Source organism: Paenibacillus sp. MDMC362, from assembly GCF_003269305.1.
In the GTDB taxonomy this organism is placed as follows: domain Bacteria; phylum Bacillota; class Bacilli; order Paenibacillales; family Paenibacillaceae; genus Paenibacillus_AQ.
Genome location: NZ_QLYT01000019.1, coordinates 1 through 57671, shown reverse-complemented (window position 1 = coordinate 57671; position 57671 = coordinate 1). Strand labels below are relative to the sequence as shown.

At 50.8% G+C, this 57671-nt stretch carries 54 protein-coding genes and 1 riboswitch (1 of these 55 running past the window's edge); of the genes, 13 read left to right on the top strand and 41 right to left on the bottom strand.

Annotation, left to right across the window (positions count from 1 at the left end; all coding sequences use genetic code 11):
• Positions 1-358, top strand: partial view of a sulfite exporter TauE/SafE family protein gene (locus DP091_RS10075; RefSeq protein ID WP_113058201.1) — the end only. 410 nt of this gene lie to the left of the window's left edge; 358 of the gene's 768 nt are visible here — the last part of the coding sequence; its start codon lies off the left edge, out of view; the stop codon is at positions 356-358.
• A gap of 111 nt (positions 359-469) precedes the next feature.
• Here the strand turns inward: DP091_RS10075 and cydC are convergent, their stop codons facing one another.
• The 19 genes from cydC to DP091_RS09980 form a co-directional block, all read right to left on the bottom strand.
• On the bottom strand, positions 470-2194 hold the full coding sequence (gene cydC / locus DP091_RS10070) for a thiol reductant ABC exporter subunit CydC (RefSeq protein ID WP_113058200.1): 1725 nt from the start codon (positions 2192-2194) through the stop codon (positions 470-472).
• Positions 2191-4011, bottom strand: a complete 1821-nt coding sequence (gene cydD, locus DP091_RS10065) for a thiol reductant ABC exporter subunit CydD (RefSeq protein WP_113058199.1) — start codon at positions 4009-4011, stop codon at positions 2191-2193. The genes cydC and cydD overlap by 4 nt, the downstream gene beginning before the upstream one ends.
• 66 nt (positions 4012-4077) lie before the next feature.
• The gene (locus DP091_RS10060; protein WP_113058198.1) at positions 4078-5094 is read right to left on the bottom strand and encodes a cytochrome d ubiquinol oxidase subunit II; all 1017 of its coding nucleotides are present in this window, start codon (positions 5092-5094) and stop codon (positions 4078-4080) included.
• A complete protein-coding gene (locus DP091_RS10055; protein ID WP_113058197.1) occupies positions 5091-6455 on the bottom strand; it encodes a cytochrome ubiquinol oxidase subunit I in 1365 nt (454 codons plus the stop codon). The genes DP091_RS10060 and DP091_RS10055 overlap by 4 nt, the downstream gene beginning before the upstream one ends.
• A 379-nt stretch (positions 6456-6834) precedes the next feature.
• Positions 6835-7842 carry a LacI family DNA-binding transcriptional regulator gene (locus tag DP091_RS10050; RefSeq protein WP_113058196.1) on the bottom strand — a complete coding sequence of 336 codons (1008 nt, stop codon included), beginning with the start codon at positions 7840-7842 and terminating at the stop codon, positions 6835-6837.
• A gap of 231 nt (positions 7843-8073) precedes the next feature.
• Positions 8074-9288 carry a TraB/GumN family protein gene (locus DP091_RS10045; protein WP_113058195.1) on the bottom strand — a complete coding sequence of 405 codons (1215 nt, stop codon included), beginning with the start codon at positions 9286-9288 and terminating at the stop codon, positions 8074-8076.
• Positions 9289-9520: 232 nt separating this feature from the next.
• Entirely contained in the window at positions 9521-10825 is a 1305-nt protein-coding gene (locus DP091_RS10040) for an ABC transporter permease (protein WP_113058194.1), read from the bottom strand.
• Entirely contained in the window at positions 10818-11720 is a 903-nt protein-coding gene (locus DP091_RS10035) for an ABC transporter ATP-binding protein (RefSeq protein WP_113058193.1), read from the bottom strand. The genes DP091_RS10040 and DP091_RS10035 overlap by 8 nt, the downstream gene beginning before the upstream one ends.
• Positions 11721-11742: 22 nt before the next feature.
• Positions 11743-12645: an ABC transporter ATP-binding protein gene (locus DP091_RS10030; protein WP_113058192.1), complete on the bottom strand. Its 903-nt coding sequence runs from the start codon at positions 12643-12645 to the stop codon at positions 11743-11745.
• Between the two features lie 6 nt (positions 12646-12651).
• Complete coding sequence (locus tag DP091_RS10025) at positions 12652-13053, bottom strand: GntR family transcriptional regulator (RefSeq protein WP_113058191.1); 402 nt, start codon at positions 13051-13053, stop codon at positions 12652-12654.
• Between the two features lie 75 nt (positions 13054-13128).
• Positions 13129-13854, bottom strand: coding sequence for a hypothetical protein (locus tag DP091_RS10020; protein ID WP_113058190.1), 726 nt, complete (start codon positions 13852-13854; stop codon positions 13129-13131).
• A 415-nt stretch (positions 13855-14269) separates the two neighbouring features.
• Positions 14270-14734, bottom strand: coding sequence for a DUF420 domain-containing protein (locus DP091_RS10015; protein ID WP_098741840.1), 465 nt, complete (start codon positions 14732-14734; stop codon positions 14270-14272).
• A 24-nt stretch (positions 14735-14758) separates the two neighbouring features.
• Positions 14759-15667 (bottom strand): cytochrome c oxidase assembly factor CtaG, encoded by a 909-nt coding sequence (gene ctaG / locus DP091_RS10010; RefSeq protein WP_113058189.1) that lies wholly within the window; start codon positions 15665-15667, stop codon positions 14759-14761.
• Between the two features lie 99 nt (positions 15668-15766).
• Positions 15767-16090, bottom strand: a complete 324-nt coding sequence (locus DP091_RS10005) for a cytochrome C oxidase subunit IV family protein (protein ID WP_071222061.1) — start codon at positions 16088-16090, stop codon at positions 15767-15769.
• A gap of 3 nt (positions 16091-16093) precedes the next feature.
• Positions 16094-16714, bottom strand: a complete 621-nt coding sequence (locus tag DP091_RS10000; RefSeq protein ID WP_009590523.1) for a cytochrome (ubi)quinol oxidase subunit III — start codon at positions 16712-16714, stop codon at positions 16094-16096.
• Positions 16711-18558, bottom strand: a complete 1848-nt coding sequence (gene ctaD, locus DP091_RS09995; RefSeq protein WP_113058266.1) for a cytochrome c oxidase subunit I — start codon at positions 18556-18558, stop codon at positions 16711-16713. Before ctaD ends, DP091_RS10000 begins: the two co-directional genes overlap by 4 nt.
• Before the next feature lie 80 nt (positions 18559-18638).
• Positions 18639-19688, bottom strand: coding sequence for a cytochrome c oxidase subunit II (coxB, locus tag DP091_RS09990; protein ID WP_100540082.1), 1050 nt, complete (start codon positions 19686-19688; stop codon positions 18639-18641).
• A 435-nt stretch (positions 19689-20123) separates the two neighbouring features.
• Positions 20124-20873 carry a type I methionyl aminopeptidase gene (map, locus tag DP091_RS09985; protein WP_113058188.1) on the bottom strand — a complete coding sequence of 250 codons (750 nt, stop codon included), beginning with the start codon at positions 20871-20873 and terminating at the stop codon, positions 20124-20126.
• Positions 20874-21138: 265 nt separating this feature from the next.
• Positions 21139-21327 (bottom strand): hypothetical protein, encoded by a 189-nt coding sequence (locus tag DP091_RS09980; protein WP_006208082.1) that lies wholly within the window; start codon positions 21325-21327, stop codon positions 21139-21141.
• A gap of 377 nt (positions 21328-21704) precedes the next feature.
• On the opposite strand from DP091_RS09980, the gene DP091_RS09975 reads away from it, so the two are divergent.
• From DP091_RS09975 to DP091_RS09960, 4 genes are all read left to right on the top strand, one after another.
• A complete protein-coding gene (locus tag DP091_RS09975; protein WP_113058187.1) occupies positions 21705-22751 on the top strand; it encodes a serine hydrolase domain-containing protein in 1047 nt (348 codons plus the stop codon).
• A gap of 162 nt (positions 22752-22913) precedes the next feature.
• Positions 22914-23192: a transposase gene (locus DP091_RS09970; protein ID WP_113058186.1), complete on the top strand. Its 279-nt coding sequence runs from the start codon at positions 22914-22916 to the stop codon at positions 23190-23192.
• 66 nt (positions 23193-23258) lie between these two features.
• Positions 23259-25217: an electron transport protein gene (locus tag DP091_RS09965; RefSeq protein WP_113058185.1), complete on the top strand. Its 1959-nt coding sequence runs from the start codon at positions 23259-23261 to the stop codon at positions 25215-25217.
• 99 nt (positions 25218-25316) lie between these two features.
• Positions 25317-25655, top strand: coding sequence for a DUF4870 domain-containing protein (locus DP091_RS09960; protein ID WP_113058184.1), 339 nt, complete (start codon positions 25317-25319; stop codon positions 25653-25655).
• Between the two features lie 234 nt (positions 25656-25889).
• On the opposite strand, the gene DP091_RS09955 is transcribed toward DP091_RS09960, so the two are convergent.
• From DP091_RS09955 to DP091_RS09920, 7 genes are all read right to left on the bottom strand, one after another.
• The gene (locus DP091_RS09955; RefSeq protein ID WP_113058183.1) at positions 25890-27251 is read right to left on the bottom strand and encodes a nucleobase:cation symporter-2 family protein; all 1362 of its coding nucleotides are present in this window, start codon (positions 27249-27251) and stop codon (positions 25890-25892) included.
• Between the two features lie 39 nt (positions 27252-27290).
• Positions 27291-27860, bottom strand: a complete 570-nt coding sequence (locus DP091_RS09950; RefSeq protein WP_009593434.1) for a xanthine phosphoribosyltransferase — start codon at positions 27858-27860, stop codon at positions 27291-27293.
• A gap of 149 nt (positions 27861-28009) precedes the next feature.
• Positions 28010-28110: riboswitch (purine riboswitch) on the bottom strand.
• Positions 28111-28623: 513 nt separating this feature from the next.
• Positions 28624-29721: a metallophosphoesterase gene (locus DP091_RS09940; protein WP_181469773.1), complete on the bottom strand. Its 1098-nt coding sequence runs from the start codon at positions 29719-29721 to the stop codon at positions 28624-28626.
• Between the two features lie 85 nt (positions 29722-29806).
• Positions 29807-30112 (bottom strand): hypothetical protein, encoded by a 306-nt coding sequence (locus tag DP091_RS09935; RefSeq protein ID WP_181469770.1) that lies wholly within the window; start codon positions 30110-30112, stop codon positions 29807-29809.
• 2 nt (positions 30113-30114) lie between these two features.
• Positions 30115-30312: a hypothetical protein gene (locus DP091_RS09930; protein WP_113058180.1), complete on the bottom strand. Its 198-nt coding sequence runs from the start codon at positions 30310-30312 to the stop codon at positions 30115-30117.
• A gap of 35 nt (positions 30313-30347) precedes the next feature.
• The gene (locus DP091_RS09925; protein WP_113058179.1) at positions 30348-31244 is read right to left on the bottom strand and encodes a TrmB family transcriptional regulator; all 897 of its coding nucleotides are present in this window, start codon (positions 31242-31244) and stop codon (positions 30348-30350) included.
• 97 nt (positions 31245-31341) lie between these two features.
• A complete protein-coding gene (locus DP091_RS09920) occupies positions 31342-32166 on the bottom strand; it encodes a zinc ribbon domain-containing protein (protein WP_113058178.1) in 825 nt (274 codons plus the stop codon).
• A 375-nt stretch (positions 32167-32541) separates the two neighbouring features.
• Here DP091_RS09920 and DP091_RS09910 point away from each other — a divergent pair, with 375 nt between their 5' ends.
• The gene (locus tag DP091_RS09910; protein WP_258394468.1) at positions 32542-32856 is read left to right on the top strand and encodes a hypothetical protein; all 315 of its coding nucleotides are present in this window, start codon (positions 32542-32544) and stop codon (positions 32854-32856) included.
• A gap of 311 nt (positions 32857-33167) precedes the next feature.
• On the opposite strand, the gene DP091_RS09905 is transcribed toward DP091_RS09910, so the two are convergent.
• The 3 genes from DP091_RS09905 to DP091_RS31815 form a co-directional block, all read right to left on the bottom strand.
• Positions 33168-34046, bottom strand: coding sequence for a M15 family metallopeptidase (locus DP091_RS09905; protein WP_113058176.1), 879 nt, complete (start codon positions 34044-34046; stop codon positions 33168-33170).
• 188 nt (positions 34047-34234) lie between these two features.
• Positions 34235-34432, bottom strand: coding sequence for a hypothetical protein (locus DP091_RS31820; RefSeq protein WP_258394467.1), 198 nt, complete (start codon positions 34430-34432; stop codon positions 34235-34237).
• Positions 34407-34559 carry a hypothetical protein gene (locus tag DP091_RS31815; protein WP_258394466.1) on the bottom strand — a complete coding sequence of 51 codons (153 nt, stop codon included), beginning with the start codon at positions 34557-34559 and terminating at the stop codon, positions 34407-34409. Before DP091_RS31815 ends, DP091_RS31820 begins: the two co-directional genes overlap by 26 nt.
• Before the next feature lie 13 nt (positions 34560-34572).
• Between DP091_RS31815 and DP091_RS31810 the strand changes: the two genes are divergently transcribed.
• Positions 34573-34860, top strand: a complete 288-nt coding sequence (locus DP091_RS31810) for a hypothetical protein (protein ID WP_258394465.1) — start codon at positions 34573-34575, stop codon at positions 34858-34860.
• A gap of 173 nt (positions 34861-35033) precedes the next feature.
• Here DP091_RS31810 and DP091_RS09895 read toward each other — a convergent pair whose 3' ends face one another.
• From DP091_RS09895 to DP091_RS09880, 4 genes are all read right to left on the bottom strand, one after another.
• Positions 35034-38135 carry a DEAD/DEAH box helicase gene (locus DP091_RS09895; RefSeq protein ID WP_113058174.1) on the bottom strand — a complete coding sequence of 1034 codons (3102 nt, stop codon included), beginning with the start codon at positions 38133-38135 and terminating at the stop codon, positions 35034-35036.
• 459 nt (positions 38136-38594) lie between these two features.
• Positions 38595-39884 (bottom strand): ABC transporter substrate-binding protein, encoded by a 1290-nt coding sequence (locus DP091_RS09890; protein ID WP_071222082.1) that lies wholly within the window; start codon positions 39882-39884, stop codon positions 38595-38597.
• Between the two features lie 143 nt (positions 39885-40027).
• Positions 40028-40864: a carbohydrate ABC transporter permease gene (locus DP091_RS09885; protein ID WP_113058173.1), complete on the bottom strand. Its 837-nt coding sequence runs from the start codon at positions 40862-40864 to the stop codon at positions 40028-40030.
• A complete protein-coding gene (locus tag DP091_RS09880) occupies positions 40864-41745 on the bottom strand; it encodes a carbohydrate ABC transporter permease (RefSeq protein WP_071222084.1) in 882 nt (293 codons plus the stop codon). The genes DP091_RS09885 and DP091_RS09880 overlap by 1 nt, the downstream gene beginning before the upstream one ends.
• A gap of 151 nt (positions 41746-41896) precedes the next feature.
• Here DP091_RS09880 and DP091_RS09875 point away from each other — a divergent pair, with 151 nt between their 5' ends.
• The 3 genes from DP091_RS09875 to DP091_RS09865 all read left to right on the top strand — a co-directional run bounded on the left by DP091_RS09875 (position 41897) and on the right by DP091_RS09865 (position 46159).
• Positions 41897-43681: a cache domain-containing sensor histidine kinase gene (locus DP091_RS09875; protein ID WP_113058172.1), complete on the top strand. Its 1785-nt coding sequence runs from the start codon at positions 41897-41899 to the stop codon at positions 43679-43681.
• 1 nt (position 43682) lies between these two features.
• Positions 43683-45299, top strand: a complete 1617-nt coding sequence (locus DP091_RS09870) for a response regulator (protein WP_113058171.1) — start codon at positions 43683-43685, stop codon at positions 45297-45299.
• 95 nt (positions 45300-45394) lie between these two features.
• Positions 45395-46159, top strand: coding sequence for a tryptophan-rich sensory protein (locus tag DP091_RS09865; protein WP_113058170.1), 765 nt, complete (start codon positions 45395-45397; stop codon positions 46157-46159).
• Between the two features lie 143 nt (positions 46160-46302).
• Here the strand turns inward: DP091_RS09865 and DP091_RS09860 are convergent, their stop codons facing one another.
• From DP091_RS09860 to DP091_RS09825, 7 genes are all read right to left on the bottom strand, one after another.
• The gene (locus DP091_RS09860; RefSeq protein ID WP_113058169.1) at positions 46303-46683 is read right to left on the bottom strand and encodes a RidA family protein; all 381 of its coding nucleotides are present in this window, start codon (positions 46681-46683) and stop codon (positions 46303-46305) included.
• 68 nt (positions 46684-46751) lie between these two features.
• Positions 46752-47426: an NAD(P)H-binding protein gene (locus DP091_RS09855; RefSeq protein WP_113058168.1), complete on the bottom strand. Its 675-nt coding sequence runs from the start codon at positions 47424-47426 to the stop codon at positions 46752-46754.
• A gap of 346 nt (positions 47427-47772) precedes the next feature.
• Complete coding sequence (locus DP091_RS09845; RefSeq protein ID WP_113058167.1) at positions 47773-48048, bottom strand: hypothetical protein; 276 nt, start codon at positions 48046-48048, stop codon at positions 47773-47775.
• Positions 48049-48080: 32 nt separating this feature from the next.
• On the bottom strand, positions 48081-48284 hold the full coding sequence (locus DP091_RS09840; protein ID WP_071222090.1) for a CsbD family protein: 204 nt from the start codon (positions 48282-48284) through the stop codon (positions 48081-48083).
• A gap of 229 nt (positions 48285-48513) precedes the next feature.
• Positions 48514-48729, bottom strand: a complete 216-nt coding sequence (locus tag DP091_RS09835) for a twin-arginine translocase TatA/TatE family subunit (RefSeq protein ID WP_071222091.1) — start codon at positions 48727-48729, stop codon at positions 48514-48516.
• An 89-nt stretch (positions 48730-48818) separates the two neighbouring features.
• Entirely contained in the window at positions 48819-49373 is a 555-nt protein-coding gene (locus DP091_RS09830; RefSeq protein ID WP_113058166.1) for a RidA family protein, read from the bottom strand.
• A 19-nt stretch (positions 49374-49392) separates the two neighbouring features.
• Complete coding sequence (locus DP091_RS09825; RefSeq protein ID WP_113058165.1) at positions 49393-50994, bottom strand: flavin monoamine oxidase family protein; 1602 nt, start codon at positions 50992-50994, stop codon at positions 49393-49395.
• Between the two features lie 278 nt (positions 50995-51272).
• On the opposite strand from DP091_RS09825, the gene DP091_RS09820 reads away from it, so the two are divergent.
• Positions 51273-51524 carry a MerR family transcriptional regulator gene (locus DP091_RS09820; protein WP_071222093.1) on the top strand — a complete coding sequence of 84 codons (252 nt, stop codon included), beginning with the start codon at positions 51273-51275 and terminating at the stop codon, positions 51522-51524.
• A gap of 23 nt (positions 51525-51547) precedes the next feature.
• Positions 51548-52318, top strand: coding sequence for a twin-arginine translocase subunit TatC (gene tatC, locus DP091_RS09815; protein WP_113058164.1), 771 nt, complete (start codon positions 51548-51550; stop codon positions 52316-52318).
• A 182-nt stretch (positions 52319-52500) separates the two neighbouring features.
• On the opposite strand, the gene DP091_RS09810 is transcribed toward tatC, so the two are convergent.
• Positions 52501-54006, bottom strand: a complete 1506-nt coding sequence (locus DP091_RS09810) for an HD-GYP domain-containing protein (protein ID WP_113058163.1) — start codon at positions 54004-54006, stop codon at positions 52501-52503.
• A gap of 651 nt (positions 54007-54657) precedes the next feature.
• Here DP091_RS09810 and DP091_RS09805 point away from each other — a divergent pair.
• On the top strand, positions 54658-57671 hold a 3014-nt coding region (locus DP091_RS09805), incomplete at its 3' end, for a hypothetical protein (RefSeq protein WP_181469769.1).

The window sequence follows — 57671 nt, the reverse complement described above, 5'->3', positions numbered from 1 at the left end:
TGACTTCCGATACTGGCTGCAGGCGCTGCTAATCGGACTCATAACCGGCGCCTTATCGGGGCTGTTCGGAATCGGCTCCACCCCATTCATCCAGTTAGGGCTTATGCTGATTCTCGGCATGTCGATGCGTGTTGCCGCCGGCACGACCATGCTGGTCATTATGCCAATCGCACTGGCCGGAGGAGCCGGGTACTTCTCCATCGGGTACCTGGATGTTCAACTGCTCGCCGCTGTTGTGATCGGTACGATGTCCGGCTCGTATGTGGGGGCAAAGTTTACGAAGCGGGTACCCGTTGGTTGGTTGAAAACCTGCATGGTCCTCACCCCAATGATGGGTGCTGCCATTCTATTGCTGTAGAGAATGCCCAACCCGTCAGGGAGTTGCATTAGCACAAACATGATCTCTAAGAATTGCTGCGCAATCTCCCGGTCATGCCCTGACGCACGCTTCCAGTCGAATCCATTCCTTTTATCCTTCTTCGCCGATCATTTGCAGCTCAATTTGTTTCATTTCATAAAAATATCCCTGCTGCTCCATCAGCTCTGCATACGTGCCCGCTTCAATAACCCTGCCTTGGTCCATAACCAGAATCCGGTCCATCTCTTCCAAGCCGGTCAGTCGATGGCAAATCAGAACAAGCGTATCATTAACCGCTTGCGCCAGCAGATGCCGAAAAACGCGCTGCTCCGTAACGTAATCCAGCGAAGACGTCGGTTCGTCCAGCAGCCATAACCGGCCTTCTCGAAGCATCGCCCGGGCCAAGGCTAAGCGCTGCTTCTCTCCCTCCGACAGATTCTCCCCTTTTTCATACACTCTATCGTCCAGGGACTTGTTCGTCAGCTGCACGTTATCCAGTATATCCGACAACGCTTGATCGGAATGATGTTCCTCATTCAGCAGGAGGTTGTCCCGAATGGTGCCCCGAAAGAAATGACTGTGCTGCAGCACAACCTTTGCGGCTTGCCAAATGCTCGTTTCATCCAGATCCTTAACCGACGTATCATTTAAACGAATCTGGCCGTCTGTCGGCGTGCGCAGCTTGAGCAGCAATTCGATCAGGGTTGTTTTCCCTGATCCGCTCGGCCCGACAATGGCGGTTTTAGATCCTGCTGGCAAGTAGAGTGAAATGTCTTTCAGCGCTGGGCGCCATTCATCATCATATTGAAAGGAAACATCCCTCAGCTCAATGGAAACGGCTTTCTCCATAGGCAGGACGCAGCTTGGCTGCGACGGCTGCTGTTCTGCGGCATGGACCGTTTCCGCAAGCCGAGCTGCCGCATGTTCGCTATCCAATTTATAAGCAGGCAGTGTGGCCATCGGCGCAGCTTCTTCAAACACCGTAAGCGAAGCCATGACCAGCATGGCTAGAAATACGCCGGCAAGCGAGCCATCCATAATTAAATAGGCGCCAAGAATCAGGACGCCCCACGAAATCAGATACGTTACAAAAACATGCAGCGATTGCCCGCGCAGCAGATGCCGGGCTGCCGCTTGCTGTTCCGCTGCCAATGCGGCGGAGGTACGCTGCAGCTGCCGCTCCCGATTTTTCATTTGCCCGTATACTTTCAAATCGCGGAACCCGTATAGCAGCTCGGTCACTTCCGTGGAAAGCGCCGCTCGTTCTTGGCGCACGCGCCCATGTATCCTTCTCTGTCCAAGGAGAACAAGTCCGGGAACCACAAAAGCCGTTGCCAGCATCCCCAGCACAAACAAGCAGGCAATCCAGAATGAAAAAGCGGAAGTAAACAAAACCGTAGCCAGAAACACCATAACAACAATGACAGGCGGATAGGCAACGCGCAGAAAGTAATGCTGTAAGCTCTCCACATCCCCGACGATCCGTGCGAGCAGCTCCCCGCTCCGCTTTTTACCCAATATCCCGGGCGTCAAAGGAACCAGCTTGGCAAAAAAGGATGTCCGCAAACGGCTGAGCAGAGAGAATGTCGCCCGATGGGAATACAAGCGTTCCGCGTAGCGGCTTGCCGCCCTCAGCAGACCCAGTATTTTTACCAGGGACGTCAGCACAATCAAGGTATACAGCGGCGGAGCAAATACAGTCTGGGAGATCACATACCCGCTTGCGGCAAAGAGGCATACACCTGCGATGCCGGCAACGAACCCTCCAAGGATCGCGATGGCAATATCCTTCCGTTCCTGAATCATCGCCTTGGTTAAAATAGCCCACTCATTCATGCGAGTCCCCCTTTCCGCTGCGCATCCACCAGATCAGCATATTGGGGCAGACGAGCTAGCAGCTCATCGTGGCGCCCGCTGTCCAAAAGCGCTCCGTTATCCATAAACAATATCCGGTCGGCATGCCGTATCGTGTACAAGCGGTGCGCCACGGTCATCATGGTCGCCTTGCTTGCAAGCTCGGCAATGGACCGCTGCAGAACGCGTTCGGTATGCAGGTCCAATCCGACGGTGGGCTCATCAAACAAAATAACGGAAGGCCGCTTCAAAAAAGCACGGGCCAGCGCCAGCCTTTGCTTCTCTCCGCCTGATAATCCCCTGCCCCCTTCGCCGACAAAGGTGTCATAGCCTTGCTCCAACTCGGCTGCAACCGCAGCAAGTCCGGCAGCCTCCGCCGCCTGCACGACTTTTTCCCTGGTGACGTCCCTGCCCGCGCCAATCGCAATATTGTCGGCAAACGTGCCGGCAAAAATATACGGATGCTGGGTAATGTAGCTGACATGTTCGAACCATGAAGCCTCATCGTAATGCGCAAGCGGACGTCCGTTCACCAGCACTTCTCCCGATGTTGGCGCAAGCAGACCGGCAATGAGATGCAGCAAGGTGGTTTTGCCGGATCCGCTTTTACCGACGATGGCGATTTGCTCCCCTGGCCCAAACGACATGGAGCCGGCAGCAAGCTCGAACGAATCCGCCCCATACCGAAACCGGACATCCCTCAGTTCGATGGTTGGCGGCATCCGAATCAAACCCAAAACGGCTGTCCCAGGCTTATCCGCCATATCCTTCAGGTCGGCCTGGTGTGTCCTACCCTTTTTCCCGGCCTCCTCTTGCCCATCTGTCACTGCTCCTGCTTCCCTTGTTTCCGTAAGCATCTCCTCTACTTTTCGGATGGCCCCCATGCTGGTACGACCGCTGTGAAAAGCAGTTCCCGTGTTTTTTAACAAGCTGTAAAATTCGGGCACCAGCAGCAGGATCAAAAAGGCGGTATGGAAGGAAAGCGATTTGAAAACCAGCAGCTGCAGCGCCAGCTCAAGCGCGACAACGCCAATGCTAAGCATGACGATGGATTCCAGCATGAAGGTGTTGGTAAATGCAATCCGTAAAATGCCCATCGTTGCATCCCGGTAGCCGAGGCTGCTGCGTTCAATTTCCTGCTGCTGATGATCCGTCCGTCCAAACAGCTTGAGCGAAACCAGCCCTTGAAGAGAGTCGAGAAACGTACCGGAAAACTCGGCCAGCTGGGCGAATTTCTCTTCCGATTTGTTCTTTGTTTTCAGCCCCACAAGCACCATAAATACCGGGATAAAGGGGGCGGTAACCAGCATAATCAAGCCGGAATTCATATGCTCCGTAAAAACAATGACCAGAATCAGGGCAGGAATGATGGCGGCTTCTATCATACGCGGCATATACTGGCTGAAATAACTGTCCGCCTCGTCCACGGCATCCAGCGCCACGCTGACCTTTCCGCCCGTTTGTCCACGAAGCGTTGAAGCTACGGAAGCGTTAGCCAGCTTTTGCAGCACCGCTGCTCGCATCTCCGTCTTGGCGCTGGCAGCCATGTGCAGGCCGATGATCCCGTTTCCATAAGACAGCAGCGTCCGCGCAGCCATCACGACCAGCAATGCGCCAAGTATGGCAGCTACCGACGAAAAGGAAGCCCGCTGCACAAAAATACGCTGAACCGCTTCAGCGAGCAGTGCGGCCTGACCTGTCATCGCTGCACCGAGCGCAAGCGACATGAGCCCTAAGAGTATCAACCGTTTCCTTTGTGCGGACATTTGCTGGGACAGCAGACTGGTTTTCCCCTTCAAATAAACTCCCCTCCTTTATCCTAAACCGATACAAGTACTCTTACATGAATATACCCAAGCCCCCGATTATTTTTTGCCTTTTACATAATCCGCATCAAACAGAAATAGCCTGAAGACCAGTATAAGGGACGGAATCAGCAGGCATAGACCGCCGATAAAGGCTGCCACAAGCGCAGCGCCCATCGACTCATGCGTGGCCCCGCTCTGAATGGTAATGTACGGATCCAGAATATAAGGATACTGCCCGATGCCGTATGCAAAAAATGCACAGAAAAATTGCAGCATGACACAAATAAAAGCCAGTCCGTAGCGGCGTCCTTTATACAGCAGCCATATCGCTGCCATGAAAAAACCGACGGAAAGCGCCAGCAGCCACCATAAATCCATCATGTTTTGAAAATGCCGCTCATTATGCTGACTGAGGAAAATAAATGCCGTGAGCGCGGCAATAATGGTGGGCGTACTCCAAAACAAGGCATATGTGCGTACCAGCTTTAGCGCTGGCTGATCGTCCGCCCGGGAGGCGTAGAAGGCCAGGAACGATCCGCTTATAAACAGCACCGATACAATGGCCAATGCAACGATGCTCCACGACAACGGACTGGTTATGAGTATCCCATATTCCAAAGAAACAGCCCCGCCTCTTTCCACAATAAAACCGCCTTCGGAAAGCGTTAATGCGACCGACAAGGAAGCCGGAATCAGCAAACCTGTGGCCCCGTATAAAAACAGATACACGATGTTTTCTTTGGAGCCGTAATTTTCAAACGCGTAAAAGGAGCCGCGAATTGCCAGCAGAATAATGGCGATGCTTCCCGGTATAAGCAGCGCAGAGCCATAATAATAAGCCGTGTCCGGGAAAAACCCGACGATGCCGATAAAGAAAAAAACAAAAAACACATTGGTGATCTCCCACACCGGCGATAAATAACGGGATATCAATCGATTGATCAGGTGGTCCTGCTTCGTCAGACGGGCATAGAAGGCAAAAAAACCAGCACCGAAATCAATGGAGGCTATAATTAAATAGCCGTATAAAAACAGCCAAAGGACGGAGATGCCTATCAACTCGTAATCGATCATACCGGCTCACCCTTTCCCGTGGATTGATCGCGCTTCTCTTTCACAATCTCGTCCAGCTCGGCTTCCGCCGGTTTATTACGGAACAACCGTCTCAGTACAAAGACACACATGGTCCCCAGTACAATATACAGCAGCAGGAAGAGGAAAAAGAGAATCCTCACATTCGGTGAAGTCGTAGCTGCCTCCTCTACGCGCATAAATCCGCGGATTATCCACGGCTGCCGCCCGAGCTCCGCATAGAACCAGCCCATTTCAACGCCCAAAAAAGCAAGGGGCGCACTAAAAACAATGGCCCGAAGCAGCCACTTGTTGAGCTCATTGCGTCTCTTCCAGAACAAAAACAGAAAATACAGGACCGCAACGGCCAACAGAACAAAACCGATCCCGGCCATGAAATCAAACAAGTAGTGGACTAGCAGCGGCGGCCTTTCATCCAGCGGAAACTCCTCCAGCCCCTTTACCTCGGCATCAAAGTCTCCAAAGGCCAGGAAGCTGAGCGCTTTCGGAATGTGAATGGCTCCCATGACCTTCTGCTCCGCATTAAGCCAGCCCAGTAATATCAGATCTGCACCGCTCTCCGTTTCAAAATGCCATTCTGCGGCGGCCAGCTTCTCCGGTTGATGCTCTGCCAGAAACTTGGCCGACATATCCCCGGCTAAGGTTGTCAGCAGGCTGAACACCAGAACAACCCCCATCATGAGTTTCAATGCTTTCTTGTAATATGCCGAGGCTCCTTTTCTCAGAATAACGTAGGCTGCGATACCCGCAAGCAGGGCAGCGCCCGTTAAATAGGCCGAGGTTAGTACATGGAATACTTTTGAAGGCGTCGCCGTATTCATCATCGCTTGCAGCGGGTTAACCGCCGTAAAGTGGCCTGCTTCCATGACAAAGCCTCCAGGCTGATTCATGAATCCGTTCACCGTCGTAATAAAAACTGCGGACATGCCTGCCCCGGCAACAATCGGAATCGTCAGCAGCCAATGCGTATACGGATTGCGGAACCGATCCCAGGTGTACATATAAATCCCCAGGAATATGGCTTCAAAAAAGAATGCAAAAACCTCCATAAATAACGGGAGCGCGATGACATTTCCCGCCACTTGCATAAAATTCGGCCATACAAGCGCAAGCAGCAGGGAAATCGCTGTTCCAGTCACCACGCCAACCGCCACCGAAATAACGAATCCTCTCGTCCACCTTTTGGCCATGAGCATGTAATGGGGATCCTTCTTACGTATACCAACGAATTCGGCAATGGCAATCATTAACGGAACACCGACGCCGACCGTGGCAAAAATGACATGAAACGCCAAGGTTAGCCCCGTCAGCCATTTGCTCCACAGCACCGTATCTATAACCACGAGATCCTGCCTCCTTTCAAACCCTGTTCATTCGTTTATCGGGAAAAATAACCCTAATAAGTACATACCCGATATTTAAACGTTATTATAACGAAGGAATATCACAAATGAATCACGAAAGCCTCTCGTTCAATAAACAATCGAATCTTTCCGACAACTCGGTGAAAATCAAGAAAATCGCTCTATCGGGTCATTGTTCTATTAACCGATGTATGGTATTTGAAGCTGCTGTGGCGAAAGCGGGCCTACGGCTCTGAGAATGCATTATTGTCGTCGTCAACCATTCAATCTCATCTATTCATATGGATAAATAAGAAAAGTCCCCGTAAATTCGGGGACCAGGCACTCTCATCAATCCTATATAAGGATGTATTTCTGTTTATTCAGGCGTACCTTGCACAGGTCTAACCGTAGATTCTCTCACGATGAGCTCAGGGTCAATTCGAACATTGCCCCCGCGTTTCATCGTACCCTCCATTCGCTTCAACAGCATATCCGCTGCGGTAAGCCCAATCCGGTCAGCAGGCTGCCGGACCGTTGTCAAATGGGGGCGCAGCTTGGATGAGATATACTGATCGTCATAACCGACAATGGCCACCTGATCCGGGACCCGGATGCCTTCTTCCAGAAGAGCGTTCAGGACCCCGAGCGCGATATTGTCATCGCCTGCGAATACGGCGGTAGGAAGTCGTCCTTCCCGCAGCCATTTGCGGCAGACATCATAGCCAAAGTCGATTTCGAAATTGCCCGTAATCATTTCGAACGGCGCCAGGCTCTTTTCCTCAAGCGCCTGCAGAAAGCCGCTGCGACGTTCCCTCGTGCTGCGGAACACATCCTGCCCGCTGATATGCGCAATGGAGGTATGGCCGAGATCGAGCAGGTGCTTCGTTGCGGTATATCCGCCTTTGTAGTTGTCTATGGTGACGGAATAAGCGTCATTATCCGGCTTCTGGTTGTCTATCAGGACATAAGGGATATTCCGGCGTTTCAATTCAACCATATAGTTGTCTTCTTCCATCGGCGAGAGCAGAATCAGTCCGTCCACGCGGTCTTCCTGAATCAGATAATGGGCCTCGTCGGAGCCAATGCCCGTAGAGACCGAAATAGCGAGGAAATAACCGTGCAGTGCCAGCACCTCATTCAGCTCCTTGACCACAGCGTCGAAGAATGAGTCCTGAAGGGTGGTTACAATCAACCCAACAATTCCTGTCTTACCGCGTGCTAAACTCCGGGCAGCCGCATTGGGACGGTAATCAAGCTCCTTGATGGCTTCCAGAACCTTTAATCTGTTCTTCTCACGTACGGATACGGCACCGTTTAAGACACGTGAAACCGTCACGACGGACAGTCCTGATTTTTTTGCTACGTCAAATATACTAACCTTCATTGTTTATACCCCTTGCGGCATATTTTCCATACGTTTACATTGACTTAACACTAGTATACATGGACGGCGGCCTGCCGCGAAGCTAATTTAACAAAAGCAACGCCACTACGAGATGGGCATAAATACAGATTTGACATGCTCCCTGTTTTACAATTAAAAAAACCTTCCAATGATCGAATGACGATCATTGGAAGGTTTTTGTTTCCCCGAAGAACCCAACCCTTCAGCTATCTATTTGCGAACGACAGTATAGCCTTTATCCTGCAGCAGCTTCACGATGCCATGCTCACCCAGATAGTGGGCTGCGCCAACCACGATGAAGTACTCTTCGCTTTTGCCGTTTTTCAGGTATCCGTCGATTTTCTCGGCCATGCCGATGTTTCGGTCAATCAGCATCGCTTTATTGTATTCCTCGTCAACGGCCATGCTGTTGGTGAACTCCAGCAGCTCCTCATCATTGCCCGTCTTCCACATTTCACCTAATTGCTCGACACTGCCATCCAGTACATCGAAATTGTCCAAGACGATGTTGAGATTCTTCTCCTGCAACTCTTTGGAGAAGCCGTTAAACATGCCCAGCTGCAATTCGTAGGATTCCAGCTCGATGACCGGAATTTTGCGCTCGATCGCTTTCTGAACGAAATACAGATCGATTCCTGCAGCCGCTTCGTATCCGGCCTTCACTGCTTTCAAACTGCTGATCGTGGATTCCGCTACCCAAGGCTTGAATGCATCCAAGGCATTCGGCTGCATGCCGCTCTCCGCCAGGATTTTGCCGAGTTTGGCGTACGTCTCGCTGGACACATGATCCTTGAGCGTTGTTCCATCTTTATACATCCCCATATCCATGATCAGCTGCTGCTGAGCTTCGTCAGCTGCTTTGCTGACATCTACCTCGACACCGAGATAGTCGACTTCGGCAAAGGCTTCCTCAAACTCCGGACGCAGCGGGTAGAAGCTGTCATCCGCGATGTGCATGGAGCCTACCAGATAAACGGTATTCCCGTTGCTCTCCACTTCCCACATGAAGCCGCGGCCACCCGTTTGTGCGATCTCCGTTTCTTTGGAAACCAGTACAACGGTGCGAGTTTTCGCATCCCACCTAACCTTATAGCCCGCAGCGTCCCCAACAACCCGAATTGGCGCATACGTTACGCCATTGATTCGTTTCAGTTTGCTTTTCAGCGTAATGGTTTTGCCGTCCACAACCACATGGATCGTATCATCTGCAGCATTCGTCAGTTTCACATCCATCGCCTGGAGCGTGGTTCTGAGCGGAACGAGCGTTGTACCCTTATCAATAACCGGCGTGCCAAGCGAGTATTCAACTACTTCGTTATCCACTTTTACCGCTGGCTGCTGTGGAGCAGCCATGGCAGGCACTGCCGAAGCAAGCAAACCTACCGAAATCGTGAGCGATAGTATCATTTTTTTCCAATTCTTCATTTATGTAATCTCCTTTATGCTGGTGTAATCGGGTCCGATTCAGAATAGCCGTGTACCAAACTATTTATTTTATGGGGTTATGTTCGCCATACCGCTGTCGGTATGGCGCCCCCCATATCTTCTACTTCTTTGCTCCAGCAGCCCATAAGCCTGCTACAGCGATCACGGCAACTGCTCCCATTAATCCTTCTTGCATGGCATCCTTTAACGCAGAACCTTCCGTATGTTATGCTTACATTTTATAAGCTTTCATCGCTTTTCTAAGCTCCTTGAACGTAGGGCGTTTGCCGTACATCAGGACACCGGTGCGATAGATTTTCGCAGCCAGCCAGCCAAAGACGAGGATGGATACAACCAGAATCGCCAGCGAAAGAAGGATCTCCCATAGTGAGATTTCACCAAGTCCGATGCGAACGAGAATGGTGGTCGGCGAGATGAACGGAATGTAGGTGGATACCTTCATCAGCATCGAGTTCGGAGCGCTTAAGCTAAAAATCGCGATATAGAATGCCACCAGCGACAGCATCGTGATCGGCATAACCGCCTGCCCCAAATCCTCGGTACGGCTGACGATCGAACCAATGGCCGCATAGAGCATCGCGTACAAGAAATAACCAAGGATGTAGAAGATTAAACCAAACACCAGAAGCATCGGGTCGATCGCCGTCAGGTCGAGATTCATATCCTTCAATGTATCCATATTGTGCGGCAGCATCAGGTTCACGGCGGTTACAACACCGAATGCCGCGATCTGCGACAGTCCCAGCAGGAACATGCCAATGACCTTGCCAAACATTTGGCTCAGCGGCGATACGCTTGTAATCAAAATTTCCATGATGCGGGAGCTTTTCTCTGTTGTTACTTCAGATGCGATCATGTTACCTGTGCCCATCAAAGTGAAGAAGAAGAGAATAATCAGTGCATACACGACAATGTAGTTAATAACCTCGGAAGCCCCTTCCTTCTCTCCGGAAGCTCCACCCGCGTTACCCGTTTCTGTAGGATCGATACCCCGAGCGTCAATCTGGACCGGCGTATTCAGCTCATTGATCTGCGCATCGGACAAATTAAGTCCGTCTACAATGCTGCGCGTCTTCGCCACTTGCAGAGCTGCTTGCAGATTGGATTGCAGTTCCGGACTCATGGCCTCGTCTTCAGAGCTGTAGACCACCGTCGGGAACGCATTGCCTTCTTTTGCTTCAAATTTCAGATAACCTTCGATAACGCCATCTTTAATGTCTTTATTCAGAGCGGCTTCATCAGCCGTTTCATATTTTACAAATTCATAGGAGGTTGACGGCAGGTTACTCCAAGTGGTCTCCAGTTGTTCGGCAAGCATTTGCTCCTGTCCGTAAACCAGTCCGATGCGGGTGGTCTCTTCGGAGCCCGCCTTATCTCCCGTAAACATTTGAATCAGAAAAGGAAGATTGATCCCGATTGTAATTATGAGTGCAAATATTAAGGTTGAAACAAGAAAGGACTTCGTTCTTACTTTATTCATGAACGTAAATCGGATAACGGTCCACATATTATTCATTGGATTCACCTACCGCCTTTATGAAGATTTGATTGAGTGTCGGCTCCTTCACTTCAAACCGATGGATCGTGCTTTGCGACATGGCTGTATTCAAAATCTCTTGCGCTGCATCAACCTGGCTGATCCGGATGGAGTAGCCGTCCTCTGTCCGCTCCACAGCCGTTACGCCTGGCAGAGCTTCAAGACCACGGATTTCACCGGACGTACCGAGCACCACTTCTTCTCGAGGATACTTGGATTTGATATCCTTCAGGTTCCCCTTCACTACCGTATTGGAGCGATGCAGAATGGTAATGTTCTTACACAACTCCTCGACATGTTCCATCCGGTGGGTGGAGAACAGAATGCTCGTGCCCTTGTCACGGAGTTCTTTTACCGTTGATTTCAGAAGTTCGACGTTCACCGGATCCAGACCGCTGAAGGCTTCGTCCAAAATCAGAATTTGCGGGTCATGAACAACCGCTGCGATAAAGCCCATTTTTTGCTGGTTACCCTTGGACAGTTCTTCAATCTTCTTATCGTAATAGTCAGGTACTTCAAACCGTTCCAGCCAATATTTAAGACTCTTATCCGCGTCTTTCGCGGACATGCCCCGCAGCTGCGCCAAGTAGGAAATCTGCTCGCTGACTTTCACTTTCGGGTATAACCCTCGCTCTTCAGGCAAGTAACCCATAATGTGACGCAGTTCTTTGTTATACGGCTTTCCGTTATACAGAATCGTCCCGTCATCCGGGTAGATCAGCCCAAGCACCATCCGCATGGTGGTTGTTTTGCCGGCGCCGTTCGCGCCAAGCAGTCCGTAGATTTCACCTTCCTCAACCTGAAGCGAAATCCGGTTGACTGCCGTTTTATCCGCATAAATCTTAACTACATTGTCTAATTGCAAGCGTTGCATATCGTAAAATCCCCTCTCTATCCTAGTTCTGCACGTTGGCAGGAATGTTTCCGTCAATCCATAATCGAAGCACTTCATCCAGCTCCAGGGAACGGGTCTGAATAAACGCTATGCCTGCAGACTGCAGGATCTTCTCCACTTCCAAGCATTCGGTCGTTATAAAGGAAATCGTTGTTGCTGTCTCTTGTTTGTAACTCAGAATACCCGGCAGCTCCTCCACAATGGAGGCATCCCCTTGTATCCAGCACTCCTTCCAGTTATCCAGCAGCGAGTCCTTCTCCACCATCCCCAGCAGCTTCCCATGATGAATGAGAATGACGTAATCCGCCAGACGCCGAATTTCATCCACAACATGGGTTGAGAGAACGATCGTTGTGTCCATGGACTTCATCACTTTGTGCAGCTGGTCGATCATCAGCTTCCAAGCAAAGGGATCGAGACCGGAAGAAGGTTCGTCCAGGAGTAAAAACTTGGGCCTTGGTGCAAGAGCAGCGGCGATCTCAAACTTGCGTCGTTCTCCTTTGGACATCTTGCGCAGTTTTACGCCTCGCGGAACATCGAACCGGGATAGCAGCTCATCGAAAAAATAACCGTCCCAAGTGTCATACCAGGATGCGCGAAAGCTCGCCGCTTCATCTACCGTCAAATGCTGCTCCTCTACACTCAACTGTTCAGGAACAAATCCCATTTGTTTACGAATCGAAACCGGAAGCTCTCCTTGGTAAGACTCGCCGAACCAGGTGATCTCCCCTTCGTCCGGAAACACGGTCTGCATCATCATGTTCAGCAGCGTGCTTTTTCCCGAGCCGTTAGGTCCCACCAGCGCAACGATATATCCTTGGGGGATCGATAATTCGATCGGGCCGATGGTTTTCGTTCTCCGTCGTTTAATGACATTACGAAATTCAATGATATGTGGTTCCATGACGTGTTAACGACCTCCTTTTGCATCGAATATTTCCCGGATCACTTCCGTGAACAGTTCCTTCAATTCATCCTCGTTAAACTGAACGGCAAGCCCTTTTTCGACCGCTATTTTTAACGCCTCTATAACCGCATCGCGTTTATACTGTTCACGGGCCTGATCCCCGACACCGGCCACAAAGGTACCCGTACCTTGCCTGGTTCGCAGCAGCCCTTCATTCTCTAGATCTTGATACACCCTGCGTACCGTAATGACGCTGCAGTTCAGATTCCCGGCAAATTCCCTAATGGACGGCAGTAACGTACCCTCCTCAATCTGACCGCTAATAATGAGCGAGCGCAGCTGTGTTTCAATCTGGTGATATAAAGGCTCTGCGCTATTATCGTTGATCTGAATCGGAATTCGCACCTTTTACCACCTCGCTTTTCTCTTGTGCATAAACCCGCGCTGTTGCTATTCCATACGGATTCATCTTCATATCCTTCATGATAAGTCCCTGGTCTGCTGCCGAATGTAGGTTAATTTGCTTATGAGGAGCATAGACGCCAATCCAACCATCAGCGATCCCCACATGACCGGAGATAGCAGGCCCCATTGGATGGAGGCTCTCACAACGAACTCGAAAACACTGTAGCCCAGCAAGCTAAGCATAACGGCCGTTCCGGAGGTGATCACCATCACCAGAAGGGACATCCCGAAGTACTTCTTACCGCTGCACATATTTTCCCAGTAAATATAGGGTCCTGTTATTAAAAATCCGATGCCCATCCAGGTCAGTATAAATGCAATATAACTAGGGATATCCATCGCGGCTCTAATATGATTGCCTATCGCATAAATGACTCCAAATAATACGATGCCGTTTATGAAGAAAGCAATCAGCGAGTTCATGATCCGGCTTACGAAGATGGCCGAAGCCGGTACCGGTATACTCCGGTAAAAATACAGCATCCGGGTGTATGAATCCTCGTTTAGATACCGGAAGGACCTCCTGCTAAAAAGGAATCCCAGCAACGGAGCGTAGAATACCAATAGAAAGTCAATCAGTGGATTGATGTACTCATCCATATGTTCAAACTGATTGTCAATGATAACGCTGGTGGCAAACCCCATATACACCATAAACACTATGTTCCATACAATTTGCAGTTTGTCGCTAGCGAAGTCCTTCTTAACAATCTTCATCGCATTATGGAGAACTTGTTGCAATATAGCTCACCCTTTCATTTCTTCATATATTCATTTCAATATCACCGCAGTTTAAGTTTCACTGTGCTTAGTGTGATTACTGTGCTCACTGTGTATATCTTTATACACAGTATATAGTGTGTATATAAACAGTGTCAATAGAAATTGTAAAAAACACCCGGCAGAGCTGCCTGGCGGGTGTCTCCACCCCATGGCAGCTCATTCAAGAGCTTCCCTGCTTAAGGGGAGTGTAGCCGCGGAGGAGACCTGGCGTTCGCCTTTGAAACCGGGAAACATCCGTGTCATCTAATCCCAGTTTCCTGGTTTCAACAGCGACCGGAGCGCATACACACCCCCACCCTTGCCCTTACAATTGAGCCTCCCCGAGCAAACAAAAAACACCCGCCAGATTCCTCTGACGGGTGTTCTCCCTCGCTTACATTCCAAATATCACTTTCCATACAGGCTGGGTATGCCCGCCCGGATATAACAGGTACAGCAAGGTATACACGGCTACGCCGGTAATGGCGGTAAAGAACCAGATGATCGACGTGACTCTGCCCCATTTACGGTGCTTGGAATACTTCTCCTTGAAGCCTAGGGTCAATGTCGTGATCCCGAATACCGCTGCGACGGTAGCCAGGACAATGTGGAAGACCAGGAATACCTGATAATACGGTTGCAGATCATCAGGTCCACCCCATGACGTGTTCCCGATGAAAACGGTACGCGAGGAATAGATGATAAAGAAGATGACGGCTGCAACGGCCGCCCAGATCATCACTTTCTTGTGGGCTTCGCGCTTCCCCTTAATGATAAGACCCCAGCCAATCGCTACCAGCACGGCGCTGATGACTATAAACGTTGTACTGACCGTGGGAAATATAAAAAACCAATCCATATGGATCCCCCTTCAATAATCCCCTTACGCCTGATTGAGCTTGCCGGGAGGAATCTCGCTAGGCAAAGGATCGTCTTCCTGATTTTCTCGTTTGTACCAATGAAAGAACACATAAGCTAGCATTGAAGCAAAAATAATCTCTTGGAAAAACTTCATGATGATCCCGCCCACTCGCTGGTCAATCGCAGGCTCCAGATAACCGAAGAACTCTGGTCCGCCAAATTGACTAAGCAATGCCGAGGTATCGCCAGCTACGCAGTATCCCATCGCCTTCGCCCATACTACCGGATCGCTATAAGTTGCGTACATGGGCTCACTCGAGAAAATAATGAGCGCACACGCCGGAGTTAGCAATACCATGTTGAGAAAGATGTATCCCATTTTCAAAAGACCTGAGGACTTGTCCTTCTCCGGAATCGGGTTAATGATAGCCCACCACATCAACAGTGAGGCGATGAACAGGATCAAATAGTACAAGCGGTGCACCCAGAAGTTCAACATGACAAAGTCATGGATAACCGGGACGTGATAAAAAGAAAACAAGCCATTAAACAGAACCGCGGCAACGATCGGTCGCGCTAGAAAACCGAGCTTCTTAAACGGGTTGACCTTGTCGAAGGAGCGCCACATCCAGACAGGAATACCCAGAATCAAGAGCGGCATCGCCATTAAATAGGACATGGCCATACTGACCATATGAAACGAGAACATCGTATGCCCCAGCAGTTCAATAGGTCCACCCTGCGCTAGATAGAACGTAAGCATACCGCCTACAAACAGAGTTTTCCTTCCAGCGGAAACTGGAGCGCTCCCTTCGAATCTACTGCTCAGCGGCCCGGTCAACAGGAAGTAGCCTGCTGTTACGAGCAGCATAAATGCCAGAAACAAGGGACTCCATTTATCTGCAAAACTAAAATATTCTAAGCCCAGCATGCAAAAACCTCCCCTTAACGGGTTAAATTCTGTCGAAATTGTGACAGCTTCCTACGATTTAAAAAAAGAGGGGGCTGAAGAGCCCACCTCTTTTTCATTTTACCACCAAACCCAGAACAGTGCCATGACAATACAGGTACTAGCTACGAAGAAGCCGCCAATCATAAACAGGATCGGCATCAGATGCCCTTTGTCCTTCAAGTGCATCCAGTAACCCATTTGCACAAACACCTGCAACACAGCCATAACCAGCAAAATGATGATCGTAAATGCTGTGTTGATGCCACCGGCTGCGACAGCCGCAAAAGCAATCGCAGTCAGGACGATTGAGAAAATAAAGACAACAATGTGTTTCTCAGGGCCTTCCACCCGATGGCGGTGTTTTACTGTAGGCCCCTCATTAGATTGTTGATTCGCAGTCATTCCTTAGCCCACCTTTCCAAGAAGGTATACGACCGAGAAGATGAACACCCATACAACGTCGATAAAGTGCCAGTACATGGCAGAAACATATACCTTAGGTGCTGTAACTACCGTTAACCCTTTTCTGTACAGCTGAGCGATCAACAGGCTGATCCACACAACCCCGAAAGCAACGTGGGCACCGTGGAAGCCAACCAGCGTATAGAATGCAGACGAGAATGCACTCGTCTTCATGTTAAACGATTCATGCACAACATATTCATAGAACTCATAAATTTCAAGGCCAAGGAACCCAAGACCCAGAACAACGGTTACGATCAGCCACAACTTCAGCTTTTCGATATTATGACGGTGGAGCGCCTGAATAGCGAACACACTGGTCAAGGAACTGACAAGCAATATCAACGTTGCCGCTGCCGTAATCGGCAGAGAGAACAGCTCAGCTGCGGTTGGGCCTTCGTTGTTCTGTCCGCGAAGCGCCAGGAACGTTGCAAACAACGTACCGAAGAGCACGGCTTCTCCACCGAGGAAGAGCCAGAAACCAAGAACCTTATTACGGCCTTCGAGTGTTGCCTTCTCCGGCTCGTGAGGAAGTTCGCCGTTTACATGTTCAGCGTGACTCATGCTTTCCCCTCCCCTTCCAGTTCTTCAACTTCGATGTGATATCCATGATCATCGTACAGGGAACGAGTAATCATTGCCGCGAACGTAATCAGAAGACCAACAATCAGAACGATATATTTATTGAAGATTAAGCTCATGAACGAATTTGAGAATTCCTCCGTGCTAAACATGAAACCAAGCCCCGCGATAAACAGACCCAGTGACATCACAAACGGAAGAATACTTGGCGAAGGCATGTGGATCGGACCAATCGGTTCGGATGGTGTCATCTCTTTATTGCCTGCCATCTTCTCTTTCCAATAAGCGTCAATACCGCGAACAAGCGGAATTTGCTTAAAGTTGTACTCTGGCGGTGGAGAAGGAATACTCCACTCGAGCGTACGGCCATCTTCCCATGGATCGGCCGGAGCACCGACCGGTTTTCTCGAAGTGATCACAACGTTTGCCAAGAAGGCCAGAACGCCGATCCCCATCAAGATTGCGCCGATGGTACTGATAAAGTTAAGTTCGTCAAAATTCTGGTTGGGCAGATAAGAGACAATCCGCCGCTGCATACCCAGCAATCCAAGGAAATGCTGTACGAAGAATGTCAAATGGAAGCCGATTGCGAACAACCAGAACGTCCATTTGCCAAGCGTTTCGTTCAATACCCGGCCGAACATTTTTGGCCACCAGTAATGGAGTCCGGAAAACAAACCGAATACCAGACCACCAACGATAACGTAGTGGAAGTGAGCTACGACGAAGTACGTATCATGGAACTGGAAGTCTGCCGGAGCAGATGCCAGCATGACGCCGGTAACTCCACCCATAACGAACGTCGGTACGAAACCGATCGCGAACAGGTTTGCACTGGTAAAGCGGATTTGACCGCCCCACATCGTAAAGAGCCAGTTAAAGATTTTGATACCGGTAGGAACGGCGATCAGCATCGTTGCGATGGAGAAAAGCGCATTCGCTACAGGACCAAGACCTGTCGTAAACATATGGTGAGCCCAAACCATGAAGCCCAAGAAGGCGATCAGGATGGTTGCAAATACCATGGAGCTGTATCCGAACAAACGTTTACGAGAGAATGTCGGAATCACTTCTGAAATAATACCGAATGCCGGCAAAATCAGAATGTAGACTTCAGGGTGACCGAAGATCCAGAAAATATGCTGCCACAATACGGAGCTACCGCCAGCCGCTACATCAAAGAAATTGGCACCGAGCAAACGGTCAAAGCTAAGCAATACGAGACCTACCGTAATGGCAGGGAATGCGAACAGGATCATGGCCGATGTAATGAAAGCCGTCCATGTAAACATTGGCATTCTCATGAAGGACATTCCAGGTGCACGCATCGTTATGATGGTAGCCAGGAAGTTGATACCACCGATCAACGTACCCAGACCCGCAATCTGAAGACCTATGGTATAAAAGTCTACACCGTGCGTGGACGAGTAGTCATTTGTGGAAAGCGGTGTATAGGATGTCCAGCCCGCATCAGGCGCGCCGCCCATAATCCAGCTAAGATTGAGCAAAAGTCCACCGAACAAAAACGTCCAAAATCCAAGCGAGTTCAAAAATGGAAATGCGACGTCACGTGCACCGATCTGAAGCGGAATAACCGCGTTCATCAAGGCGAAGATAACTGGCATAACACCAAGGAAAATCATCGTCGTTCCGTGCATGGTAATCAATTCGTTAAATACTTGAGCCGACACCAGATCATTCATCGGCTTGATCAGCTGCAAGCGAATCAGAATCGCTTCAATACCGCCAATCCCGAAGAAGAAGCCGCCCGCTATCAGGTATAATATCCCGATTTTCTTGTGGTCAACGGTTGTAAGCCAATCCATGATCCCCGTGTAGCGCTTGACGCTATGGCTTTGAGCATGAGCCAAGGTTTGTACCCCCTTTTAAAGTTCTTGCTGCTGTATTAATAATCCAACTTATAATTGGCCAAGTAATCGGCGATCTGCTCGATTTCTTCGTCACTGAAGCCGAGATCCTTCGGATTAGGCATCGTGTTGCCAGGTTTTACAGCCTGAGGCTCCATCAGCCATTCCACCAGGTTGTCTTTCGTCGGCTTCGTGCCTGGTTTGCCGCTTATGTCGTTCAGCAAGATACTCGCAATCGTCTCACGTGATCCAATGCCGGTCAGGTTAGGACCCATCGCTCCGCCTTGGTCGCCTACAGCGTGGCAAGAAAGGCAGTTGGTCTTGAATTTCTCGGCGAGTGCCGCATCCGCAGGAAGCACAGCAGGTTCTTTAAATGCCGCTACCCATTTGTCAAATGCCGCATCGTCAACCGCTTTCACCCGGAATTCCATGAAGCCGTGTGAAGGACCGCACAACTCTGCGCATTTACCAATGTATGTATCCGCTTTGTCAGCAACCAGAGTCATGTAGTTAACGCTGCCTTCTGTGTTTGTATCCATCTTGCCGCCGAGCGATGGTACCCAGAAGGAGTGAAGCACATCATTCGTTTTTAATTGGAAAGCAATTTTCTTGCCTACAGGAATAACCAGCTCTTGAGCGGTTCTTACGCCGTAGTCTGGATAATTGAACTCCCACCAGAACTGATGAGAAGTAACTTCCACCTTAACTGCATCTGGATTGTTCCAGTCGTTCTCTCCGTAAGCAAATACCTTTTGAATAGTAGGAACTGCAAGCACGAGTACCAAGAGCAGCGGAATCGCCGTCCAAATAATCTCCAGCTTATGGTTACCTTCTACTTGCTCAGGAATTTCATCTTGTCCCTTCTTTCGACGGAATTTAACAAGCACGTATGCGGCGATTCCAAATACCACAACCATTACGACGATCATAATCGAAATGGAGAGCTTAATTAAATCCAGTTGACCTTGTGCTACCGGACCTTGTGGTCTTAAGACCGACAAATCCTCTCGGCCGCAGCCGGATAACACCAAAGCAAACATGGCCATCAAAGGAAGAAGACGCTTTACAGCCTGCCACCGTTTCATCATTGATCTACCCCACTTTTCCGATTTTCGTAGACTACCATCCGGCGCAAACAGCGGTAATCTACCTGCACAATCACGGATGAAGTAATCCTGTCAATTAAAGCAATCACTTATTAAATATAAGTTCATGGGTTGCTTTTGTCAATCATTCACAGGGAGTTCACAAATTGTTCGAAAAGTCGTCAAAGTCGCGCCGTTACTGATTTTGCAATCGCTTTCAAACCGCATTCACCATCCCGCGACCCATCATTCGACATTCTTCACACCCTGTCAGCGACAGCCTTCATAGCTATATATACAGTCATTTCCGCCTTTTTGAATCTATATGCAGCCACCACTCATTTATCTGGACACCCATGACATAAGGAGGTCTCCCTCGAAAAGCTCTGACGCCTCACGAAGAAAACCTCCTATTATTATGGTATATTTTTCGGCATCTTAATCCGTCAGGATAACAGCTTCTCCACGCGTAATAGCAATCGTATGCTCATACTGGACGCCCACCGATCCGTCCGCACTGGAAATGGTCCAGCCGTCATCCCCCCAGAACACGGCACCCGAGGGGCCCAGGGTAAACACGGGTTCGATGGTAATGACCATTCCCTCTTTGAGTTTAAGTCCCCTTCCTGGAATGCCATAGTTCGGGACATCGGGCGGCTCATGGATGGCGCGGCCGATGCCGTGACCGACAAGTGATTTAACGATCCCGTAGCCTTCCCTCTCGGCAACCTGCTCAATGGCATAACCTACATCTCCCAAGGTTGCGCCGTGCCGAGCGGCTTCGATCCCTTTAAAAAGCGCTTCATGGGTGTGCAGCATCAGCTGGCTTACTTCCCTTGAAACCCGATCAACTGCATAGGTCCAACCGGAATCCGCCAACCACCCGTTCTTATTCACGACCATATCAATGGTCACAACATCCCCGGATTGCAGCGGCCGCTGATCAGGGAATCCATGGCACACCACCTCATTGACCGATGCACAAGTGGCATATGGAAATCCTTTATATCCTTTTTGCTCAGGCAGAGCCCCGTTCTTCTCCAAAAATCCCTCGACCCTGGCATCGATCTCGCTCGTTGTGATTCCCGGTTTGATGACTTTCGCTATTTCACGGTGACACGCAGCCAATATACGTCCCGCCTCGCGGATATATCCGATTTCTTCCTTCCGTCTGAGCTGTGTCCTCACATCTGTCCACTCCCTTATATCCTTATCGGATCGATTGCTAACAATATATGTAGGGACAGATACAAAATACCCCGGGCAATCGACTTTCCGAGGAGATGAGCCTGTTGACATGACGGGGACTGCCAGACGCAAAAAAACCGTTTTCGGGACATTTGTCCCAAAAACGGTTTAACCATAAACTCTAGATGGTTCATATCATTAGTCATTAACAAGGTGAAGATGCGATGCGTGTTGGTTATTTCTATAGACCAGGTGCTATTACAGGTCAGGAAACGGAGGAGTTCAGCTTGCCAAGTTCGTGCTCTACAACAAGTGTAAGCTCTTCTTCATAGCCCCCCATAATATGGTACTTCCGGACATACTCCTTTACAAATTTTTTCGGATCTTTAGGCCGGAAAATTCGTGTCATTTCCCGCAGACTTTCCTTAACCTCATTGTGACCTTTCGTTGCCATGATGGATCCCTCCCAAAACGTGTGGAATAAAATTACTCCGTTTAAAGAGAATGCCGAAAAGATCTACCTCATTAAGTTGAAGCCATATTGCAGTTCTTACGGTGAATTAGGTTGATATTCAGCAACTTACCAATGCACCTGACACTATACATACCCTAACAGCATGCAACTGAATCATTAATATATTATATCATATTCTTCTGTTTGTTTCATCTTTCCCAAAAAATGTTTTTTGCGCTATGTTTTTCATCAGGTCATCCTTTATCCCCATAATTGGTTAAGATACATTCAAACGAAGCTCCCGCGCTCTCGAAATCCAGCGAATATCACAAATAGATACGCATAACATATTCTAGACTCAAGGAGGTCTACAGCTCATGCCGAACTCACAGTCTATCCTGCATTCCCCAACCGATTTAGGATCACCTATCCCTGCCGCTGAGCCTCATGAGGCAGGGCTGCACCTCGATTCGCTTAATCAGGTCGACCTGATTATTCAGAAACAATATCCGAGAATGCGCAGCTTTCTCCTGCTGCATGCCGGCAAACTCATCTACGAACGCTATTACAACGGTCATGGCGTTTCCTCGCTGAACGATCTCAGGTCCGCTACCAAAAGTTTTACGTCAACGTTATGCGGCATCGCCCAATCACGCGGCGAATTACCTGATCTGAATTCCTCTGTAATCGATATTTTCCATCGATATATTCCCGAACGAGCCCATCCGCTATTACACCAGGTATCCCTTCATCATCTGCTGACGATGACTTCAGGATTTGCGTGGCAAACCGGTAAAAAGCTAGGGGAACCGCTCATTCACCGATTCCACCGCAACCGGAAATGGACGAGCTTCGCGCTATCCCTCCCTGTCATGGACCAGGAAATGGGCCTCTTTCAATACCGGAGCACCGATTCCCACTTACTCTCCGTTGCCATTAGCGAGGCTACGGGAATGGATGCTTACGCCTATGCCAGACAATATTTATTCGAGCCGCTCGGCATTCGCCATTCCGCCTGGTCCCCAAGTCCCGAGGGCCACAGCATGGGTCACGTTGGCCTCTATCTCACCTCCCGCGACATGGCCAAATTCGGTCTTTGCTGCCTGAACGGGGGACGATGGCAAGGCACCACGCTCATCCCGGAATCATGGCTTAAGCAAGCCCTCGCCCCGCAGGTTAAGGGCTATCCCGCCTTTGGGGATTACGGATTCCAGTGGTGGACCGGCATTCAGAACGGGACTCCCTTCGCGCTTGCACACGGCCATGGAGGACAGCAAATCTACCTTTTTCCCCAATTGGATACGGTTGTCGTATTTACTGCCGACAGCAAGGTCAGCCGCTGGAAGAACCCCCGCTCTCTGCTGGAGCGCTACATTCTTGATGACTTAAAGTCAAAACCTGCTGCATCACCGTCAGGCAGCTGACAGATCGCCAGCTTAGGTCCTCCTAGATTCAGGAGCACTCGATTCTTTTCCAAGACCGTAATCTGACTTACATGCAAATTTCAGCGGATAGTACCTCCTCTTTCTGGTTACTTTATGCGATATGAATCATTTCTAAAATCAAGCCTGAGAGGAGCATGCGACATGTCCGGAAAAGACAAGGATCTCCACCCTATTTCGCAAGAAGAGGTTGAAGTAGACGGAACATACACGAATGAATGGGGACGGGAGGAATATTTAAAACGGGGCGAAGAATTCCCGTTCGATCCCCAGAAGGGCTCCACGGAGTGGCGGCTGGCTGAGTATGATTTTGAAAACCACCATCAAGGCAGGACAGACGAGCGTCTGGTTCCGAAAGAGAAAGGCCCTGATAAGCAGGTAAACGCCGAATCACCGCTGCGCCATGATGTGCATGTAGACTAAAACCCTAGTGTATCGGCAGTGAAGAGATGATTCATCAGATCTGCTTATAAAAAAGGGTGATATGACATGCGAAAATCGAAACGGCTTCTGCTATGGCTGATCCCGATCACCGTCATAGGGGCCATATGGCTTGCTGCTAATATCGTGGAGCCGGAATACGCCTATTTACCGCCCGCACATAAATTGGAAAATACTACGCAAATCCAAGCCCAGCAAACGGGTTTCATTCGCCAATATGATATCTGGGGCAAGACGCTCACGGTTCCCGGCACCGCCCTGAAGGATCAGGATCCCCGCTTAACAGCCGCACATGGCGCCGTTGAGGTAACAAAAGAACTACTTACCCTAGGGCGTCGTACACTGTATGAGGAATCGTTTGGCAATGAGGTGTTTTTAACCGATATTGTGGGGATCATCGGAGGTCCGATGAAGCTGAATAATATTGCTAAAGCCCTTGTCGAGTTAAAAGGACGGGGAACAACCAATTTGCGCGTTGCGCTCGATCAGGATGTAACGATCGGCGGCAGGACCTACCGCAAGGGGGATAAGATTGATACCGGCTTTGACGTAGCCAAAGGGTCCTATGCCCCCGTTGGCGTCACATTTAAATATGCCGAAGGCAAGGCTCGCATCGGCGTTAGCTGCATGGCCTGCCATGCGACCGTCAACCGGGAAACGGGAATGATCGTCGAGGGCGCGCCCAACTCCGATCTGAACCTCGGTTTAATGCTGGCACTGGCCCCGAATAGCGCGGCATATTTTACCCATACGGACATTACCAGCCTGGTGGATTATGTAAAGAATGAGCAGCGTACGATTGTAAACTCCAAGGGAAAAACCGAAGCGCTGCCGAATCCGGCCCTGCTAGAAAAAGCCGTTGACGAAAATCTGATCAAATGGATGCCAGGCACGTTCGATACAACCGCGGATCTGGTCAGTAACGTGACCCAAATTCCCGATATGTTTACGAAGGGCGGTCATCCATACAGCTGGAGCGGCTTCGCTGCCGCGGGGCCCTTCAGGGGACTTAGCACCTTCAGCAACAATGTTCACGCCCAGAACACGGATACCTTGAGCCAAACCGAGGTTAGCGAACCGATGTGGGGAATCGACAAAGAGATTTATGTGGGCACCATTATGCAAAATGCAGCCCATCGCAAGTTTCGTTATGACCCGAGCAGCAGGCTGAAGCCCACCGAATTCTTTAACCTGCTGGATCCCAATCCCGGCACCCCCGGCGTGAATGAGGTTGTGAAGATTCCGAATTTCCCGAAGGTTTCAGCCATCGCACCGAACGGGCTGTACATCAGCTCGCCTGGCTTCAAAGCCGGGGAGCAGGTGAACGCCATGTCCGCTTATCAGAATACGATCCGTCCGCCGGAAACGGATACCAAGGATATCTCCGACGCCAAGACGATCAACCTCGGAGCGGAAGTATTCAAAAAGGCGCAATGCATCACTTGCCACGCTGGTGACTTCTATACGAATAACCGCGTTATGCCCGCGGCGGAAATCGGTACCGAGCCCGCAAGGGCAAAAGCCTTCCAGCGTACGCAGAATGCTTTTGGCGATGCGGAGTTCTACCCGCCCGACACGCCTGTCCCAATCCCTCCGGGTGCCAAAATAACCAAAATCCCGCTGGATGATATCGACCCGGAGCAGATCAAGTTGGGCTTCGGCCATACATCGGGCGGCGGTTATAAGGTCAAAGGGTTGATCGGTCTTCGCTGGTCCGCACCGTATTTGCACGACGGCGGCGTAGCAGTCGGGCCTAAGCTGACGCAAACGGGCGTATCGCAGACCCTTATGAAAGGGATTCACCCTGACCCTTACAACAGCCTGAAAGCCCTGATAGACCGTAAGCTGAGACTGCAGGTCGTCGAGGCGAACCGCGAGGATTCAAGACTGAAGGACACCCATGTCACCGGTCAGGGACATGAGTTTTGGGTGGACGAAAGCAGCGGGTTCACGCAGGAGCAGCAGGACGCTCTCGTGAAATATCTGCTGCAATTGAAAATGAAATAAGTTCGGGATATAACCATCATACTTTGTCCCATCGGCTCATAAGGTAAGGTATAAAGCTTGCCCTACCCCAGAACCGGTCTAAGACAAGGAGTTGATGAGATGTCCCCTTTCAAATCGTCCACAGGACTTCCCGAGAATCTGGCGGCTACGCTGTGCTATTTTTTTCCCATGGTCGGAGGAATTCTGTTTCTTTCATTAGAAAAGAGAAGCCGCTACGTCATATTCCATGCGCTGCAGTCCTTGCTGGCCTTCGGCATCCTGGCCGCCGCTCACCTGCTGTCGAGCGCGGTGCCCATCATCGGCCTTCTGGCCTCCGCCCTTCTGGCGCTGGTCGGCGTCTTGATGTGGCTGGTGCTTATGGCAAACGCCATTCAGGGAAAATGGTTCAAGCTGCCCTGGATCGGCAATATTGCAGAGAAACAAATGCAGCGCGTCTAAAGCTTATACATCGCGTAAAACGGCTGCCTCCACTCTATGGAGGCAGCCGTTTTTGATCGGAATCAACGGGACCCGTCAAAAGAAAACGTCAATCGACGTCCTGTCTGCAGAAGCCAGAACATCAGTCAAAGACGTTTTTCTTACAAGGTAAGCAGGGTTATCCTCTGAAATCGTTGCTTTCATATCAACAAAAAAGCAGCCGGAGGTCATCCGGCTGCTTTTAGTGGGCATTGGTTATGCAGCATGCCCTTCTGCTGTATCACCTTGCTCTGTATGAGTGGGCTTTGTATATTTCAAGCCGTTAAAGATCAGGTTCAGCACAATTGCGGTCAAGCTGCCCGCCACGATGCCGTTATCGGCAAGGATGCGCAGGTTGTCAGGCAGACTCGCGAACAGACCCGGTACGGTTGTTACGCCAAGGCCCATGCCGACGGAACACGCAATAATGAACAGGTTCTCGTGACGGTTAAGATCTACTTGATCTCCTAACATCCGAATACCGGAAGAGACCACCATGCCGAACAGGGCTACCATGGCCCCACCGAGAACCGAAGTCGGTACAAGCTGCGTCATGGCCGCAATCTTCGGAACGAATCCGATCAAGACCAGCAGGCCGCCAGCCACCACGATCACATCGCGCGTCTTCACACGGCTCATCTGAATCAGGCCCACGTTTTGAGAGTATGTGGTATAAGGGAACGAATTGAAAATACCGCCTACCACAATCGCAAGACCCTCCGCACGATAACCACGGGACAGATCCTTGGAGGTAATGTCGCGATCCACGATTTTGCCAAGCGCCATAAATACGCCCGTCGATTCGGCGACGCTGACGATCGCCACCAGAATCATTGTCATGATCGGAACGATCTTAAACTCCGGCGTACCAAAAAAGAATGGCTGCGGAGCCCGGAACCAGCCGGCTTCGCGCAGCGGGGTTAAATCCACTCCACCGTAGAATGCGGCTACCACGGTGCCTAGAATAAGACCCAGAAGAACCGATATCGAACGCAAGAAACCTTTGGCAAACCGATTCATGATGATAATGAAGGCCAGAACACCGAAGCCAAGAGAAATGTTAAGCGCGCTGCCGAAATCCTCGCTGCCCTGTCCGCCGCCAAGATCATTCAAGGCTACAGGAATCAGCGTCAAACCAATAATCGTAACAACAGAGCCTGTAACGACAGGCGGGAATACCTTAATCAGCTTGCCGAATAAACCGGAGAACAGAATGACAAATAAACCGGAAGCGATTATCGCTCCATAAATAGCTGACATGCCGTGCTGCTGGCCGATAATGATCATCGGTCCAACGGCCTGGAAAGCGCAGCCGAGCATGACAGGAAGACCGATGCCGAAGTACTTGTTGCCGAATACCTGCAGCAAGGTTGCAACCCCGCATGCAAGCAGGTCGATGGCGATGAGATACGTCAGCTGCTCCGTCGTTAAGCCGAGCTGCCCGCCAACGATAAGCGGTACGATGATTGCCCCTGCGTACATTGCCAATACATGCTGCAAACCCAGTGAAAAGGTTTTGCCCGGACTCCGATTTTTATCAAAAATCGGTTCTTGCACCGCTTGTTTCTGTTGTTCCATGGCTTCTTGATTCCCCCCAATAAATTGTTAGCTTTCGTTCTATGCGAATGTCACTACGCCGTCTTCAAGTGATGCAATCCGTACAAGCGATTCTACCCGATAACCCGCTTCGGCCAGCAAACGTCCTCCTGGTTGAAACGCTTTTTCAATGACGATCCCGATGCCTACTACCTCTGCACCTGCCTGCTCTACGATTCGGGCAAGCCCGAATGCCGCCTCGCCGTTAGCAAGGAAGTCATCCACGATCAGCACTTTATCGCCGGGCTTGATGAATTTCTTCGCGACCGTAATTTCGTTGGTCTCCTGCTTGGTGAAGGAGTACACCTTCTCCACAAATATATCCTCACGGAGCGTCAGCGACTTCTGCTTCCGTGCAAAGATGAGAGGCACTTCCATCTCAAGGGCGGTCATAATGCCGGGCGCGATGCCGGAGGATTCAATGGTCAATACACGAGTCACGTTCGCTTCCTTAAACAATCGCGTAAATTCCTTACCTACCTCTTTCATCAATACCGGATCCATCTGGTGGTTCAGGAACGAATCCACCTTCAGTACCTGTCCGCTTAATACAATGCCTTCCTCTTTCACCTTGTTCTGCAGTAATTGCATGATGCTCCCCCTTAAATTTGTTTACATTCCAAGCAAAAAAGCCCACTTCCTCCTTTCACCGAATCGCCGGGAAAGAAACAAATGGGCATAAGCAGCAAAAACGCACCTTGAGCCATAGAAGTCAAGTGGGATTGACCTGGCTTGTCCGCTGCTGCGCTGCTATAACCCGTAGTCCAATCATTTCCGGTGATCGGGTAGAGACATGCAGGCCAATTCCTGCACCTATACGAGAAAATGTATGATCCGTGTACCTTAGAATGCTTACGTGTTAATGTAATATTTCCGAATGAATGAAGTATAACGCATTCCCCATGAAAAAATAAAGTGAAAATTTACGGAAATAATAAACTATCGGTCAATTAAACGAAAAAAAAGCCGTCCCATAAGTTTCATGGGACAGCCTTTCTAGAGCATTAACTTGTAGGTATAACTTCAATTATCCATTCCAGAGGATCACCAATGGACTGGGGTACATCGCCGCTTACATCAACGAGCTGGATTCGTAGCGTATAAGTTCCGACATGAGCTTGCTGCCAGCGGAACATGATATCACTCCCATTCCCTTCCAGATCCATGTCCCCGACCGTTAAACCTGCGTTCACCCGAGCACGGAATCGATCGCAACCCGTTTACCTCCCTACACTCAATGTGTATATCTAGCAAAGATCATACAATAATCCGATCCTTTCCGGATACAATATTTTCCCAAAATATCTAACATGAAAAAAGCCACCTCACAGGTGGCTTCATCCCTCAATATCATCTATTGAAATGTAACATGGATCTGTACAATTTCAGAGCGGGAACCCAGACGAATCGGAGGTCCCCAGAAGCCGTAACCCGAGGACACGATGGAATGCATCCGCCCCTTTTGCAGATACCCCCAATCATTCTCGAACATCGCCTGCGTAATCAGATGCGCCGGGAATACCTGCCCGCGGTGTGTGTGCCCAGAAACGATAAGGTCTACGCCCTGCTGCTGTGCTTCCTCCAGCGCATTCGGCTGATGATCGAGGACAAAGATCGGCTTGGATAAATCGGCCCCATCCATAATCGTGGACAACTCGGCCCGCTCCTGATCCTGTTTATCCCGTCTGCCAACCAGCGTCAGGCCCTCAACCGTCAATTTCTCATCATACAGCACGGTCATACCGCTATGCTCAAGAGCCGCGATCAGTTCCGGCATTTCCCCTTCGAATCGGTCATGATTGCCAAGCGAAGCATACACGCCATACGTTGCCTGGATACCGGTCAGGATCTGATCGATCCCCTGGCTTAAATAGGCATCCAGATCGTCATCGATGATATCGCCTGGAAACAATACCAGATCCGGCTTTAATCCATTGATCTCCTTCACCATGCGCGCAGCGTGGGCTTTACTTGACAGGACGCCGAAGTGCATATCGGACGCCATGACAATATTCAGCTCCTCAAGTGTGCCCGCGTCCTTATCCACGCGAATATCATATGCGCGAACCGTTGGACTATAAGCATTAAAAGAACCGAAACCGATCACAACAACCAATAGCACCAACACGATAAATCCCGCCGTCTTCTTCAGGCCCTCTCTCCGCAATGCCGTCAATCGTAGCAGCCACAGCATGATGTGCATCAACGGGAGCAGGATGATCAGGACATAGAAAATAGCCATCCAATAAGATCCTATCACGCTCAGCACCGTGAGGTTACCGAAGAACCGTCCTGAAATAAACGATGTCGATACTACGGTCAGCACGACTATGTATATCCATTTGAGCATAATGGACGAACCCGGTTTCATCCAGCTCCATACGCTTCGTCCGATATAATAAACCAGCAAGCCGTAAATCAATAATGCCATGATCCCCGCAAAAATAAACATCTCCATCCCCTTCCGTACATCCATTATAACAAGCGGATATCACGAATCCCAGCGGATGCTAGCGGAAGGCAGATGGGGTTGTTCGTTACAAGCCCGTGCGTTGTTTAGGCAGAAGCTCGTTCAGCAGTGATTTCAAATTGCGGTCTTCCGTATATTTTTCTTGACCCATATCGAGTTCGTTCACACGTATATAAGCATAATTTTCCCCGGGATTCTCCGGTTTGAATAGAAGTTCATCCTGCGGGTCAGGTACCACCTTATACTCCATTTCATGAAACATATCGAGCAGCTGCCGACCTGTAGGACTCTCTCCTTTATCAACAAAAATCAATCCTCGGAGCTTCTTGGGCCCTTCCTTATGTCCTACTGTAAAATGAACGATGCATTCCATGCTCATTCATCCCCCTTCTCTTGGTTGTCATGATTGCGATCAAAGACCGCTTCATTCATCCTCTTGCCAGCTACAACTTTCATTCCCGCCTGCCTGCGGATCTTAAGCAAATAAACGCCAAGATAAATCCCGGCGTCCCTTACCTTTATGTTTATTACATTGTACGATGAACCATGATACCTAACTGTGATAAAAGTCACTTCTGGAAGGACCTCCTTAGGTGCCAGTAGGAACCCTAAGCCGTATTACGATTGCTATCCCCGTCCATTGGGTCAGAATTAGCTTCATACTCCCCGCCCGATTTCGATTCCGCAGTCTGGTCTTCCTGTCCTTCAGCGTCGGTTTCCGCATTAAGATACTGGCTCTGAATCAGACCAAAGTGCTCTCCATAACGGGCTTCCAACTGCTCTCCCATGTCCTGTTCAAGCTGGAACAATACCATCTCCTGAGTAAAATGGTGCAGCAGCAGCTCCGCCATTACCGGATGCTCCGTGATAACCGCCCCCGTATCATATTCCCCGCCGCGCATCCCTAGTATGCACCACTGCCGGTCCACAACAAAGGAGAATTTCCGGCCGCCTCCCCGGCGCTCCGCAAGTCCGTTCCACCCGGACCACGCCAGCGTTCTTGAGAGACCCTGGTCCGGGCCGTCACAAGCCCACAGCACCTTGACCCCCCTAGCCTCCGCCTCAGCCAGCGGTTCACGCAGAAGCGAAGCTTCTTCGCGCCAGACGTCAACCACGATCTCCTGTTTCGCTCGCTTCAATTCCCGGACGAGCACATCTAGCACCGCCTGATCTCCTTCCATACTGAGGAACGGAGCGGCCGTGCCGCTTCCTCTCGGCAAGCTTTTCTCAACAAAAGCGAGTGATGCCTCCACACGGCCGGATATCATCCGCGTCAATTCCTCCGGTTTCAGCGAACGGTAACGGACGGGTTCCCCGTCCATTCGCTCAAGCGCCCCTTGCCGCTCCAAACGCTGCATGGCTGCATAGACATTAGAACGCGAAGCTCCAAGTCGTTTCGCTACCTCATAACCACCCGCAGGTCCATACTCGGCAAGGTCTACCATAATTTTCGATTCAATCTCCGTAAATCCCAAATTCCGCAAATGATGCAGCAATTGTTCCATAATATTAGTCCTCCCAAGATGCTCGAACGCTTGCTCTATCATTCACACTATCTTATTAACACTCGCGCAAGGGCATGATCGTCCGAATCCCTATATCTTAAATCTGTTCAGCTCCACAGCGCGGACACCATTTCGAGCCTTTTGGCAGGTCGACACTGCAAATCTGACACTTCACCATATCGCGCGCCGCCTCATCATCACCAACATAGTCCTGACTTTGGTTATTCTCCTGCCAAAAACGAATGCGGCGGTCCAGTTCCAGCTGCCGCTCCCGCTCCCGCTCGAGTTCTTCCCAGTGACGGCGCTCCTTCTCCTGCTCTTCCTGCTCGATACGCAGCTGTTCCGGATCAACCTCAGGTTCAGAGAGATCCGTTTCCTCGTGCAGCCGTTCCGGCTCCGGCTCATACCCGTCCGGCTCGTATGGATCCGGATTCGAACGGTAATCGTAGGCAGCCAATTCATCCTGTTCCTGTTGTTGTTCTTCAGCCGCTGCATATTCATGTTTATCAAACACGATCTTACGTTCAGGCTCCCTAGGTTCATCCGATGCCGACTTCTCAGGGTGAATCAAATTAGCAAGCTTGTTTCCGCAGTACGGACAGAAATTCGCATCCAGCGCGACCACCCGCCCGCATTCACAGACCCGCTCATTCTTGAGGACCGCAATGCGGTTCCGAATCGCTTCAATTTGCTCTTGCAATCCATCGCAGGTTTGGGCAAGCTCAACCATTTCTTTTTCTGCCATCGTCATGTCCTGCTGACGGTAGCCCTCATAAAACACTTTACCCATCTGCAAGTAATAAGAGTTCTTCTGCTGTTCGATTTCGGAAATTTGGCTGTTGAGTTTATTTACTTCCACTACGTGCTGCGCCTTTTCCGTTGCACGATTGGCTCCATCCTTAAGCTTTTGTAAAATATTCATTTATGAATCCTCCTCTTTCTCATATCCCGATTCACCGGCGGGCCGCCGGCACATTGTCATATCACTTCATTAAGGTTATTAACGATTTTTAACTAGCCATAAACCGGCCATGCCATTTTTTTACCGTTTGCATACTACTCGATATGATGTTCCATGCTCCTTATCGTCCAGTATACTGCCGCCATGGTGATTCTATCATACCAAATTCCTTGCCCCATGTGAAAAAGGAAGCCCCTTCCAACTGCATGCTGATTCATCCCGGCCCCGAACGTGTATATGATTAGAAAATTGGACAATACAATGCCGGATACTGTCGGCTGCAGCCGCATCCTATTCCGTGCAGCCCTTAGCTGCCTAAGTCTGGAGGGATTTAATATGACAAACGATAAAAAGACGTATTATGTTTCAGTCAATCACAACCTGATCCAGGATGTACCGAACGATGCGAACGAATATGTCGTATATATGGATGATGATGAGGTCTCCAAGCTGAGGGGGCTGCTCTATGAAGTCAGCAGCAGCGATCGGTATGCGTTTAAACGCACATTCGTCCCTTACAAGTCGGCAGATCATGACGATGCCGCCGAGCAATACGATGAACGAACGATCAACCTCTACCACTTTCTTCATGAACATGGGGATGAACGCACCCGCAAAACCATTGAGGACATGAACATCTCGGCAAGCTGACCGACACCGGCTACGATGATCCCGGTTACGAGGACTCACCATTAAATAAGTAAAGAGACAGTCCGTTCATTAGAAAAACGCATATCGCCGCACCCTCTCAAAAGACAGGCCGCATTTTAGCGGACGTTTTTCTTGCGAGATCAGGATGGTAAGCCTCTGAAGTTTATGCTTTCTTATCTCTTAAAATACGGGATTCATTCGTATAACAAGAACATCGCCCGGTCTTGCGCAGGTCCTGTTCTACTTTATAGATTCGCAAGCCGCGGTACAAGGATAAAAAGTCCCGTTTATCCTACGACTATTAGCACAGCTTACAGTTTGATGTTGGCCTCATCGAAGTATTCCTCCAGCGTCAATCCGCTATCGGCAATATCCGGCGCCAGATCCTTGCCTACATAACGGATATGCCACGGCTCGTATACATAGCCGGTAATATCCTCGGCCCCTTCCGGATAACGAATGATAAAGCCGAATTCCGGCGCGCGTTGCGCCAGCCACTGCCCTTCCTCCGTATGACCGAACGCTTCCTCCAGCGCATTGCCTGCGCTAGGGCTGGACACGTCTATCGTAAGGCCTGTCTGATGCTCGCTCGTACCCGGCACCGCGCTTACACGATTAGCTTCGGCTTCCCCTTTGGTACGAACATTGTTCTCGTATATCGTTTTTTGACGGGAATAAGAACGATATCCCGATACGGCCCGGAGCTCGATGCCGTCTGCTTGGGCCGCAGCGAACAATTCCTCGAGCGCGTCTGCCGCTTCTTTTCTCAGATGCCGTTTTTCGTGCGGCTCATCAAAAGAAAATGGAACATCCGGCTCCACAAGGTCACTTGGTTCATATCCATCCGGCAAGCTGCGCTGCTTATTCACAACCACCGTGATCGCCTCTGCGTTGGTTACAACCTGCTTGCCGCCGCTTTCCTGGATCGTGGCCTGAAGCGCATTTTCGCTCCGCTTCGCCATGACCGGATCCGCCGGCTGATTCTCAGCGCCAGTCTCTTCATTGCCCGCGCCGCCCTCAGGAAGCGTATTTCCTTCCTGGCCCTCAGCCGGCGACTGCAATTCCTGACCCTGTTCCTTCCCGGAACCGGCATCATCCGATTGACAGCCTGCCAGAATGGCTCCTGCTAACAACAAGGATGACAGCATTGCGCTTGTAAATCGTGTTCGTTTTCCCGAAAATGCATTCATCTATGGCTCTTCCTTTCCCACGGTTTGTCCTGCACCCATTGTACCTTATTCAGAATGAGCTGAACAAACGAGCGGCTGTCGAAACATCCCGGATAATCTCCGTTTACGTCAGATATCCGGCAGATTGCCCCGATTTATGGCGCCGTATCTATCAAATTCATTACATTTCTGTGATGGAATGGCAACCTTTATGGCGACTTCAAGCCGCGGCGCTTCTGCTCGGCTTGCTTGGCCGCGCCGCGGGCAATCACGCTGAGCGCTTTGGACGCGCCGCGAACGCCTGGCAGTAAGCTTGTCCAGTCGCCGGCTGGGCCCAGCTGATCTGCCGGAGGCGGCGGTGACAGCTGGACCGCCAGCTCGCTAAGCTGCGGGCCGGGCCGGTGCAATCGGCCCTCGGCCGCCGCTTCGGCCACCCATTCGCCCGGAGAAGGGCCGGACGGCCCCTTCTCCTTCGCTCGGGCGGCCTGCTCTGCGGCAGAGCCGCCTGCCTGCGGCGGAGCTGCTTTGGCCCACGCGCCGAAGACGCTTGCCAGCAGCGCTTCCCGCGGCAGCCCCAGCAGCGTCAGCTGCTGGAGCGGCTCAGCCGCAAGCCGCGGGGCTGCGGCAGCCAGCAAGGCTGCGGCGTGCCCGCAGGCCGCTTGGCCGCAGGTGCAGGCGGCAGCCTCTTCGCCCTGCAGGGGGGACGGCGCCAGCTCGGCCAGCCAAGGGGCGTCCTGCCCTGCAAGCAGGCGGTACAGCGCCTGCGGGTCTTCCTCCAGATAAGCCAACACGGCCTCGCGGGCAGCAGGACTTAGCGTCTTTACCTGAACGCTGACCTCATAGGTCCCCGAAGATTCGGGCGCTCCATCCACCTTCCCTTTTAACCATCCGGGTTCAAACACCAACCCGGTCTGTTCGGCCGAATCCGCAGATTCCATAAACCACACCTCCTTGGCGTCCATTTTTGTTGCCTTATTTACGCTGCTTCACGAGCGTTTTGCAATCCGGTCACATCCAATCCTGCTCTTGCAGCTCGATCAACTGGCGAAGCTCGCCGTCCGACATTTCCGTCAGCCAGGTTTCGCCCGACCCGACCACCTGCTCGGACAACGTCTTCTTCTGTTCGATCAGCTCGTCAATCCGTTCCTCCAGTGTTCCCTGAGAAATCAGCTTGTGCACCTGAACGTTGCGATGCTGGCCGATCCGGAATACACGGTCCGTCGCCTGGTTCTCAACCGCCGGGTTCCACCAGCGGTCATAGTGGAGCACATGGTTCGCACGGGTCAAATTCAGACCTACGCCCCCGGCTTTTAACGACAGAACAAAAAACTCGGTCCCCTCGCCTGCCTGGAACGCCCGTACCATCTCATCCCGCTCCCGTTTGGGCACCCCGCCATGAAGAAAGTACGGCTCCTTCCCGTATTTACGCCCAAGCATGCTTACCAACAATTCACCCATGCCCACATACTGGGTAAAAATCAGTGCGGATTCTCCAACATCCGCGATGCTGTCGAGAATTTCAAGCATTCGCTCCATTTTGCCCGAGGACTCCGCACGCACCGCACGTCCTTCGTCGCGTCGAAGCAGCTGCGGATGATCGCATATCTGCTTCAGCTTGGTGAGGGATGAGAGCACAAGTCCCTTGCGCGCCATGCCCGTCCGGCTTTCGATCTGTCCCATCATCTCATCGACAACCGCCTGGTACATCGCACCTTGAACCTCGGTCAGCGGGCAATACGATTTCAATTCCAGCTTCTCCGGCAGATCCTTGCGGATATCCGGATCGCTCTTGAGTCTGCGCAGCATGAATGGAGATACGAGCTTATGAAGCTCACGGAATCTCTCCTGCTGCCCCTCTCCCGGAGCATATCGCTGACGGAAGGTGTTAAAGGAGCCGAGATATCCCGGATTAAGAAAATGAAAGATCGACCACAGCTCGGCCAAACGGTTCTCGACCGGTGTTCCGGTCATGGCAATACGGTGAGGCGCGGATAATTTCATGACGCTCTGCGCCTGCTTCGTACGGTAATTCTTTATATATTGTGCTTCGTCAAGCACCACACTCGACCACTGGATAGCGGATAAATCACCGCCGTCTCTTCCCGCCAAATGATAAGTGGTCAGCACGATATCATGATTGGCTGCTTCCTGCAGGAATTCTTCTCCGCGCAGACGCCGTACGCCATGGTGCACATGCAAGGTCAGATCCGGTGCAAATCGCTGAAATTCCCGCTGCCAGTTACCCAGAAGCGAAGTCGGACAAACAATCAGCACCGGACCGCCAGCCGATTCCGTATTAAGACGCTCCAGCAGACAGGTAATAACCTGTACCGTTTTTCCAAGTCCCATATCGTCGGCAAGGCAAACGCCAAATCCCAAATCGCGCATTACGCTAAGCCACTGGTACCCCCGTTCCTGATACGGTCTCAGTTCGCCGTGAAGCGAGGAAGGAATCGGGCGAGACGGCAGCTTCCGGGCCGTTTCGCCATCGAGTAAGGAGGATAGCAGACCGGTTGTCTCCACTTCCTCGATAAAGAGACCTTTCCACATGCGTTCTCCATCCATATCCGCGCTAAGATGCATCCATTCCGCAAGCTCCATCTCGCCCTTCTCATGACGCTTCATGAACCGCAGCACTTGGTTGATCTCCTTCAGATCCACCTCAACCCATTCCCCGCGGAACTGGACATAGGGCAGATTCTGTTCGGCCAGAAACTTCAATTCATCGCGCGTCAGGGATTGGCCTCCCATCGCTGCGGAGATTTGAAAGCTGACCAGATGCTCCATGCCTAGCACCGGCAGAGGATGCGCTTCGCCGGATGGTCTTGCATCCGGCATCATTTTGAGAGATAAGCCGACGCGGCGGCGTCCTTCCCTGCTCCACCGTGAAGGCATTTGAACCGTGACTCCGCTTGCCGTTAATTTCGGAACCGATTCCTTCATAAATGTGGACAAGCGGTCAAGCGACAGCGACACACTCTCGGGAGCACGCCCGTACAAGCCAGCAGCCAGCTCCGGTGCCAGTTCTGCCGCTTCTCCCAGCTTCATTAACAGCTGCAGCTGAACCCTTGAATACATCCGTCCACGGATCAGCTGATCGGATTCGGGATTTCCCCAAATGCTGCGGACGGGCATCGATAAGCCTTCATCCTCCTGACTGCGTGCCCAGAAAGACACCTTCCAGTCCTTCCGGCTCTCATCCAGAGGCGGCTCAAGCCGCAGCCCAAGTCCAACGGTCCCGTTCTCGGGAGGCTGATCCTCCCCGCCGTCATACGGAAACGCCGTTCCTCCAACACGTTCAACGGCTTCCTCCAGCTCGCTCACTTCCTCAGCCGTCCCTTGAATGGGGATGTCCCGGCTGACGGTCAGCAGGCTGTTCCACCACAGCTCGCTCAGCGGAGATTGTCCCCGCCGGTAGTTCGCCAAATAGGTCCGCAGCTTATCCTCCGATTCGCGGACGGCCGCCCGGACTTGGCTGTCGATCACGCCGCACAGAAAAGAATACAGCACAATAGCCCCTGCTTCCTCACGGGTGGATGGGTCGAATCCGGCAAGAGCTGCCGGCGGTCCAATCGCAATGGGCGGGATATTCGCTGCCAGCTGCAGAAAGCGCGCGCCATCCTCGGCAGACAGCTGCGGCTTCCATACCGCCTTTATAGTTTGCATCGTTGTCCGGCGCCTGCCTACGGAAGGCACCTCGGCCGTCCCTGGCGCAAACTTCCCTTGCAGGAGCAGCTCCAATGCGAATCTGCTCGCTTGTACCCAATATTCCATTTCTTCACCAACGCTGAGGCCCTGAGTCTCGTAATACTCAGAATCCAGCGAGATCAGCAATTGAAATGCGTCTCCCGGTGTCAGAGCAAGCCCTTCCATCGTCCGTCCGCCAAGTGTCTTCCGTTCCGGTCGCCGTGCGCTTTTCGATCCGAGAACTTTGGCCGGATATCGGAGCTCGGCAAGCCGGAGGGAAGCGTTAGCGAAGGGACGGGTTCCATCCGGTCTGCGAAAGGTTCGGACCACGCGGCTCCAAGCATCCACTCTCGGTTCCGAAACCTCACCGGAAAAACAAAAGAATACGTCACCTAACCATACGCCATAGAGCGGTTGATTCATCGTTGTCTCCCGTCTTTTCCTGCTTTATAGATATTATTACTATCTTATACGATAGCTTCAACATTTCAAAACGATGCGAAATCGTTCTCACGCCAAAATAACGTCAACCTTTATCATACCATGTATTTACTATTTCGTAGTGATCTATGTACTGCAGAATTCTCTTATATAGGTTAATAAAATATCCGTATTCTTATGCAATCTCCGGTTACCGCGAGCAGGAAAACCCCAATTTTTTTGCTTTTATGCGACCCTAATGCCGATTGACCGTATGTTTTGTTGGCGTTTGATCACCAAGAAACAAAAAAAGGTCGAAGAACAGCGCTCTAAATGAGTCTGTTTTCGACCTTTTATCATGCATAAACCGATTGGGTGAGTCGACATCCTTTGGGGACAGCCCTATTTACGTCAACGGATCATTTCGATGGCATAGCGCTGCTATAACCGTTACCCTCGTGATTACTTCGCTTTCAAGCTTTCCCATGATTTCTGAATGCCTTCGAACAATTGGTTCTTGTCCACATTGCCTGCCACATAACCTTGCATCTGGCTGCCGAATTCATTCATGCCACCGTCAGGGAATTTGTTGAACTCCCAGCTGAGCGCTTTGTTCTCTTTGCTGTATTTCATGACATCGTTCCCCAGATCGCCAAGCGTCTCGCTGTTTGCTTCGATGCTGGTTAGTGCCGGGATGAACTTGAACTCTTCCGTAATGTAACGTTTACCGGTCTCCGAAGTGACGAGCCAGTTCAGGAATTCCTTCGCTTCATCCTTCACCTGCGATTTGTTGTTCACGACCCAGTTGTTTGGCACGCCGATCGGAAGCTTGTCATTCTCTTCGGCATTGTCATTGATCGGCATCGGCAGAAGGCCGATGTTCAGATCCGGATTGATGCCGTCGATCTGTACTTGCGTCCAGTTCCCGTTCTGGGTCATGGCCGCTTCACCGCTGGCAAAGGTCGTGATTTCCGTGTTGTAATCCGTCGTCAGCGGGTTCTTCTGGCCGTATTGGACGGTGAGGTCGAACAGTCTCATCCATTCGTCGAATTTCGCGTTGCCAACCAGCTTCTCCGTGCCTTCATTCATTCCTTTGACGAATGCATTCGGATCTTCCTGATGGGCGAACGGAATGTTCAGCAAGTGGTTGGCCAAAATCCAGGTCTCTTGGTATCCGTTCACGAATGGCGTAATACCGGCTGCCTGCAGTTTTTTGGCTGCTTCCTCAAGCTCTGTGAGCGTCTTAGGAAGCTCCGTGATTCCCGCTTTTTCAAACAAATCTTTATTGTAAATAAATCCATAACCCTCGATCGTCATCGGTTGCCCGTACAGTTTACCGTCTTTGGTCATAGGCTCTTTGGCAACGTCAACAACATCCTTCACCCATGGCTGGTCCGAGAGATCCTCAACATTCTCGAACCACGTTTCAAGATCGCGATATCCGCCAACGTTGAAAATGTCTGGTTCGTCGCCGGAAGCGAACTTCGCTTTCAGCGCCGCGCCATAATCCGAGCCGCCGCCAACCGTTTGAATGTCCAGCTTAATGCCGGGATGCTCTTTTTCGTATTCGGCTTTCAGTTTATTCAGAGCCTCGGCGATTTCGACTTTAAATTGAAAAATCTTAATCGTTTTCGTTCCGCCTTCGGCACCACCATCAGCGCCTTGATTGTCCTCATTCTTGCCGCCGCAGGCTGCAAGCAGCGTAGAGAAAGCCAGAACCATGACCAGGAGCAGCTTACCGTATTTCTTCATTGTGAATCCTCCCTTTTTTTCTTCTATAAGGATCGTGTACTGCATTTGTTGATAGCGTTTACTTTTCCAGTATAATCAACCTTTTTTCGTTAAATCAGGGATTATATTGATCTGTGAGGGGGAAGGAATTGACCGATTGACGGCTATCCCTTCACCGCTCCTTGCGTAATGCCCTCAATGATGTATTTCTGCATGGCCAGGAAGAAAATAATGACCGGCATGATCCCCAGCACCAGCGCCGGCAGAGCCAAATCCCACTGCTTGGTATATTGCCCAAAAAAGGCGAAGGTAGCAATCGGAATGGTCCGAAGCTCCGCGGACTGCAGGATCAGGGATGGCAGCAGGTAGTCATTCCATATCCATAGGGTGTTCAGGATGATGACCGTAACGAACATCGGCTTCATCAGCGGGAATACCACCCGGAAGAATACGCCGTATCCGCTGGATCCATCCACGGTTGCGGCTTCTTCGATCTCCAGCGGGATCGATTTCACGAAGCCATGGAACAGAAATACGCTTAACGGAACGCCGAAGCCCAGGTAACAGATAATGAGCCCGTACAAGCTGTTGTTAATGCCCAGCGTTGCCGTCACTTTCACGAGCGGAATCATGATCGATTGAAACGGAATGACCATCGCCGCCACAAACAGTGCAAACATGATCTGGTTAAAGCGCGTATTCCGACGAACCATCTGATACGCGGTCATCGCACTTAGCATCGCCAGCAGCAGATTGCTGGCTACCGTAACGACCAGCGAGTTCCAGAACGCCTTCGGGAAGTTGGTGATATCCCACGCCCGTGAATAATTGCTCCATTCAAGGGTGGTCGGAAGTCCTGCCGAGTCCGTCAACAGATCGCCGAAGGTTTTGACAGAGTTCACGAACAGGAAGTAGAACGGGACCAGGAAGAGCAAGGCTACGATAATCATGATGATTTCGGTGGCCATGGTGTTCAGCCGGTATTTTCTCGTGGTCTCCATTACGCCTCAACCTCCTTGCTCTTCGTGAATCGAACTTGCAGACTTGTTATGATGGCAACCACGATGAAGAAGATGACCGCCTTCGCCGTTCCAAGCCCGAGACGGTTATTCGTATAAGCCTCGTTGTAAATATTCATGGCCACCGACTCCGTGGAGCCGAACGGTCCGCCTTTAGTTAAGGATAGGTTCAAGTCGAACATTTTGAATGACCAGGAAATTGCCAGGAACAAACATACCGTAACCGCTGGCATAACGAGCGGTATAATGATAGACCGCAGCACCTGCCCTCTGCTCGCGCCGTCGATTTCGGCTGCCTCCAGGATATCCTTCGGCACGTTGTTGAGCGAGGAGATGTAAATGACCATCAGGTAACCGGCCGTCTGCCATACGAAAACGATTACAATTGCCCAAAAGGCAGTTCCCTTCGTACCGAGCCACGGCAGATTGAAGAATCCGAGGTTGGTGGCATTACCGATCGCTGCAAATCCTTTGACAAAAATAAACTGCCAGATAAAACCGAGCAGCAGGCCGCCGATGACGTTAGGCATGAAGAAAATCGTCCGGAGCACGTTCCGTGTTTTAAGCGGCTTGGTCAAAAAGTATGCCAGTAAAAATCCGAGCAGATTCGTAAGGATGACGCCAAGCACCGTAAACCGGGTTGTGAACCAGAAGGCATCACGGAATTTATCATCATTGGTAAAGATGGTAACAAAATTATCAAAGCCGACAAAGTCGATTTTGCTTGACACACCATTCCAGTTCGTGAAGGAATAATAAAGACCCAGAAGGAACGGAATGATCATGATCAGGATGAAAAAAATAGTGGAGGGTCCCACGAAAAGAAACTGCTGCAGCAGCGCCGAAGATTTTTTTCGATTCATCCCTTGATCTCCCCTTTTCGTTAAGTTGTTGTATGATGTACAGCCATTATGCGGTAACCTGTAAACAATAAACACGGAGAATCATGAACCGTTAGGTGTAAAATATTGACCATACGCGATGCCCATTCCATAAACTCAGGGGTGATCCTACATGAAATACCGCAGCATCCAGACACGGCTGATCACATTCATGCTCGCCGTCACAACCATTCCGCTTCTGCTGTCGCTATACATTACGTTTACGCATACCCGCGAGTCCGTGAAGGAGCAGACGGTGGATGAAAACATACGGCTGATTTACCAAGGAGCCACCAATCTGATGAACTATTTGCGCGTCATCGACCGCGCCTCCCTGTCCGTATATTCCGATCCCCATTTTCTGCGCAATCTTGCCCTGGATCCCGATAATCACCGGGTGGTGGCCGAGCTGTATACGACCTTGCAGGCCATTCAAACGGGCACGCAGGACGTGCATCAAATTTATCTGCACAATCATTTGACGGGACAGTCCACCCAGATATCCAGCAATCTGCCCCGCAGGGAATTCCGGCAGGCCCCTTATCGTAAAATAGAAGAGTTCGGCCCGGGCAGCACGGCCATCGAGCCCGTCCATCAGGTGCACAGTTACGGGTTCCCACCGCGGCCTGCGGACATTCTCAATTTCGAAGTGTTCACCTTCTATCGCTCCATCACCAACGTACCGTCACCCGACCAATATGCCCTTATGGCGATCGACGTGAAACTTGACAGTATTTTGGCCATTTGCGATCAGCTGTATGCCAAAGGGGAAGAACAGCTATACTTGATTGATGACAAGGGAAACATCATCTACGGTCCGGATCCGCAGCAGCGAGGGCAACGTCTGGACGACCCTGTGCTCATGGGCGAAATCGCTCAAGCGGAAAACGGTTACTACGATGGCAAAGACGCGATGATCGTTTATGAGAAGCTCGATTTGCCTTATGCGCCCTGGACGCTTGTCAAACAAATTCCGCATCAAACGCTGTACAAGCATTCGACAGAACTAACGAGCATTAATGCGATTATTGCGATATTAGCACTGTTTATTGTCATATTCGGCACACTATGGATATCCATTCGGATTACAAGACCCATTAAACAACTCACAAGCTATATGAATCAGGTGAAAACCGGGCGGCTTGACGTGGATATTGATGTTACAAGCCCGGACGAGATTGGGATTCTCTCCCGCCGATTCCGTACGATGATGGACACCATCAATAACCTGATCCTGCGTGAGTACCGGCTGGAAATCGCCAATAAGACCAATCAGCTGAAGGCACTCCAGGCGCAGATTGATCCGCATTTCCTGTACAATTCGCTCCAGTCGATCGGTACCTTAGCCCTTCAGCATAATGTGCCGCGAATCTATTCCCTGCTCTCATCCCTGGCGAATATGATGCGCTACAATATGCGCAACAGCGAGGGCAAAGTGACCCTGCAGGATGAGATCAACCATGTTCGGCTGTACCTTGAACTGCAGAAGCAGCGGTTCCGTGACCAGCTGGACATCACATGGGATTTGGATCCCGAGAGCCTTACAACTCCGGTTCCCAAGATGATCCTGCAGCCGATTGTTGAGAATTATTTTAAGCATGGCATGAATACGCATGCCGGCGTCGGCCATATATCCATATCTTCCGTCATCTCCGAAGACCGCCGCCTGATCGTCGTCGTTGAAAATAACGGGTCATCCATCGAAGAGACCGAGCTCGCTTTGATTCGCGGCAAGCTTGCGACCGCTTACGGCCACCCTGACCGGAACGATGCCGGCAATGAATCGATTGGGCTCTTAAATGTATTGATGCGATTGAACTTATACTCCGACAACAAAGCCGGATTAACGATAGAGAATGTAGCACCACACGGCGTCAAGATTACGCTCGATATCAACGCATGGGAGAGTGAACAATAGAATGAGAGTATTGATCGTAGATGACGAACAGCATGTGCGGGAGGCTATAGGGCTTCTGGCAGATTGGGAACGGCATGGCATCACGGAAATTGATCAGGCCGCTGACGGGGAGGAAGCGGTCCGCTTAATCGAGGAGAACAAACCGCAAATTGTCATGACCGACATGCGAATGCCCCGTAAAAACGGACTGGAGCTGCTTACCTGGCTCCATACCACGAAACCGGATATTAAAGTCCTCGTTATTAGCGGATATGATGATTTTGAATATGTGCGTCATACGATCCGTTCGGGAGGCATTGATTATATTCTTAAGCCCGTTGAACCGGACAGCCTGAACGAAGCGCTGGCCAAAGCGGTTCAAACCTGGCAGCTCGAGGAAGAGAAGCGGCAGCAGATTACTAACCAGAATATCGAAATGAATCAGATGACCCCTTTCTATATGGACCGCCTGCTCTCGGATCTGGTGAACGGCTACGGTAACAGGGACAGCGTGGTTTCTCAATTGCGGAACCGGATGAAGCTGCCGGTAACCGGCATGATCTATAACGTTGCCGTCCTACGCGATGATCAATTTGACGAAGCTTTGCTGTCCAAATTCCGCAACAGGCGCCATCTGCTATCCTTCACGCTCATCAATATTTGCAATGAGCTGTTGATGGATCAGGGAGTTGCCTTTCGACATATCGACAAGCCCGGGGAAATCATGATCCTCTGTTGGAATCCGCGGCTTCCCTTTAACGACGTGCTGGATCGAATCAATGACGGGTTCTTCTCCACCCTTCGCAGGCGGAGCCATTTCGGTGCCGCCAAAGCAGGCGCCTTTCCCGATGACCTGCCAAAGGCTTATCTAAATGCCGTCCAAGCCTTGTGCAGCCGCAATCTATTAACCGGCAAATCCCGTATCCATCGCGAACGCGCCGTTGAAAGCGAAGGCTCGCGCACCCTGCGGCTCTCCTCTTACGAGGAGAAATTCAAGCTGGCCGCGCTTAGCGGGAGCAAGGAACGCATAGAGGCAGCCACGGATGAATGGCTGCACGATGTAAGAGAGAGAGATCTCGTATCGCCGGAGCATCTGGCGAGATGGAATTCGGAGTGGGACTGGATCCAGTATCATTGGACGGAAAATGAAGTGAGAAGCACGCAGGAGCCCGTCGAAGACGCTGAAATCTCGCAGGACCTCCCCTCCCAGCTTCCTTACAGCGAGGAGGGAATGATCTGCTGGGATCGCTGGCGCGAACAGATCAGCGGAAGGCTGTATGCAGCATCCCGGGTTCTAACCCAGATTCATTCCAAGGACAGTCACATCATTCATGATATTGCCCACTATTTGGAGCAGCACTATCATGAGGAGATTTCCCTTCAGCAAATTGCGGGGAAGTTCTTTCTTAGCAGGGAATACATTTCGCGAAAATTCAAGCAGGAATTCGGCGTAACGCTATCGGATTTTCTCGGGCGGATTCGTATCGACAAAGCCAAAACGCTGCTGCTCAACCCCCAGATCCGGATCGCCCAAATCGCGGAGATGGTCGGTTACCAGGATGAGAAATATTTCAGCAAAGTGTTCAAAAAGATGGAGGGTTTCACGCCCAACGAATACCGCAAGAAACCTATGAGTTAATGAAGGGGCGATGCCCCTTTCTTGGCTGCTGGCTCGATATTCATTCTTTTGGGTATATTCTATATATTCCAGAATGATATCAGGAGGAGATTATATTGTTCCGCAACAACCCGTACCGCTGGTGGAACCTGCTGTTTTTCGCCGGTATAATCGCCGTGAATATGTTATCAGGCATGCTGCCGCTTGGCGGCAGAACGACCGGGGAGATATCGGATATGTATTATACAGCGATCACTCCCGCAGGGTATGCCTTTTCCATATGGTCCGCCATCTATGTGCTGCTGTTCTTTTTTGTCATCTATCAGCTGCGGCGTGACACCGGGAACCGCGATTCGGTAAAATCCATCGGTCCATGGTTTATCCTCAGCTGCGTATTTAATATGGCATGGCTTATATTGTGGCACTATTTGTATATCGAATGGTCTGTCGCGGTGATGTTCTTGCTGCTGTTAACCCTATGGGTTCTATATGTCCGCACGCATACCATCGACTATCCGACGTCAGGAGAAAAGTTTTGTCTGAAATTGCCGTTCAGCCTATATATCGGCTGGGTGAGCCCCGCCTTTATTGTCAACGTCGGGATCGTGTTTCAGAAGAATGACTGGAGCCTTTTCGGCCTGCGCGAAATCACTTTAGGGATTGTGCTGCTCTGCATCGGTGCATTACTCGCCATATGGATCGGCCAGCGTTACCGGGACAGCATCGTGCCGCTGGTCTTCACCTGGGCTTACATCGCCATCGCGGCCGAGCATCGGGAGTCCGACAGCATCTTAATGAGCGCCTTTGTACTCTCTATCGTCCTGTTTGTATATGCCATATGGCTCTTCTTCACGCGCAATCGGAGAAGATCTCGATATTAAACCGAGCTTAACGAAAAGTCTCCCTTGCTCGTCTATGAGAACAGTTCGCACCCTTTTCAATATCGCTTTATTACAATAGGGAATAAAAAAAAGGGAGCTTTGCCTTCATTGGCAAAGCTCCCTTTCACATGTGATCATATCGCTTATGGCTTAACGGCGATCACTTCAATTTCAACCAGTCCGTCCTTCGGCAAACGAGCAACCTCAACGGCGCTGCGAGCAGGGTAGGGCTCGGAGAAGAAGCTTCCGTACACTTCGTTAACCGCTGCAAAATCATTCATATCCTTCAAGAATACGGTGGTTTTCACCACATGGTTGAGGCTTGTCCCGGCTGCTTCAAGGATCGCCTTCACGTTGCTAAGAGACAGCTTCGCCTGTTCCTGAACTCCCTCGCCGAATTCACCCGTTTCCGGATTCAGGCCGAGCTGGCCTGAGGTATAGACGAACCCGTTGATTTCTACAGCTTGGCTGTAAGGTCCGATAGCTCCCGGTGCTTTGTTGGTCGATATGATCTGTTTACTCATTTTCTGTCACCCTCTCTATGTATTCCTATCTGTGTACATTGTAATCTGCCACGGATGCTCTGGCAAATTTATTCAGCGGCCTCGCCGAGAGCATGAATGACTTCATTGGTGTATACATGGTGGCCTTTCATATCCGTTAAGCCGATATTCACCATCGACTTCGCTACTTTCCGCGCTGGTATGGCCCGATATGGAGCCAGCTTCGGACCTTTGAATGCAAAGTCGAGGGAAGTCATGAGAACCGATGCCACCCGCTCTCCAAACCGTCGCTCGGACCGATCGCCCAGCAATAATGACGGTCTGAACAGGTGCAGCCCCCGAAAGCCAATCCCGGCCAGTTGCTCTTCAACCTCACCCTTGGTACGTAGATAGAAATTACGAACCTTCGGATTAGCGCCTGCGGAGCTGACCGCTATAAATTGTCTCACCCCATGCCGCTTAGCCAGCTCCGCTGTCTTGATGACATAATCCATATCCACTTTACGGAACTGCTGCTGGGATCCCGCTTTCCTGATCGTGGTTCCCAGGCAGCAATACACGCTATGGACGCCAGAAAAAGCATCGCTGTATCGATCCAGTTGATCCCATTCCACCAAGATGGGCTTCAGCTGGGGATGCGTTATATCAGGAAGACTTCGTACCAGCACGCGAACCTCTTCAAGCTCCTCGCGCCCCAGCAGTTCTTCGGTTACCATGCGCCCCACTAGCCCTGTGGCCCCGACTACGAGTGCAACCATTCCCACCTCGCCCCCTCCCTCCGTTCATGATATAAAATATGAATGACATGGAAAGAAGGGACCGCCCAGCAGCGTCTGCAAAATGATCGCCGGCACCCCTTCCCATGTAGCCGCCATCAATGTTTGCGCTGGTGCGAAACCTGTTTGCGCGGCTTATGAATAACCTGGACAGCCTTAATGTTGATACACTCCTTCGATGTCTTCAAATGGGCTGATCAAACTTCCTTTTGACCTCATTCTACACCGCATCGGACCCAAGTCAATATGACATTTTAAATATAAAACTCACATGAAATTCTCATGGCTCAGGGCCTGGACATCCAAATTTAAAAAGGCAAAAAAAGAGCGCAAATCAGGCTCGATTAGCACTCTTTCTCCAAGCGGTTATGAAGCTGGTCAGCGGTTTCCACTCCCTGCGAAGCCAGCCGGAGGATTCGGCAGTTTCCTCCGCCATAAGCCCCGCGGTGGACGATCCCGCCTGCTGACTGTCTGTGACAGGGAGAACTTCCTCATTCATCATCTCATAGTATCCCAAATGATAGGTGCTGACCATGTCTCCGTGTAAGGTAAACACCTTGCCGTCACGAATATCGATCACCTTGCCAGTCACAACCCGGGACTCCAACATGATTCGTTCTGCCTCCCTTATCGTCCTTTAGACTAGTCGCGGTATCTTGCACTCCAATCGGTATATTCACGCTCCGCCGCATCCTTCGTATGTCCGTAACGTTCCTGCAGCTTGCCAACCAATTTATCCTTCTGGCCGTCGATCACATCAAGATCGTCATCCGTCAATTTGCCCCATTGCTTCTTCGCTTCACCTTTCATCTGTTTCCATTTCCCTTTAAATACGTTGCTATCCATAAATATCAGCTCCTCATAGAGTAATGAATGATGAAATGTAGAATTGCCTGTACTTGTGTATACCCCTCAGGAGTTTCTATGAATCCTGGCAAAGGATGTCACCGCGAAGTTTCAGTCCTTGCATTGACCCTCAAAGTCCAAAGCATTCAAAAAGCTGTCTCCATGGGCTTCAGCAGCTCCACGGGACAGCTTCATTTGTTCATTCATATATGTGTATGAAACGGCCTGATCACCCTTTCAGTTTGATGACCGCTCCCTCCCTTTCCCTCTCCTTGCCCTTTTCCTCTTCTTTATCTTCCCCAACCAAGTCTCTGGCGGAAGCTTTGAATTCGGACAACGTGCGGCCCACCGCCCGGCCAAGCTCCGGCAGCTTGGAAGGACCGAACAGAATGAGCACGACAATCAGGATCATCATCAATCCGACAAAGCCGACATTTTGAAACATAGAACCCAACTCCTTTAATATGTGATGGTGACCGTTCATTTGAAAGCCAGCGGTTATTCGATCAGCCGACTTCGTGTAACCAAAACATTTTACTTTTTCTTATCCTTGCCGGGGTATACGGCTACGGCTTCAATCTCAATTAACCAATCGGCATTCACGAGGCTCGCTACTCCCACGGTAGAACGCGCAGGCTTCACGGGGTTCTCCTTCGTATTGAAAAACTGGGCGTATGCGTCAAACCAGCCGGTATAATCAAAAGCTCCGTTCTTGGCTGCATCCGGGGTTAAGTACACTCTCAAATAGACGACATCCTTCATCGTCAGTCCCTGCTCCTTCAGCTGTTTCTCGATCTCCTTCAAGATGCCGACCCCTTGGGTTTTGGTATCGCCATAGCGCTCATAAACCGTCTTGCCATCCTTGTTCAGCAAGGGCGGAACCGTCCCGCTTGTATAAAGATAGGAAGCTCCTTCGGGTACGATAACCCCGCTGGAAATGGAGGAAGTAGGACTGCCGTAAAATTTTGGGGCGGGTGAAGCTTTGGACGGCTTTTTAGAGGCGGAAGAGCTGTCGGCATACGCCGCGGTTACACTCACCGCACTGATCAGCATCGCCAGCACCAGGATCGTCTTCAGTTGATTTTTCATGGAATCGTCTCCCTTCGATTTACGCTTTCATTACGCGTTGATGGATGTCGGTTACGACCTCGCGGGCGGACTCAATGGACCCTGCTTGCCAAGCCGTGATGTAGCTGATGTGCTCCCCTGCCAAGTAAATACGGTTATCCGGCTTGCAGAGGGTAGGGTAATAGGTTTTCCTGTCGTTGGCGGAATAGGATACCCAGCCGCCTTCTTGGTATTTGGTCTTTTTCCAGTCGATGGAGAAGGATGCCTCGAACTCCTTCGGATACTGCGGATGAATCTTGGCGCCTTGCGTCAGCGCAAGTCGCTCGCGTTCGGCATACGACATGGCCCCGATTTTATCGGCAGTGCCCCCGTATGCGTAATAGCCGAGCAGAATCCCCTTCTTTCCAAAATAGTCTGTCGGAGGGTAGTAGATTTGCGTAATGTCCATATTCGTCAAGCTGCTGCCGCCATATAAATATTCATCTTCTTCCCAGAAACGTCGTTTAAACTGCAGGCCGATTTTACCTGCGGAAGCGTAGCCGACGCTGCTGATCGCCTTGGACATCTCCGGGGAGAAATCGGCCGGGATCTTTTTCAATACCGTCAACGGTATGGTGCAAATGCAATAATCGCCGCGGATTTCTTGGTCTTTGGCGGAATGGCCGTCCGTGTACACGATCCGCACTCCGGAAGAGGACTGGCGAATTTCCTTCACCTCTGCCCGATACTTGATCCGGTTGCCGATTCTTTTCTCAAATGCCTTGACGATGGCGTCCATGCCGCCTACGGGATGAAACATCATCATCTGCTGATCGTAACCGTACTCGTTGCTGAAATATTTGCCGAAGCCGGAATTGATGATCGCCTTCAAATCGAATGGATCCCGGAGCACACCGGCATCCAGGCGGCTTCCCGGCTCATCCTTATACCCGCCGCGCTCGGACCCCTTGTAGAACAGATCCGGATTCAGATCTCCTTCGACCTTCAGATAATCCACCAGCTTCAGCTTCTCTTCCGCTGTCAGCGGCAGATCCAACGCATTTTGATTCACGGCTTTGGCCAACATCTCGGCCACATAACCGCGCACGTCGGCTTTGGCTGCACGCTTGGGGACGCGCTGCCCGGATAAAGCTCCCACGTTCTCGTTATAGTAGTAGCCGCTCTCATTCACATTGTTGAATGGCTCGATGGCTACGCCAAACTTCTTGCAATAATCCAGCGTGACGTGAAACTGCGGGATCCGCATCGGGCCTGCATTGAAGTACAGCCCGTTATCAAAGCGGGAAGTCTGACGGCCGAATCCGATCTCCGCAACGGAGGTTCCTTTGCGGATCGTCCAGTTGCGCCCGCCGGCAAAGCTCTTCGCTTCCAATATCGTGCAGTCGTAACCTGCCAGGCCGAGTTCATACGCTGCCGTCAAACCCGCGATTCCTGCGCCGAGAATAATAATCTTCTTGCCGCCGCGGCCGCTTAGATTCAGGTCATTTTTTCCGGGAGGCGTATATTCCGCTGCTTTCAACGTTTCCGGCGTAAGGAGCCCCATCGTACCCATCAAGCTGAAGACGGCGACAGATCCGCCCACCTTGCCAACAGTCGTCAGAAATTGCCTCCGGGTCATCTCTTTTGGTTCTTTTGTAGCCACCCTCGTTCACTCCTTCGCTAGTTTGTGATTGGATTCATGAGCCGATCTTAGCAGAGAAAACAAGGTTTGGCTTAAATTTTGTTAGGTTTTCTTACATAGTTTTTTTATTTTTGAAAAATGATTGCTTTTTCACCTTCTTTTTCATAAAATCATGTCATAAATCCTTCCAAACAAAATGGAATTGCCAAAATTATTGCCGTTTTTATCTTCTTCGGTTTTAATCCCAAGCCAGGAACAATAGCTAAGGGTTAACAATACTTACATAGGAGGTAAAGATCATGGAGAGTAAGGTGATGAGTATTGGGGTTGTTTGCGAACTGACCGGCTTGACGGAACGACAAATTCGGTATTACGAGGAACGTAAGCTTATATTTCCGGAGCGTACGAAGGGAGGGAATCGTCGATATTCATTTGAGGATGTGAAAAGCATTCAGGAGATCCATCAAAAAATGCAGGAGGGATTTAATACATTTGAACTGAAGGAATTGAACAAAACGAAAAAACAGCGCTGCACGCCCATCTTCCGATGATGACCAAAGGAGTGACGAAGCCTATGGAGTTCAAGAGTACCATGACGCTGCTCGAGCACATCGCCGAACTTAGAAAACGAATCCTGCTGGTAGCTGCTGTCTTCATCCTGAGCATGGCGGTAGGCCTGATTGCCGCCCCCCATGTGTTATCCATGTTAAAGCATCACTCGCCGGCCTTTCAGGTAACCTGGAACGTGTTCTCGCCTTGGGACGGACTGCGCATCTATATGAGCATAAGCATCGTATTATCGCTGCTTCCTACCCTGCCGTTTGCCCTTTATCAAATATGGCTGTTCGTCAATCAGGGACTGAATAACCGCGAGCAGAGTGCGGCCCTTCGTTTTATCCCTTTCTCCGCATTATGTTTTCTTATAGGGGTTGCCTTTGCGTACTATGTCGTTTTTCCGATGAGTCTTGCTTTTACGACAGGAATCAACGGTCAGATGGACCTTGTCGAAACGTATGGCGTCGCCCAGTACTTCGGATTCATGTTCAATATCATCATCCCGCTCTCCCTTGCCTTCGAGCTGCCCGTGGTCGTCCTGTTTCTGACGCGAATAGGAATATTAAGTCCGGCTATCCTGCATACGATGAGGCGCTATGCCTACGTCGTTCTGGTGATCATTGCGGCGCTGATCTCGCCGCCTGATCTCGTATCTCACCTTATGGTTGCCATCCCGCTCATCGGTCTGTATGAGATCAGCACATGGCTGGCAAGCTGGATGCATCGCAAACAGAAGCATGTGAATCATGAAGTAAGCACAGAAATCGATACGGCTCACCAGATGATCTAATTTCCGTATTCATTCCCGGCCGACTCACGGAGCAGCGCGAGAATCGAAAACAATTTATTGGCTGCTCTAGGGCCCGTGATATTTCAACGACAGGCGCACAAAAAAGAGGCCGTTTACCTGCACAGGTACGGTCTCCTTCTCTCCTATCCATAGAATCAGCTGCGATTCCCTGCTTATTACCACTAGCGAATCGTAATAACCTTCTTCTCCGCTTTCATATATTTAACGAATATGCCCGCATAATCAGGGTCCCACTGGGTTCCCCTGCCGGCTTCCAGTATGTTCAAGGCGTCCGCCGATTTCATGCCGCTGCGGTACGGCCTGTCCGATGTCATGGCATCATAAGCATCGGCCACGGCAATAATCCGTCCAAACAACGGAATCTCATTCCCCTTCAACCCGTCAGGGTACCCGGCTCCATCATAGCGCTCATGGTGGGACCGCACCCCTTCCAGATAAGGAGCCATGGCATCGGCAGGCTCGATCTGCAGCAGAATGTTCTCTCCTTGAGCCGGGTGGGCCTTTACCTGATCGAACTCCTCTGCCGTCAGTTTCCCTTCCTTCAGCAAAATATTGTCCCGAACCCCGATCTTGCCGATATCATGCAGCAATGCCGTCTTGTGCAACAGATCAACCTGCTCTTCGCTGAGTCCCGCCAGACGGCCGATTAACACCGAATACTCCGCTACCCGAAGCGAATGCCCGGCCGTGTAAGGATCTCTGGCATCCAGCGCCGCTGCCAGGGCGGCAAAATAACTATCCAGCAGCTTGCGGTTCCGCTCCTCGCGCACCTGCAGCCCGCGAACCATCATATTGAAACCCGCGATGAGATTGGAAAATTCATCAGAATAGAGATTGGAGGTCTGAATCAGACGCCCCTCCTTAATCTCATTCATCGCCCGGTACAGCTGCCGGATCGGCCGCTGTAAATCCTGGGTCAAGAGCCAGGCGCCGATATAAGCAAAACCGACGCCAAGCAGCAATATAAATCCCGCCCAACCCCAGTACTGCTGAGCTACGATCTGACTGAGCCCCTCCAGACGAATCTGGACCGCCAGACTAAACAGAAACAGCGGAAAAGTGCCGATTAACATCGTGCTGAGCAAAAATTTTGTGCGAATCGCCATGAATACATGACCCTCAAGGGAGAAATCCACGCCATACCGAGATAACGCCTGTCGCCGAATCTCCTTGATCAAAGGGCGAATGGCGGCTATCGTGAGGAAAAATTCGATCATGGCATGACAGCTGGCTAGCAGGACCGCCCCCAGGCAAGCCAGCCATATATAGAACGGCGGAAAATTCAGTTTGCCCTGCTCCATCATCGATACCGTCAGCAGAATGGCCGGAAGCGACAAGCCGAGCAGATGAGGTCCGAATATACGGTATACCGCCAAACGCGGCATGCGGTGTATGCTCAAATATGCTTTTTCCAACGTTTCCAAATCCGGATGGCCTTCATTAAACCCCGCGTGAATCGGTCGTAAATGCCGAAGAAAGACGGTCAGCTCGGACGCAATCATCACCATGAAGGAAATGGTCAGTATAACCACCAGGCGAGCGCCTTCCTCAATAGGAATTTCCAAAGTCGTTACCATTAATACGCCACCCACAACAAGCACAGCTGCAATGGACCCGATCATATAGTTCCGGATTAGCTGTTTAAGAAAAGACTTATACAGTTGCATCGTTCGCCTACTTTCATTAACAGATGATAAACATCGGCAAGGCAGGTGTGAATCCGAACGTATTCGACATGATGCTACAACTTAAGATCCCAACAGCAGAATTTGCAAGAAAAAACTGTTAATATGAATATCGTTGGATTTCGGAAAAAAATCAAGCGTTTTTACACGATATTCTAATGCTCATTTGAATATCTTTGCTTACTGCGGACACTTGTGCTATAATAAGTAATTGTTACATGAAGTTTAACCCCGTTAGTTCCTCGAAACATGGTTTTTTACATCTCTTTTGAAGTGCAAATTCCTATTTTATGACCCTAAGAGTAAGAGTTTTATGGAACGATTTCTGATTCACACTGGCGCGGTCATCGGAGCCGCAAGGACGAAAGAGAGGCAGGGCTTTTGTCGTTTTAGAAGCAAAGATTCTTGAAAATACTTCAAATACGGAACCGACTGTACAGCCGTTATTGGCCGTCAGGGGTTAAATTTTATATGTGCTTTCTAGCGCTCAATCAAGGACTCGGCCTTTGGCCGGGTCCTTTTCCATGTTACGCTGCCCTTTCGTTTGTCGAATCCTTAAAAGACCAGTGACAGCCGCCTAAACGGCTGCATATGATACCGGAGACGATGAGTATTCGGAAGGAGCGTGTTGTTTTGAAGAAAAAGAAGAAAAGCCCATCATCTTCCTCTTCCCAGCCCTACAGGTTAGATCCCACTACGAGGGAACTCGATCTGCTCGAGCGAAATAAAGGACGCAGCCCAAAAAAAGATAAAGATGCCCACATTCTTTCAGCAGCAACCATTATGAATCTGGATGAGGATCTTATCGGCATCATGGAATTAAAACAAGAAGAAAACAAACTAAACAAAGAAAACACCCCCTTATCGAGATCTGACGAAGCTTTCAGCTTACCAACAGAAGAGGCTGTAGCCGCTGATACCCCGACCGTGCCTACCGATCCCCCCTCTCTTCCCGAGATGGAGATCGAGCATGTGCAGTTGATCTTGGAGAAGGAAATGCCTGAACTTAAGGGCGCATTCATATATACAGAGGACATAGGGGAATATGCGGTAACCGAAAGCCGGATCGCTTCGAGAGCGGTCACAGCATCCAAGCTGTCGCGTGGTGCCGTTGGGCCTGAAGCCATACAAGACTACAGCATCACCAGTCTGCACCTTGCCGACGAAGCCGTAACCTCAGGAAAAATTGCGCCATTATCGGTCACGGGTGAACATCTAATGGATGGCATCTTATCTACGCGCAAGTTTCGAGACGGTTCCGTGAATGCCAGCAAAATCAAGGATGGCAGTATAACCTCGCAGAAGTTGGCAGACCACGCCGTAGTAAGCGACAAAATCGCGGATGGGGCTATTACCGCGCGTCATCTTCAACAGCTTCTCGTGACAAGCGACCTGCTCGAAGACCAAGCAGTTCGAGGAGACAAAATCGCATCCAGCGCCGTAGAAACCCGACATCTCGCTAATGAGAGCGTCCATAGCTCCAAGCTTGCAGAGGATGCAGTTACTTCGACCAAAATCCGTGAAGGTGCCGTAACAGGGAAAAAAATTGCCGATGATGCCATCTCGGGGTCCCACATCAAACCGCAAAGCATCGAAAGTAAGCATTTGGCCAGCGAAGCCGTAACTGCGGAGCATATTGCTGCCGGCAGCATCGGGTCAGACCTAATTGCAGATGGTGCCATCAACGCCGGACATATTGAGGAAGGCTCGCTCAGCGCCCGCCACTTAGCGGACGGAGCCATAGGATCAGAGCAAATCCGGGCTGGCTCTATCGGTTCCGATCAGATCAGCATCAACGCCGTATCCGCCCGCCATCTGGCGGATTCCAGTGTCACAAGCTCCAAGCTTGCCGATCAATCCGTCCATACGGTGAAGCTGGTGGAACAGGCGGTGACGGCTTCGAAAATCGCGGATCAGAGCATACTTCCTAACAAAATTGCCAATGAAGCCGTCCAAACGCGCCATCTGGCTAAAGATACGGTGGAATCAGACCAAATTGCATCGGATGCCATTCAAACCCGGCATCTCGCTGCGGATGCAGTAAGCGCCGAGCACATTGCCGAGGGCAGCATCTTACCTAAGCATTTCGCGCCTCAAAGCGTCATAGGGAGCGCCATTCATCCCAAAACGATAGCGGAGCAGCATCTGGCTGACGGAGCGATCGGAAAACAGCATCTTCAGCCGGCATCCGTCGGAGAAGAGACGCTGGCCCCTGAGAGCGTGACGAGCCAAAAGCTTGCGCTTGGATCGGTTGGGGGAGCCATTATTGCTAAGCATGGCGTAACTTCCGGCAATATTGCCAGTGAGGCCATTCAGCAGCAGCATCTGTCAGGAGGCAGTGTAGGTGCCGAAGCTCTGCAAAACGGTGCGGTTCGCGAGCAGCATCTGGCCGACGGCTCTATTGCCAGCCGCCATCTGCAGAAGGGAAGCGTACGGACTCAAGCGCTCGCCCAGGGTGCGGTAACGACAGATAAAATTGCCGCAGGCAGCATCGTAGAGTCCTCGATCGGCGATGGGGTTATTGCGCCTCGACATTTGGGGGACCATGCCGTAACCTCACCGAAGCTTTCTCCGGAAAGCGTGTCCACCGATAAACTGACAGACCTTGCCGTAACTTCTAATAAACTGGCTGAGAGCAGTGTCTCTGCTGGCAAAATAGCTCCAAAGGCTGTTCAATCCACTCATCTCTCGCCAAGTGCGGTGACTTCCGAAGCGATTCAGAACAAGGCCGTTACTTCGGAGAAAATCGCTCCGCAAGCCGTAGAGGGGGCACATTTGGGACTGGAATCCATCCTGGGCAAACATATCGTGCAGGAAGCCATTCATGGCTACCACTTGAAGAAAAAATCCATCACGTTAAGCCATTTGGCCGATGAAAGCCGCTCGGCGGAAGCGCTGTTTGCCGACGGCAGCATACCAGGCGTAAAAATCGGATCACAATCAATAACAGAAGCCCATCTCTCGCCTTCGTCGGTCTCGGGAGCCGCACTGCAAGCGAACGCTGTGAGTGGTGACAAGATCAAGCCTCTTTCCATTTCAGCAGTGCATCTGCAAGGAGCAAGCGTCCAGTCTGACCATCTGGGCGTGGATATTGTGAAGTCACAGCATATGGATGAAGGATCGGTGACTGGCCGCCATCTTGCTTCCGGCTCTGTCCATGCCCGGCACATTCAAGCCGAGAGCATAGAGTCCACACATATTACGAACGAGGCCGTCCTTCCTGAGCATATCGCCGGAGAATCGATCCAGAGCGGACACCTTGCCGAAGGCGCTGTGAGCTCCAAGCATATTGAATTATTCTCGATTCAAAGCCATCACCTGGCGCCGTACTCGATCAACGCAGCGCATCTCGGAAATCTGTCTGTCGGTCATATCCACCTGCAGCCAGACAGCGTAGGCGTCGATCAATTGCAGCCGGGGGCCGTAAAATCGAGACAGCTGGCGGAGGGTGCCGTTCTTCCCCATCACCTGCAAATTTCCAGCATCGGTTCGCAGCATATTGAAGCCGGGGCAATCACAACGGAACTTGTGCAAGACGGTGGAATTACAGGCAGCAAGATTGCTGACGCCTCCATCACCGGCAAGCACGTTGCTGAAGGTTCGCTTACCGGAGCCCAGATTGCCGACGGGACCATCGGCAGCAGGCA

Bases quoted from the DNA above. Each gene is read 5' to 3' on its own strand.
- cydC (WP_113058200.1), bottom strand. From the start codon at position 2,194: ATGAATGAGTGGGCTATTTTAACCAAGGCGATGATTCAGGAACGGAAG.
- DP091_RS10060 (WP_113058198.1), bottom strand. From the start codon at position 5,094: ATGATCGATTACGAGTTGATAGGCATCTCCGTCCTTTGGCTGTTTTTA.
- DP091_RS10050 (WP_113058196.1), bottom strand. From the start codon at position 7,842: ATGAAGGTTAGTATATTTGACGTAGCAAAAAAATCAGGACTGTCCGTC.
- DP091_RS10045 (WP_113058195.1), bottom strand. From the start codon at position 9,288: ATGAAGAATTGGAAAAAAATGATACTATCGCTCACGATTTCGGTAGGT.
- DP091_RS10040 (WP_113058194.1), bottom strand. From the start codon at position 10,825: ATGAATAATATGTGGACCGTTATCCGATTTACGTTCATGAATAAAGTA.
- DP091_RS10035 (WP_113058193.1), bottom strand. From the start codon at position 11,720: ATGCAACGCTTGCAATTAGACAATGTAGTTAAGATTTATGCGGATAAA.
- DP091_RS10030 (WP_113058192.1), bottom strand. From the start codon at position 12,645: ATGGAACCACATATCATTGAATTTCGTAATGTCATTAAACGACGGAGA.
- DP091_RS10015 (WP_098741840.1), bottom strand. From the start codon at position 14,734: ATGGATTGGTTTTTTATATTTCCCACGGTCAGTACAACGTTTATAGTC.
- ctaG (WP_113058189.1), bottom strand. From the start codon at position 15,667: ATGCTGGGCTTAGAATATTTTAGTTTTGCAGATAAATGGAGTCCCTTG.
- DP091_RS10005 (WP_071222061.1), bottom strand. From the start codon at position 16,090: ATGACTGCGAATCAACAATCTAATGAGGGGCCTACAGTAAAACACCGC.
- DP091_RS10000 (WP_009590523.1), bottom strand. From the start codon at position 16,714: ATGAGTCACGCTGAACATGTAAACGGCGAACTTCCTCACGAGCCGGAG.
- ctaD (WP_113058266.1), bottom strand. From the start codon at position 18,558: ATGGATTGGCTTACAACCGTTGACCACAAGAAAATCGGGATATTATAC.
- coxB (WP_100540082.1), bottom strand. From the start codon at position 19,688: ATGATGAAACGGTGGCAGGCTGTAAAGCGTCTTCTTCCTTTGATGGCC.
- DP091_RS09980 (WP_006208082.1), bottom strand. From the start codon at position 21,327: ATGGCAACGAAAGGTCACAATGAGGTTAAGGAAAGTCTGCGGGAAATG.
- DP091_RS09975 (WP_113058187.1), top strand. From the start codon at position 21,705: ATGCCGAACTCACAGTCTATCCTGCATTCCCCAACCGATTTAGGATCA.
- DP091_RS09970 (WP_113058186.1), top strand. From the start codon at position 22,914: ATGTCCGGAAAAGACAAGGATCTCCACCCTATTTCGCAAGAAGAGGTT.
- DP091_RS09965 (WP_113058185.1), top strand. From the start codon at position 23,259: ATGCGAAAATCGAAACGGCTTCTGCTATGGCTGATCCCGATCACCGTC.
- DP091_RS09960 (WP_113058184.1), top strand. From the start codon at position 25,317: ATGTCCCCTTTCAAATCGTCCACAGGACTTCCCGAGAATCTGGCGGCT.
- DP091_RS09955 (WP_113058183.1), bottom strand. From the start codon at position 27,251: ATGGAACAACAGAAACAAGCGGTGCAAGAACCGATTTTTGATAAAAAT.
- DP091_RS09950 (WP_009593434.1), bottom strand. From the start codon at position 27,860: ATGCAATTACTGCAGAACAAGGTGAAAGAGGAAGGCATTGTATTAAGC.
- DP091_RS09940 (WP_181469773.1), bottom strand. From the start codon at position 29,721: ATGTTTATTTTTGCGGGGATCATGGCATTATTGATTTACGGCTTGCTG.
- DP091_RS09935 (WP_181469770.1), bottom strand. From the start codon at position 30,112: ATGGAATGCATCGTTCATTTTACAGTAGGACATAAGGAAGGGCCCAAG.
- DP091_RS09925 (WP_113058179.1), bottom strand. From the start codon at position 31,244: ATGGAACAATTGCTGCATCATTTGCGGAATTTGGGATTTACGGAGATT.
- DP091_RS09920 (WP_113058178.1), bottom strand. From the start codon at position 32,166: ATGAATATTTTACAAAAGCTTAAGGATGGAGCCAATCGTGCAACGGAA.
- DP091_RS09910 (WP_258394468.1), top strand. From the start codon at position 32,542: ATGACAAACGATAAAAAGACGTATTATGTTTCAGTCAATCACAACCTG.
- DP091_RS09905 (WP_113058176.1), bottom strand. From the start codon at position 34,046: ATGAATGCATTTTCGGGAAAACGAACACGATTTACAAGCGCAATGCTG.
- DP091_RS09895 (WP_113058174.1), bottom strand. From the start codon at position 38,135: ATGAATCAACCGCTCTATGGCGTATGGTTAGGTGACGTATTCTTTTGT.
- DP091_RS09890 (WP_071222082.1), bottom strand. From the start codon at position 39,884: ATGAAGAAATACGGTAAGCTGCTCCTGGTCATGGTTCTGGCTTTCTCT.
- DP091_RS09885 (WP_113058173.1), bottom strand. From the start codon at position 40,864: ATGGAGACCACGAGAAAATACCGGCTGAACACCATGGCCACCGAAATC.
- DP091_RS09880 (WP_071222084.1), bottom strand. From the start codon at position 41,745: ATGAATCGAAAAAAATCTTCGGCGCTGCTGCAGCAGTTTCTTTTCGTG.
- DP091_RS09875 (WP_113058172.1), top strand. From the start codon at position 41,897: ATGAAATACCGCAGCATCCAGACACGGCTGATCACATTCATGCTCGCC.
- DP091_RS09870 (WP_113058171.1), top strand. From the start codon at position 43,683: ATGAGAGTATTGATCGTAGATGACGAACAGCATGTGCGGGAGGCTATA.
- DP091_RS09860 (WP_113058169.1), bottom strand. From the start codon at position 46,683: ATGAGTAAACAGATCATATCGACCAACAAAGCACCGGGAGCTATCGGA.
- DP091_RS09845 (WP_113058167.1), bottom strand. From the start codon at position 48,048: ATGTTGGAGTCCCGGGTTGTGACTGGCAAGGTGATCGATATTCGTGAC.
- DP091_RS09840 (WP_071222090.1), bottom strand. From the start codon at position 48,284: ATGGATAGCAACGTATTTAAAGGGAAATGGAAACAGATGAAAGGTGAA.
- DP091_RS09835 (WP_071222091.1), bottom strand. From the start codon at position 48,729: ATGTTTCAAAATGTCGGCTTTGTCGGATTGATGATGATCCTGATTGTC.
- DP091_RS09830 (WP_113058166.1), bottom strand. From the start codon at position 49,373: ATGAAAAATCAACTGAAGACGATCCTGGTGCTGGCGATGCTGATCAGT.
- DP091_RS09820 (WP_071222093.1), top strand. From the start codon at position 51,273: ATGGAGAGTAAGGTGATGAGTATTGGGGTTGTTTGCGAACTGACCGGC.
- tatC (WP_113058164.1), top strand. From the start codon at position 51,548: ATGGAGTTCAAGAGTACCATGACGCTGCTCGAGCACATCGCCGAACTT.
- DP091_RS09810 (WP_113058163.1), bottom strand. From the start codon at position 54,006: ATGCAACTGTATAAGTCTTTTCTTAAACAGCTAATCCGGAACTATATG.